We start from the raw sequence: 54,890 nt of genomic DNA, 5'->3' as shown, positions 1-54,890 counted from the left end.
GCCCTATCGAAGTGATCGAAGGCCCGCTGATGGAGGGCATGAACACGGTCGGCGACCTGTTCGGTTCGGGCAAGATGTTCCTGCCGCAAGTGGTCAAGTCGGCGCGCGTGATGAAAAAGGCGGTGGCGCACCTGATCCCGTTCATCGAGGCGGAAAAGCAGCCCGGCGCCAAGGCCAAGGGCCGGATCATCATGGCGACGGTCAAGGGCGACGTGCACGATATCGGCAAGAACATCGTCGGCGTCGTGCTGCAGTGCAACGGCTATGAAGTACTCGACCTTGGCGTGATGGTGCCGTGGTCGACGATCATCGACACGGCGATCAAGGAAGACGTCGACATCATCGGCCTGTCGGGCCTGATCACCCCGTCGCTCGACGAGATGGTGACCGTGGCCGAGGAAATGAACCGCGCAGGGCTTTCGATCCCGCTGCTGATCGGCGGCGCGACCACCAGCAAGGTCCACACCGCGCTGCGCATCGATCCGGCCTATGATGGCCCGGTGATCCACGTGCTCGACGCCAGCCGCGCGGTGGGCGTCGCCAGCCAGCTGCTGTCGGACACCCAGCGCGATCCCTTCGTCAAGGCGACTGCGGACGAATACCACCACGTCCGTGTGGCGCGGGCGGGCAAGGGCGGCTCGAAGCTGCTGAGCCTCGCCGATGCGCGCGACAACGCCTATGCGCCCGACTTTTCGGAAAAGGCCCCGCCGCCCGAACAGCCCGGCCTCCACGTGTTCGAGGACTGGGATCTGGCCGATCTGGTCGATTGCTTCGACTGGACGCCGTTCTTCCGCGCGTGGGAACTGGCGGGGACGTACCCGGCCATTCTCGATGACGCAGTGGTGGGCGAAAGCGCGCGCAGTCTTTACGCCGATGCCCGCGCGATGCTGGAGAAGATCGTCGCTGAAAAGTGGCTGACGGCCAAGGGCGTCGCGGGTTTCTGGCCGTGCGCGCGCCATGGTGACGATGTGGTGCTCCATCCGCAAGACGATGAACGCATGGTGCGCCTGCCGTTCCTGCGCCAGCAGTTCGCCAAGAGCCGGGGCCGCGCCAACTTCTGCCTGGCCGATTTCATCGACCCGGCAGGCGACTGGCTGGGCGGCTTTGCCGTGGGTATCCATGGCATCGAGCCGCATCTGGCGCGCTTCAAGGCGGAAAACGACGACTATCAGGACATCCTGCTGAAAGCGCTGGCCGACCGCTTCGCCGAAGCCTTCGCCGAACGCTTGCACCAGCACGTGCGTACCACGCTGTGGGCCTATGCGCCGGGCGAGCAATTGACCAACGAGGCGCTGATCCGCGAACAGTATCGCGGCATCCGTCCAGCGCCGGGTTACCCCGCGTGCCCCGACCACAGCCTCAAGCCGATCCTGTTCGATCTGCTGGGGGCGCAGGACAATGCCGGGATCACGCTGACCGAAAGTCAGGCGATGCTGCCGACCTCGGCGGTGTCGGGCTTCTACTTCGCGCACCCGGAAAGCCAGTATTTCGGCGTCGCCACCATCGGGCGCGACCAGCTGGAAGACTACGCAACGCGGCGCGGGGTGGATCTGGCCACGGCGGAACGCTGGCTGCGGCCTAACCTCGACTGAAGCAGGCGGCGATCGTGGGCAGCAGCGCCTGTCGGTCGATCGCCACCAGCGCATCGAGCAGGGCGGTCAGCCGCTCCGGATGAGTCGAGGAGAACACCAGCCGGGCCGTCGGCGCGCGCGCGGCCGCGAGCGCGAGGCCTGCGGCAATCCGCGCGGTCTGCGGATCGGGTGCCGGGATCAGCTGGGCGGCTTCCTCCAGCGCGGCGGCGAAGGCGCGGTCATGCCTGGCCAACCAGCGCACTGTCGGCGTGATCGAGTGGAACACTACCTCCGCCGGGACTTCCATCGCACCCGTCAGGATATCGGGATGGATCGCGCACTCGATCGCCCAGCCGGTGGGATAGCGCCTCTGGATGGCGGCATCCCACGCGGGGGTGATGGCGATTCCGGGCCTTGCGCCGGTGCGCGTGGCAAGGTCGGTCAGCACGGCTGCCTGTTCTAGCCCGCATTCGGCGGGGCCGCATTCGTGGAGCAGCAGCCGGTCGATCCGGCCCAGGCGCGATAGCGCGATGGCGTGGCTCTTGCGCAGGGCGTCGGGGGTGAAATCGCCCCAGCCGAACGCGTCGACCGGCTCCATCGGCGCGAAATCATCGCGCGGGGCCGGGGCAGGCCAGCGCAAGGACCGCTTCAGCGCACGCGGGACGCTCCGCCAACGCCCCAGCGGATCGCGGCGGGAGCCGAGCTTGGCGAAGACGTCGACATGGGCGAAGGCGGGATCGCGCAGCACCTGGCCCACGACCGTTTCGGCAAGGCCCAGGCCATAGCTTGGCCCCACGTCCACCGCGCCCACGCCCGCGTCGAGCGCCTGCCGCAGCACGCGCGCCGAACGGGCTGCCAGCGCGCCGCCATCGAGCCGCGCGGCCCCGTAGACCAGGCGCGGCATCAGCGGCGCTGCCGGTGCGATGCGGTCTGCCACGCGCAGGCCGAGCGCGATGGCCGAGAGCGTGACGTTGGCGAACCCGCCGCTGGGGAACGTGGCCGCGCCCGCGACCGAAAGATTGGCGCAACCGAACACGCGGCCCGCGGGGTCCGTCACGCCATCGTCTGCGCTGGCGGCCATGCGCGCGCCGCCGCACTGGTGGGCGTTGTCCCACATCGCTTCGAACAGCGTCGGATCGCGGGCTTCGAGCAGGGGTTCGAGCGCCACGTCGCCCAGCCTGCGGTCGCGCAGCAACGCCTTGAGCGCATCGGCGGCACGGGCAAGGCCCGCGATCTCGGCCCGGCCGCCTATGGTCCAATGAACACCCGCGCGGCCTTGCGCGTCGAGCACCATGCGGCTGTCGGGATGAGGCCGCTGCTCGATCTCGGCCATCAGCAGCAGCGGGCCCTTGCCCAGCCCCACGAGCCCGCGCCGCGCGACATAGCGCCAGGCGATCGGCAGCAGCACGCGCAGCAGGCCGAAACTTTCGCGCAAGGCGGCCAGCACGCCGGCCCGCCGCCCGCTGACGCGCCGCCACAGGCCCGCCGCTTCCTGCTTCACTTCCCACAGCGAGAGCGCGGCTTCGAACGACAGCGCGACGCTCGCCTCGCCGGGGGCGAGCGCGGCATCGTCGAGCCGGACCTTGGCGGTGTGGCGACGGCCCTCGAGCGTGAAGCCTTCGAACAACGCGGCAACGCCTGCGCGGTCGTGGTTCTCCAGCCGCCCGGCGACGCCATGCAGGTGGTCGATGAACCAGCGCCCGACGTGGGCGTTGGCGGCGAAGGGGCAATGCGGCGCTGTTTGCGCGCGCATCAGAAGCCGTGCGATGTCGAGCGTGCCGCAGGCGAGGACGACCTCGCGCGCGCGGAACAGTTGCGTCCTGTCGCCCAGCCGCGCCTCGACGCCTTCGATCCGGCCATCGGCAGCGAAGGCGAGACCGGCCACTTCGGCGCCGGTGACGATCTGGACCAGCGGGCTGGCGATGGCCCGCGCGAACAGGCGGGTGAAGTCGGGCTGGGGCAGCAGCGCCCCGGTTTCGCCGCGCAGGCCATGGCCCAGCAGCGGCTCGCCCCGGCCCGAGCGGCGCCAGACGCCGTCGCTGTCGGCCTCGCGCGGGGAAACGCCGAGCAGCTCGAGCGCCTGCGCCACGGCAGTGCGGTAATCTTCGTACGCCAGCGGCCAGTCGGCCAGATCGCGGCGGGACAGGGGCAGGAGCTGGCCGTGCCACAGCCGCGAGGTGCCGCCGAAGGCCTTCATGCGCGCCACCGACAGGGCGCCATGCGGAAGGCCCGTGCAAGGCCCGGCGTTGCGGTCCTGCCAATCGGCAGGCGGGGTAGGCGGCCCGCCCTCGAGCACGGTTACCGGCACGCCCAGCTGCGCGAGGTGCGCGGCCATTGCCAGCCCGACCGCGCCGCTGCCGACGATCAGGAGGCCGCTGGCCAGGAGGCTTTCGGGAAAGGCATTCCACTCGTGAACCGGCATGACCGGGCGTTGATAGAAGTACCGGGGCGCAGCGGCAACCTTGGCGGTTCAGACCATGTCCTGCGGCCGGACGAGCCGGTCGAAGGTCGCAGCATCGACCAGCCCCAGCTTCAACCCGGCTTCGCGCAAGGTGAGGCCCTCGGCATGGGCGGTCTTGGCGATCTGCGCGGCGGCGTCGTAGCCGATTGCGGGGGCGAGCGCGGTGACCAGCATCAGCGAGCGTTCGACCAGATCGGCGATGCGCGCGGCGTCCGGCTCCAGCCCTTCCACGCAGCGGGTGGCGAAGCTGTCCATGCCGACCGACAGCAGATGCATCGAGCGCAGCACGGCCGCGCCGATCATAGGCTTGAACACGTTGAGTTCGAGATGGCCCTGCATTCCGCCCACAGTCACGGCCTGATGGTTGCCGATTACCTGCGCGGCAACCATCGTCAGCATCTCACACTGGGTGGGGTTGACCTTGCCCGGCATGATCGAGCTGCCCGGCTCGTTGGCGGGCAGGGCCAGTTCGCCAAGGCCCGAACGCGGGCCGGAGCCCAGCAGGCGGATGTCGTTGGCGATCTTGGTCAGCGCCACGCCCAGCGTCGCCAGCGTGGCCGAGGCCTGCACCAGTGCATCGTTGCTGGCGAGCGCCTCGAACGGGTTGGGCGCGGGCACGAAGGCATGGCCGGTCAGGCGGGCGAGTTCGCTCGTGATGTTCTGTGCAAAGCCTTCGGGCGCGTTGAGTCCTGTGCCGACCGCGGTGCCCCCCTGCGCCAGCCGCAGCAGGTGCCGTTCGGCATCTCGCAACCGTTCGCGCGCATCGGCGAGTTGCTGAGTGTAGCCCGAAAACTCCTGCCCCAAGGTCAGCGGGGTTGCATCCTGCAGGTGGGTGCGCCCGATCTTGACGATCCCCGCCCAGTCGCGCGCCTTGGCCGCAAGCGCATCGTGGAGCCTGTCGAGCGCGGGTAGCAGGTTGCGGTTGAGCGCCGCCACGGCGGCGATGTGCAGCGCGGTGGGGAAGCTGTCGTTGCTCGACTGGCCGCGGTTGACGTGGTCGTTGGGGTGGACCGGGCTCTTGCCGCCGCGCGCACCCGCGAGGCGTTCGTTGGCGATCCCGGCGATCACCTCGTTGACGTTCATGTTCGTCTGCGTGCCGCTGCCGGTCTGCCAGATGACCAGCGGAAACTGCTCGTCGAAGCGGCCCGCCGCGACATCGGCGGCGGCGGTATCGATCGCATCGGCGAGCACGGGGGCGAGGCCGTGCTCGCGGTTCACGCGCGCTGCCGCCTGCTTCACCCGCGCGAGTGCATGGATGATGCCCAGCGGCATACGCTCCATCGCGCCGAAGGGGAAGTTCTCGATGCTGCGCTGGGTCTGTGCGCCCCAGTAGGCGTCGTCGGAAACCTCGATCGAGCCGATCGAATCGCTTTCGCTGCGGGCCATGCGCCGTGCTCCTGTTGCTGGCCTGCAATGGACAGGCAGCACGGCGGTTCCGCAAGCGGTTTGGTCAGTGACCCGACGGCGCGCGCAGATGGTAGTATTCGGCGGTAGTGGCCGCGCCGTCGCTGGCGGCGAGCAGGTTGAGTGCGGCGGCAAGACCCTCGCGCGCGAACGTGTCGATGACGTCGTCGCACGATCGGTCGTGAGCCTTGGCGACGGCCTTGAGCGCGCGGGCCATTTCCTCGAACTCGATCTCGGTCAGCCGCGCGGCCTTCCATTCTTCGCGCGCGTTGAAGTTCTCGTGCAGGTGCTGGCCCATCGTCCGTCTCCCGTTCTGGTGTTTGACAAGGGCTATCATCGCCTTCGGTGCGAGGCCTTAAGGGTGACTACGGGATCGCTGCGGGCGCGCAACGCAAGGCGGCGTCAACCATGCGCCATCGCCTCCAGGGGCATTCGTATTCCGCTTGCGCAAACGTTGATTGCGCCCTTGATGCGAGCGACAGAACGGTACGCTTGCGCAGGACAGGCGACCGCGTCAGGGAGCGGCCATGGGCACGACCGAGATTTTCCTGATCGCGCTGACGATCATCCTTGCCGCACCCTATGCTGCGTGGCGCCTGCTGGGCACCGACCGCTGGGCACCGCTGGTGGTGGTGCAGATCCTGGGCGGCATCCTGCTTGGGCCCGGCGTGCTGGGGGCGGCGTATCCGGCCTACTACGCGTTCGTGTTCAACCCGCAGGTGATCGGCGCGCTGAACGGTATCGCCTGGTGGGCGGTGATGATGTTCGTGTTCGTGGCGGGGCTGGAACTCGATCTGGCAGACGCCTGGGCGCATCGCGGCGAAACACTGGTGACGGCGACCTGCGCGCTGGTGGCGCCGCTGCTGCTGGGCGCGGCGGCGGCGGCGGTCTTGCTGGCCGAACCGGGCTGGGTCGGCGCGAAGGGCAGCTATCCCCAGGCGGTGCTGGGCGTGGGCATGGCCTGCGCGGTTACGGCGCTGCCCATCCTCGTTCTGCTGATGGAGAAGCTCGGGCTGTTCCGCCAGCCGCTGGGCCAGCGGCTGCTGCGCTATGCCAGCCTCGACGACGTGGCGATCTGGGGGGTGCTGGCGCTGATCCTGCTCGACTGGACGCGGCTGGGGCGGCAGGGCTTGTTCCTCGCCGCGTTCGCCGTCGCGGCGTGGATCGTGCGCAAAGCGATCCAGCGGCTGGCGTTGGCGGATCGCTGGTACGTGGCGCTGGTCTGGCTCGTGGTAGTGAGCTTCGGTGCGGACTGGTCGGGGCTGCACTTCATGGTTGGCGCGTTCCTCGCGGGCGCGGTACTCGAAGCGCGCTGGTTCGATCTCGGCAAGCTCGATGCCATGCGCGAATTCCTGCTGCTGGCGCTGATGCCGGTGTTCTTCCTTTCGACGGGCCTGCGCACCAGCTTTGGCGTGAACGGCGCGGTGGTGTTCGCGGCGGCAGGGGTGCTGCTGGTGGCTTCCGTGGTCGGCAAGCTCATGGGCGTGCACCTTGCCGGGCGCATCCTCGGCTGGAAGCAGGGCGAGGCGGGCGTGATCGGCTGGATGCTCCAGACCAAGGCGCTGATCATGATCATCTTCGTCAACGTGCTGCTCGACAAGCAGGTGATCACAGCCCAGACCTTCACCGCGCTGCTGCTGATGGCAGTGGGATCGACCGCGCTAACCACGCCGATCGTGCGGCCCCGGCTGGCGAAACTGCTGGCGCCGACGGTTCATTAAGCACTTGGCGGCTAGGGCGTGGCCATGTCTGCGCTCGATCTCCTCACGCTTGCCATAGTCGGCTTGATGCTGGGCACCTGCTGGTGCGTGTGGCGGGCTTGTGTGCTGTTCGGCGGTTGGAGCCCGGCGGTCGCGCAAGTGACGCGCGGCGGCTACAGCGCCGACGAACGGCTCGAGGATTTCCTCAGCATGGGCCGCTCGATCGGCACGACGCGCGGCTGGAACTGGCGCGATGGCGAGGGCAAGCGCTGGATCGAGGACGAGGTTGCCTTCGAGACCGAGACGGGCCGCACCTACCATGCGGTCGTAGGACGACAGGTGACGCGGGCGTGGAAGCCGTCCAGCGTGTTCCGCATCTGGTACGACCGCGCCGATCCTGCGCGCGTGACCGCCTACGGCCCCTGGTACTGGAGCCTGATGGCGGCGATGTCGCTGGGCTTTGTCGCGGCCATATCGGTGTGGGGCATGGACTGGGCGCGGACCGGCCGCCCGCCCGCCTGGCTCGAAGCCATCGCCGACAAGGACGAGGCGCATCCGAAGCTGGTGTGGGAGCGCGTGGGCGACCTCGTCTCGCACAAGTGACAGGGCGCGTGGGGGAAGCGCTGGTTTAGGCTGGCGCGCAAAGAAACCATGGAGAGGCATACCCCGTGACCCAGATCGATCCCGTCGCCCGCCTGATTGCCATCGAGGAGATCAAGCAGCTGAAGGCGCGCTATTTCCGCCTGATGGATTCCAAGCAGTGGGAGCCGCTGCGCAGCGTCTTCGCCGACGATGCGGTGTTCGATGCGCGCGCTTCGCTGTCGATCGACGGCAACGGTGAATCCGGCCGCGCCGCGGAAAGCAACGACTGGGTCTACGAAGGCGGCGATGTGATCATCGACTTCATCCGGGGTGCGGTCGGCACGCAACGCACCGTTCACCATGGCCACTGCCACGAGATCGAGGTCCTTTCGGATACCGAGGCGCAGGGCGTGATCGCGATGGAGGACCAGATCTGGGATGAAACCGGCGCGTCGCTGACGCTGCACGGCATGGGCCACTATCACGAGACCTACCGCAAGGTGGACGGCGCCTGGCGCATCGTTACCTCGCGCATCACCCGTCTCCACGTCATTCTGGGTGATTGAGGTTTTCCCTCTGCCGATCGATCTGCCATAGGCCGCAAGGCATGGCAGACGGTTGGCCCGACGAACCCGATTACCCCTTCGAGGACGACTTCGCCGGTTACGAACCGGTGGGGCTGGAAGAGCTATACCCGGCGGATGCAACCGCGCCTGCCTTCGAACCGCGCCCCGATGTGCCCGCCGATCCGGTCGAGGCTTTGCACGCCGTCTTCGGCTTCGGCGCGTTTCGCGGTGTGCAGGACCAGGTGGTGGGGCGCGTGCTGGCGGGACAGTCCACGCTGGCGGTCATGCCGACCGGCGCGGGCAAGTCGCTGACCTACCAGCTGCCGGCGGTGATGCAGGAGGGCACGTGCGTCGTCGTCTCGCCGCTGATCGCGCTGATGCACGACCAGTTGCGCTCGGCCACGGCCAACGGCATTCGCGCGGCCACGCTGACCAGCGTCGATACAGACCGCGAAACGACGATGGCGCGCTTCCGCGCGGGCGCGCTCGATCTGCTCTACGTCGCGCCGGAACGCGCCAGCCAGCCGCATTTCCGCGAGCTGCTGAGCCGGTCGAAGGTTTCGCTCTTCGCCATCGACGAGGCGCATTGCGTTTCCGAATGGGGCCATGATTTCCGCCCCGACTATCGCCTGCTGCGTCCGCTGATGGATGCCTTCGCGGATGTGCCGCGCCTTGCGCTGACGGCGACGGCGGACCGGCACACGCGCGCGGACATCCTCGAACAGCTGGGCGTTCCCACCGACGGGTTGATCGTTGCGGGCTTCGACCGGCCCAACATCCGCTATGCCATCACGCCGCGCGATAACCCGCTGCGCCAGTTGAAGCAGGTGATGGCCGAGAACCCCGGCCCCGGCATCGTCTATGCGCCGACGCGCGCCCAAGTGGAGCGGCTGGCCGAGCAGCTGGGCGCGCAAGGGCGGCGGGTGCTGCCCTATCACGCGGGCCTGCCGCCACAGACGCGTGCCGCCAACCAGGCCGCTTTCGTGGCGAGCGAAGACATGGTGATGGTGGCGACCGTCGCCTTCGGCATGGGGATCGACAAGCCCGACGTGCGCTTCGTGGCCCACGCCGCGCTGCCCAAGTCGATCGAGGGCTATTACCAGGAAACCGGGCGTGCGGGGCGCGATGGCGATCCTTCGGTGGCGGTGTTGCTGTGGGGCGCGGACGACTTCGTGCGCGCGCGTCAGCGCCTGTCCGAACTCGACGAAAGCCGCCTGCCCGGCGAACGTGCCAGGCTTGATGCGCTGGCGGGTCTGGTGGAGACAGCGGGCTGCCGCCGCGCGGTGCTGCTGCGCCACTTCGGCGAAGATCCGCCGCCCACCTGCGGCAATTGCGACAACTGCCTTTCGCCCCCGTCTTCGACCGATGCCACCGAACTCGCGCGAAAGCTGCTCTCGGCAGTCTATCGCACTGGGCAGAGCTTCGGCTTCGGCTATCTGGAAAAGGTGCTGACCGGCGTTGCCGACGAGCGCGTGGCGGCGCGCGGGCACGACCAGCTTTCGGTGTTCGGCATCGTTTCGCCGCTGGATGCGCCGCTGCTGCGCGCGCTTTCACGGGCCTTGCAGGCGCGCGGCAGCCTGATCGCCACCGAGCACGGCGGGCTTGCGCTGGGCGGCGATGCGCGTGCCATCCTGAAGGGCGAGGCGACGGTCGACGTGATCCTGCCGCCCAAGGCAGAGCGGGGCAAGGGGCGGCGCGGCAAGAGCGATGGCGCGGCGCTCAATCCCGTGGGCGATCCGCTGTTCGATGCGCTGCGCGCGCTGCGCCGCGAACTGGCGCAACAGGCGGGCGTGCCGCCTTACGTGGTGTTCCACGATTCGGTGCTGCGCGACATGGCCGCCGCGCGCCCGACCGACCGCACCGCACTGGGTGCGATCGGCGGCGTCGGCCAGCGCAAGCTCGACGCCTATGGCGACGCGTTCCTGACGGTGATCCGCCAGCATTGAGCGGGCGTTGTCGGGACGCTTCCATCCGCTTGCCCAACGCTTGGGCGGGCTTCATCAGGCCGGCTGGTGGCGTCTCGCCGCGTGCTGTGCCAGCTGCGCCAGCCGATCCTTGATCATCAGCTTGAGCTTCTTGATCCGTGCGACCTCGAACGGATCGACCCAGCGCCGTCCCTGCGCGGCGCGTAGCGCGGCGTCGAGCTTCTGGTGGCGCTCAAGAAGGCGGAAGGCTCGCTGGCGGAGAGTGATGTTCGGCATTGCTTGCTCCTCGATCAGAACGGTTGCGTTCGATCGGGTCTGCCGAGCCATGGCGCCGGGTGCGGGGGGGAAACAGTCCGGACCTTCGGCATCGGCATACCCGATGCGGTCCGACATCACGAGGCGGCAGGTCCGGCGCCAGGGACAGGGCGCCCATCAGGACTTGCGCGCCGCGCCAGAGGGGCCCGGTACCGCAAGAATCAAGGTAGGGCACGTGCTCGCCGATGCAAGTGACGTTGTGTTGCCGCGATGGTGCGATACCAAGGCGGCATTGCTCCGAGGGGGAAGGCCGATGTCCGATTCGACGACGATGACCAGCAGCCGGGAACGTCCGGCCTGGAGCACCAGCGGCTTTCTCATGCTTGGCCTGTTTCTCGCGCTGCTCGCGCTGTTCCTGTGGCGGCTGGTCTCGTTCGCGGGCGGCACGCCCAGCGATGCCGAGGCGCTGCGCTTCGTCCTGTCGATCTTCCTCTTGCCGCTGGCGCTGATCGTCATCGCCAAGGGCTTCTACATGATCCAGCCGAACCAGGCCGCAGCCATCACGCTGTTTGCCGCCTATCGCGGCACGGATCGCAATGCAGGCCTGCGCTGGGTCTGGCCGTGGATGGGCAAGACCCGCATTTCGGTGCGCGCGAACAACGTCGTTTCGGAAAAGCTGAAGGTCAACGACTTGCGCGGCAATCCGATCGAGATCGCCACCAACGTCGTCTGGCGCGTCGCCGATACCGCGCAGGCGCTGTTCGATGTCGACGATTACCGGGCCTTCGTGCTCGTCCAGATCGAGGCGGCGGTGCGTTCGATCGGCGCGCGTTATCCTTATGACGACATCGAGCACCACGAGGTCACGCTGCGTGGCGATCATGACGTGATCAACGCCGAACTGCGGACCGAACTCAACGCCCGCCTCGCGCTGGCGGGGCTGACCGTCGACGAATGCGGCCTCACGCACCTGGCCTATGCGCCCGAGATCGCAGGCGCGATGCTGCGCCGCCAGCAGGCCGAAGCGGTGATCGCCGCGCGCCGCAAGCTGGTGGAGGGCGCGGTGAGCATGGTCGAGATGGCGCTGCAGCAGCTGTCGGAAAAGAACGTCGTCCACCTCGACGATGATCGTCGCGCGGCGATGGTCTCGAACCTGATGGTCGTGCTGTGCGGCGAGCGGGAGACCCAGCCGATCGTCAACACCGGCACGCTGAGCGGCTGAGCGGGTAGGCAGGGGCGCCTACTGCAGCGTGATCCGTCCGTCGTCCTCGCCATCGCGGCGGCGGAAGAACTGCATCAACTGGACCAGCAGTTCGCATCGCGCGGGCAGGTCCGCGGCTTCCAGCAGCGCCTGCTTGGCCGCGGTATCGAACGGCGCAATCTGCGACACGCCGTTGATCAGCGATTCGTCGTCGAGCCGCGCCACCTGCTCCCAGTCCACGGCATAGCCTTGCGCATTGGCGAAGGCGCGCGCCTCGCGCTCGAAGCTTGCCCGTTCCACCGCGCTGAGGATCTGGTCGGGCGCATCGTCGATCAGTTCGCCCTCGACCTGCCGGAATGGCGTGGTGACGTCCAGTTCGCGCAGCAGGCGAAAGCGGGACAGGCCTTCGAGCACGAGATTGAAGCGCCCGTCCTCCAACGCCTCGATCTCGTCGATCTTGCCCACGCAGCCCATGCGGAACAACGGCGCGCCTTCGACCGGCGATTGCGGCTGGATCATCGCGATGCGCCGGTCGCGTGCCAGCGCGTCGCTCACCATGGCCCGGTAACGCGGCTCGAAGATGTGCAGCGGCAACTGCAGGCCGGGAAACAGGATCACGCCCGATAACGGGAAGATCGACAGCCGTGTGGCGTCGCCCATGCCGGTCAACCGAACAGGATCGTGGACAGCCTGCGCCGCGTCGCGGCTACCCACGGATCTTCGAGCCCGATGGCCTCGAAGATCTGCAGCAGGCGGGCGCGGGCTGCGCCGTCGTTCCATGCGCGGTCGGCGGCGATCATTGCCAGAAGCTTGTCCGCCGCGCCGTCGCGATCACCGCTGGCATAGAGCGCATTGGCGAACGCCAGCTGCGCCTCCATGTCGGCCGGGCGCTCGGCCGCCGCAGCGCGCAAAGCGGCCAGTTCGCTTGCCTCGGGCGCGTCTTCGGCCAGCGCCAACGCGGACTTCGCCTGCGCCAGCGCTGGGTCTTCAGCGATCTTCGGATCGAGCGCGGCCAGCGCTTCGGCGGCTTCCTCGCGGTGGCCCGCCAGCAGCAACGCACGAATCAAGCCGGAATGCGCAGGTGCGCTGTCGGGTGCGATTTCGACGATCTGAGCGAAGATCCCTGCCGCGCGTTCGCCATCGCCATCTGCCAGAACCTCCTCGCCCATCGCCAGCAGCGGTGCGATGTCCTGCGCCGGCTCGTCGCCTGCCTGCACCGGCAACTGCGCCAGGATCTGGTCGAGGTACTGCTTCAACTGCGATTCGCCGCGAGCGTTGGTCAGATCGGCCACCGGCTGGCCCTGGAACATGGCGTAGACCGTCGGGATCGAGCGCACCTGGAACTGCGCCGCGATGAACTGGTCCTCGTCGACATTGACCTTGGCCAGCATCACGCCCTTGTCGGCGTACTCGGCGGCGACCTTTTCCAGCACCGGCGTGAGCGCCTTGCACGGGCCGCACCATTCCGCCCAGAAATCGAGGATGACGAGCTTGGTCATCGACGGCTCGACGACGGCCTTGCGGAAGCGATCGACCGCTTTCTGTTCGTCGAGACTGAGGCCAAGGCTTGCCAATGAACTTCTCCGTGCAGTGCGCGTGCGTTGTAGTCGCCTTCATGTGGGATCGCGGCGCGGTTCGGCAAGGGCCAACGCTGCCCAATACGGGCATTGCGCCTCAATCCGCGCGGCAATCCACAGGGCAAAGCAAAGGAAAGTGCATTTGGGGGGTTGCGCGATTTCCGAGACCCCGTTAGAGGCCCGCTCACCCCAGCCGGACGGGGTTTCCCAACCGGCCAGAAACGCACGAGCGGGCGTAGCTCAGGGGTAGAGCACAACCTTGCCAAGGTTGGGGTCGAGGGTTCGAATCCCTTCGCCCGCTCCAGTTTCCTACCTCCAGATCACGAAGTAGCGGCGTAAGCGCCGGGCGCGGGCGTGCGCGTGCGCCTTGCCGGAGGTGCCGCGTCTTTTGCTGCAGGTGCAACGCCTTGCGCGCTTCGTCCTGCAGCACGCGGGAGAGGTGATGGAGCCGTCGGTTTCCCGACTGCCCCATCTGGGCAACTCTCGATGGCGGCAGGTTCAGATCACGATGAAGTCGGCGGCTGTCAGCGTCGGATGGCTGGCCTCGCCGAAGGTGGCGATCAGCACCGGCAGGTAGCGGTTGGCGCTGCCGTCGGCATCGTACCAGAGCTTGCCCGTGGCGCTGTCGTAGAGGATGCGGTCGCTGGCGTCGTGAGCATAGAAGGCGCCGTTGGCGGCCCAGAGCTGCTCGGCGGTCAAGGCTCCGGTCGCGCCAAGGCCCTTGAACTGCGCCAGCGTGAGCTGGATCTTGTCGCCCTGGGCAGCCGAAAAGTCGACGACCACGTCCGAACCGCTGCTGATGCGTGCGGTGTCGAAGCGGAAAGTGTCGGCGTCCGCGCCGCCGATAAGGCGGTCGTTGCCGATTCCGCCGATGAGCAGGTCTTCGCCTGCGCCACCGTCGAGCGTATCGGCGCCGGTGCCGCCGATCAGCGTGTCAGCTCCGCGCATGCCGAACAGCACGTCGTCGCCCTTGCCGCCGTCGAGGCGGTTGACCGCGTCGTTGCCGGTGATCGTGTTGGCCCCGGTGCTGCCGGTGCCATCGATGGCATCGGTGCCGGTGAGCGTCAGGACTTCGACATTGGAGCCGAGTTTGAACGTCGCGCTGGCAAGCACGGTGTCGGTGCCGCTGCGGGTCGATTCGCGGACCACGTCGGCACTGTTGTCGACGATGTAGGTGTCATCGCCCGCGCCGCCCGCCATGCGGTCGATGCCCGCGCCGCCGTCGATCAGGTCGGTGAACTTGCTGCCGGTCAGCTGGTTGGCGCCGGCATTGCCGATCATCGTCAGGCCGATGGCTGAGCGGCTGGCGCTGACGTTGATGGCCGCGAGGCCCGAGCTGTCGGCAACCGCGCCCGTGCCGGTGCCGATCACGATCCGCTCGATCCCGGTCTCGCGCGTGCCCAGCGAGACGGTGCCGCTGGTGGTTGCGGTGACGCGCAGTTCGTCGATGCCGTCGGTGCCCGAATCGTGGATTTCGTTGCCGATGTGGTCGCGGGTCGCCGCAACGATGTAGATGTCCGAGCCGCCCGCTCCGTCGAGATCGTCGCTGCTGGCCCCGCCATCGATGACGTTGGCGGCGGCATTGCCGCGAATGACGTTCGACAGGGCGTTGCCGTTCGCGTTGATCGCGTCGGTGCCCGTCAGCGTCAGGTTCTCGACGTCGCTCGAGAGCGTGTACGAAACGCTGGCGAGAACGAGGTCGCGGCCTTCGTTGAGCGCTTCCACCGTGGTGTCGCCCGCGTTGTCGACGACATAGGTGTCATCGCCCTTGTGGCCTGTCAGCACGTCCGCACCCGCGCCGCCATCCAGAACGTTGTTGGCGTCGTTGCCTTCGATGGCGTTGTCGGATGTATTGCCCGCGCCATCGATCGCGAAGGTGCCGGTCAGGACGAGCGTTTCGACGTTGGTCGCCAGCGTCCAGCTGATGCTGCTGCGAACGGTGTCGTTGCCTTCACCCGCCAGCTCGATCGTCTGGTCGCCGATGTTGTCGACGAAATAGGTGTCGTTGCCCGCGCCGCCGGTCAGCATATTGGCGGCGGCATTGCCGGTCAGCACGTTATCCAGCGCGTTGCCCGTGCCGTTGATGGCGTCCGCGCCGCTTAACGTCAGGTTTTCGATGTTGTCGCCGAGCGTGATCGAAAAGCCGGCCACGATCGTGTCCGTGCCTTCGCCAGCGGCTTCGATCACCGTATCGCCGCTACCGGCGAGCACGTAGGTGTCGTCGCCCAGCCCACCTTCCAGCTTATCGCCGCCGCCCTTGCCATCGAACGTGTCGTTGCCGCCAAGGCCCACCAGCACGTTGGCGGCGGCGTTCCCGGTGAGCGCGTTGTCGAGGGCATTGCCGGTACCGTCGAGCGTGTCGATGCCGGTCAGCGTCAGGTTCTCGACGTTGTCGACCAGGGTCCACGAAATCGATGCCCGCACCGTGTCGGTGCCTTCGTTCAGGTTCTCGATGACCTTGTCACCGGCGCTCTCGACGATCAGCGTGTCATTGCCGAGACCGCCGATCAACGTATCTGCGCCAATCCCGCCGTCGAGCGTGTCGTTGCCGTCGAAGCCGTTGAGCGTGTTCTCGGCATCGTTGCCGATCAGTACGTTACCCTGGTTGTTGCCGACGCCGTCGATCGCGTCGCTGCCGGTCAGGACAAGGTTCTCGAGATTGTCCGACAGTACCCACGACAGGCTCGATCGCACGGTGTCTCGGCCTTCGGTGGCACTCTCAACGATCGCGTCGCCGGCGCTGTCGACGACGAACGTGTCGTTGCCCGTTCCCCCGATCAGCGTGTCGTTGCCCAGGCCGCCGTCCAGCCAGTCGTTGCCAGCGCCGCCCGAAAGGATGTTGTTGGCCCCGTTGCCCGTCAGGGTGTTGTCGAGCGCATTGCCGGTGCCATTGATCGCCCCCGCGCCGGTCAGCACCAGGTTCTCGATGTTCGCGCCGAGCGTCCACGACAGGCCCGCCCGGACGGTGTCGGCGCCTTCGTCGGCGAGTTCGGTGATGCTGTCGCCGCTGGCATCGACGACATAAGTGTCATCGCCCTTGCCGCCGATCAGCGTATCGTTGCCCGTGCCACCATCGAGCAGGTCGTCGCCTTCGAACCCGCGCAAGGTATCGGCGCCGCCGAGGCCGTAGACCGCGTCGGCATCGATGGTGCCGTCGAGCGTGTTGGGCGTGTCGTCCCCGGTGATGGTGTTGATCGGCATGGCGGAGGTCCCCTGGCAAGCCGGCGCCACGCACCGGGCGAGAATCGCCTTGCCGCAGGCGCATGACCCTTTTGCGAACGAACGATGTAATTTTCGTGCAAGTGGTGAAAGTGTGGCCGGATTTTTCCCGTTCGGAACAACCCCGCCTTGAACGGATCGTCACCGTCCGCCATCGCGCCGCCCGGCGGCGGGGCGGTGGCGCTGGCGCGGAGGGCTCGGCTATGCCGACACAGCCGCCGCCGATCGCTCCTCACCTCAATCCACGCGGGATCATCCCGCAGAGTTGTCTTTGAACTCAGGGAACCATCCGGCCCGACGCAAGCCGGTGGCGCGAGGTTCTCGCGCTTCTATCCGGTGGGAGCGACTGCCGGACCCGCGAATCGGGCGCCGGGCGGCACGTGTTCGCTCGTTCCCAGCGCTCCCGGCATCGGGGAGAGGCGTCGCCCATAGAGCACACGCCAGCTATGCTCGATGGTGCCTGCCGGCCCGCCAATTCCGTGCTGCTGGTGACCCGGCATGTCGGGAGTGTTTATCAGACGCTGCAAGCGCCTGAAAAGGCTGGCGCACCCGACAGGATTCGAACCTGTGGCCTTTGCCTTCGGAGGGCAACGCTCTATCCAGCTGAGCTACGGGTGCGCAGAATTTGCGCCTCTAGCAGCGCGCGGCGCTTCCGGCCAGCCCTATTCGCCGCTTGTCCACGGTCGAATCCTTATACGCGCTCTCGCTTAGCGATTTGGAAGGGACCTCTCTGCTAACGATTGCTGCATGGCGAGCGCATTCATCCAGACAGGACATTCCGCCGCGTCCGGCCCGGTCCCCGGTCCGGCGCCCGTCTTGGCCATGCCCGCTGCGGGACGACCTGACTTCGGAGTCGGCGTTGGCTCGGTCCTGTCGATGAAATGGTCGGCGTTGCACGATGCCGCGGCAGTGGTCTGCGAACTGGCGGGTCAGCAGGTCGAGCCTCGCCGCGCCGACGTCCGCAATTTTCCCGCGATCATGCGCGATCTTGGCGGTTGGCGATACGAAGAGGCGCGGCAGGGCGTGGATGATCTGGCCGCGATGATGGAGCCGGGGCTCGCGGCCTTGCTGGCGGTTCACGCGCGCGGCGGCTCGACCGTGCCTGCGGCGCAAGCACTCTGGCAGGAATTTCTCGTGGCGCGCGCGGCGCTGCTTGACCTTGCGCCGGTGCAGGGGCTGAAGCGTCTGGCCTGAACGCTTTACGCGTTCCTGATATGTTCGTACGATCGGGTGATGGCCGAATCGTACCCTTTTCCTGATGCCGATCCCGCAGTGCTCGGGGCCGATCCTGCGCGGATCGAGGCCCGCGCGGTGGCGCGCGGGATATCTCGCCTGTTTGCGCGCAACGATATCTGGTGCCTGCCGGAAATGCCGCTGCGCTCCGGGCGGCGCGCCGACCTCATGGGCATCGATCCGAAAGGTCGGATTGTGCTGGTCGAGATCAAGGTAAGCCGGGCCGATCTGCTGGGCGATGCCAAGTGGACCGACTACCTTGACCATTGCGACCGCTTCTACTGGGGCCTTGCGCCGCATCTCGATCGTGCCTGCCTTGAAACGGAGGCCTTCCGCCCCAACGCCTGCGGGGTGATCGTGGCCGATGGCTATGACGCGGAAATCCTGCGCCCTGCGCCCTCGCTGCCGCTGGCGGGGGCGCGCCGCAAGGTGGAGGTCGAGCGGCTGGCGCGCGCCTCTTTGCGCCGCCAACTCGTCGGGCTCGATCCCCATTGCGCCGCCTGGGGCGAAGGGTTCTAGGGTCAGACCATCCCGGCCGTGCGCGCCAGCAACCACAGGCCAAGGCCCACGAACAGCAGCGCGGCGACCGTGCGCACAACTTTCAGCGGAACGCGGCGCAGCAGCGCTTCGCCCAGGAACACGGCGGGCACATTGGCAATCATCATGCCGAGCGTCGTGCCCATCGTGACCGCGACCGCATCATGGTACTGCGCGCCGAGCGCGATCGTGGCGACCTGGGTCTTGTCGCCGATCTCGACGATGAAGAACGCCACCAGCGTGGTCAGGAACGGGCCGAAGCGCGACGGCTTGGGCGCATCGTCCTCGTCCATCTTGTCGGGCACGAGCGTCCATAGCCCCATCGCGATGAAACCGAGGGCGACGGCGTAGCGGAAGGCGGGGCCGTCCATGAACCCGGCAACGGTCGCGCCCAGCAGCGCGGCGAGGAAGTGGTTGGCAAGCGTTGCGCCGAGGATGCCTGCGACGATCGGCAGGGGCTTGCGGAACCGCGCGGCGAGGATCACCGCGAGCAATTGCGTCTTGTCGCCGATTTCGGCGAGCGCGACGACCGCGGTGGACGTAGTCAGGGCTTCGAGCATCATGATGCGTATCCGGGGCCGGGCGAACCAGTCGAGACGAACGGCAACGACACCTTCCCGCCCGGCCGGACGAAAAGTGCGCTGCCATTGGTCTCGCCCGAAGATGACCGGCATTCCGGTCCTTCCTCGCCTGCGCCACGGCCTCTCGGCCGAGTATGTTGACGCGTTCGGGATCCGCGCAGGCGCGGATGGCTACTCCCCAAGTGACGTGGGGTCCCCTTAGGCGCGGATGCATATTTCGACAAGTCCCGCTTTCTAAGAAGGCACTGGCCTGTCATATGCGCGCCCGCGCCCATCGTGGGACCCCCACGCGGGGGACCGGGCACGCCAAAAAATCGCAGGAGAGCGACTGTGACCAACAGAGTGATCCTGTCCGCGCTGGCCGCGGCAGGCCTGACCGCAAGCCCCGCCGTCGCGAAGCAGGGGCCGTTGGCGCAGGCCCTGGGTGCGTCCGATGACTGGCAGGTCAGCGCCTCGCTGCGCGTCCGCCTCGATGGCATCGACAACCAGTTCCGCCCGACCGGCCCCGATGCCGATTCGATGATCTCGCTGCGCACCGACGTGCTGGCCGAATACGACGCCGGTCCCGTGCGCATCGGTGGCGAGGTGCAGGACAGCCGCGCCTATATGCAGGCGCCGAACTCCACCGCCGCGACGGGCGAAGTCAACGCGCTCGAACCCGTGCAGGCCTTCGTCCGCTTCGAGCTGGGCGATCGGGGTACGGGCGCCTTCGGCAAGGGCGCGAAGCGCGGGCACGGTCTTGTCACCCTTGGTCGCTTCACCATGGATCTCGGCGGCCGCCGCCTCGTCGCGCGCAACCGGTTCCGCAACACCACCAATGCCTTCACCGGCGTGCAGGCCGACTGGACCACCGCCGATGGCGCGCGACTGGTCGGCTTCTGGACGATGCCGCAGGTGCGCCTGCCCGATGCGGCGGCGGACATCGCCGACAACAAGGTCAAGTTCGACCGCGAATCGGGCGACCTCCAGTTCGCGGGGCTGGATGCGACGCTGCCCAAGGTGCTGGGCGGCAGCGTGGAGGGTTATGCCTTCCACCTTTTCGAACGTGACCGCCCCGATCTCGCCACGCGCAACCGCCGGTTGTGGACCGTGGGTGTGCGCCTGTTCGCCAGACCCACGGCGGGCAAGCTGGACCACGACGTCGAAGCTGCCTGGCAATTCGGCAAGGCACGCCGTTCCACAGGCGGAGCGGACCTGACCGATCTCGACGTCTCGGCCTGGCTGGTCCACGCCGAAGCGGGCTACACCCTGACCGGCGGCTGGACGCCGCGCCTGTCGGCGGTGTTCGATGCGGCGAGCGGCGATTCGGGCCGCGCGGGTCAATACCGCCGCTTCGACACGCTGTTCGGCGCGCGCCGCTCGGAATTCGGGCCGACCAGCCTGTACGGCGCGCTGGGTCGTGCCAACATCGTCTCGCCCGGCCTCAGGATCGAGGCTGCGCCGAGCAAGCGCGTGGACCTGATGGCCATGGCCCGCGCCGCCTGGGCCGAGAACGTGCACGACGCCTTTGCCAGCACCGCGGTCAAGGACGCCAGCGGCGCTTCGGGGCGCTTTGCGGGGTATCAGCTCGAAGGCCGCGTCCGCTATTGGCTGGTGCCGGGGCTGCTCCAGGCCGACACCGGGGCGGCGCTGCTGGTCAAGCGCGGGCTGCTGCGCGATGCGCCCAACGCCCGTGCCAACGGCAACACCGCCTACGGCTACGTCGATCTCAACCTGACGCTCTGACGGGCGCGGTCATTCGGCGACCGCGGCGCCCTCGCTGCGCGGGTCGCCCGCGCCGATCCAGCGCTCGCCCACGCGCACGATGGCGTTGGTCTTGAGCGGCATTTCGCGCGGGATCACCGTCGCATGACCCAGCGCCTTCAGCGTGGGGGCCATACCTTCCAGCGACGATCCCTGTTCGATGAACACCGCATCGCCCGGCGCGAAAAGCACGGGCAGGGCAATGGCACGGCCCACGGGCAGGCCCCAGTCGAGCACACCGATGATCGTCTTGATCACCTGCACCGGGATCGTCGCGCCGCCCGCCGCGCCCACCGCCATGACCAGCTTGCCATCGGGGCCGAACACCAGCGTCGGCGCCATCGAACTGCGCGGCCGCTTGCCCGCTTCGACGCGATTGGCGGTCGGCAGGCCATCCTTGTCGGGGGTGATGTTGAAGTCGGTCAGCTCGTTGTTGAGGAAGTAACCGTTGACGACGAGGCCCGATCCGAACGCGCTTTCGATGGTCGAGGTATAGCTTGCCGCATTGCCCTTGCGGTCGACGATCACGAAGTGCGAGGTGCCGTGTTCCTCCTGCGCCGGAGCGGGCGCGAAGCGCGCGACCGCTTGCGGCGGCGTGCCCGCGCGCACCGAGGGCATCGTCGCGGTCGGCGAAATCAGCGCGGATCGCGCGGCGAGGTAATCGGGATCGGTCAGCCCCTTGACCGGCACCGAGACGAAGCCCGGATCGGCCAGGTACTGGTCGCGGTCGGCATAGGCGAGCCGTTCGGATTCGGCGAGCAGGTGCCACGATACCGGGTTTTCAGGCCCGAGCGCCTTCATGTCGAAGCGTTCGAGCTGCTTGAGTACGGCGAACACGGTCGTCGCGCCGGACGAGGGCGGCCCCATCCCGCACACGCGCCAGACGCGGTACTGCCCGCACACCGGGTCGCGCGCGACTGCGCGGTAGCCTGCAATGTCGGCGGTCGTCATGGGCGCGGGATTCTTCGGTGCGGTGCCGACCTTGGCGGCGATCGTCGTGGCGTTGTCGCCTGCGTAGAAAGTGGCGGCGCCGCGCGCGGCGACCGTTTCGAGGAAATCGGCGAGCGCGGGATTGCGGATCACCGTGCCCACTGGCTTGGGCTGGCCGTCCTCGCCATAATAGAGCGCGCGGCCCGCCGGATCGAACGCGCCGGTGCCGGGAAAGCGCGACAGCATCTGGAACAGGCGCGGCGTTACCGCAAAGCCGTCGCGGGCGAGGCGGATCGCCGGCTGGAACAGCGTACGCCACGCGATGACGCCATGCTTTCCATGCGCCAGCGCCGCCAGCCGCAACGAGCCGGGCACGCCCACGCTGCGCCCGCCGGGGATCGCTTCCATGATCGGCAGCGGCTTGCCATCGACGAAGAACCACTGCGGGCCGGCCGCCGCAGGCGCGCTCTCGCGCCCGTCGATGGTATCGACCGTTCCGGCGGCGTCCGACATGACGAGGAAACCGCCGCCGCCGATGCCCGAGCTTTGCGGCTCGACCACGGTCAGCGCGAGCATCGTCGCGATCGCCGCATCGCTGGCAGATCCGCCCAGTCGCAGCATCTGCGCGCCCGCATCGGCGGCGCGCGGGTCGGCGGCGGAGACGAGCCCCCGCTCTCCCACGCCCGCGCTGTCGGCCTGGCCGATGTGCGGCGGGGCGGCGGCGACGGGCGGCGGCGGGGTGACGCCTTGGGGAGGCACCACGCAGGCGGTCAGGGCGAAAGGCGCGGCAAGCGCCAGCAGAGCGGTCGGGCGGAAGGTCATGCCGCCAAGGCTATTCGCTGCCGACGGCCTCGGCAATGCTGGTAAGCCCTTCGGCGCGCACCCTTTCTGCCAACCCCTTGACGATGCGCCGCGCAAGGCCGGGTCCTTCGTAGACCATGGCGCTGTATATCTGCACGAGGCTCGCGCCCGCACGGATGCGGTCCCACGCATCGTCGGCGCTGGCGATGCCGCCCACGCCGATCAGCGGGATCTGCCCGCCGCTCGCCTTGCGGAATTCGCGCAGCCGTTCCAGCGCCATCGCCTTGAGCGGTTCGCCCGACAGGCCACCTGTTTCCCCGGCGTGGCGCGATCGCAGGTTCGGGCGCGTGATGGTGGTGTTCGACACGATCAGCGCGTCGAGCCGCTTGTCGAGCGCGATCCGGCAGATCGCATCGACATCGCTGTGGGCGAGATCGGGCGCCAGCTTGAGGAACACCGGCGTCGGCTGTCCCCCGCGCGCCTCGATCACCGCGTCGAGCAGTTCGCCCAACGCGCCTTCGTCCTGCAAGGCGCGCAGGCCCGGCGTGTTGGGCGAGGAGATGTTGACCGTCAGGTAGCTGGCGAGCGGGGCCATGATGCGCGTCATCTGCGCATAGTCGGCCACGCGATCGGCCGAATCCTTGTTCGCCCCGATGTTCGCGCCCAGGATGCCGGGCTTGCCCGCCCGCTTGCGCAGCCGCGCCGCCACCTTGTCCGCGCCGTCGTTGTTGAACCCCATGCGGTTGATCACCGCGCGGTCCTCCACCAGCCGGAACAGCCGCGGCTTGGGATTGCCTTCCTGCGGGCGCGGGGTGACGGTGCCGATCTCGACGAAACCGAAGCCCAGGTCGAACAGTTCGTCGGCCACCTCGGCGTTCTTGTCGAAGCCGGGCGCCATGCCCACGGGGTTGGGAAAGACCAGCCCCGCGACGCGCTGCGCCAGCTTGGGCTCGGGCTGCGCCCGCCCGCCCAGCGGCATGGTCTTGAGCGCGGCCAGCGTCAGCTTGTGCGCCGGTTCGGCGGGGATACGGAATAGCAGGGGCCGGATGGCTTGGTAGAGCATGGGGTGGCGCGGTCCATCGCGAAGGGGAGGCAGGCCCCTATCGCGGCTGCCCCGCGTCAGGCCAAGGCACAATTGTAACCGAAATATCACTTTGATCGCGCGGGCCCGAGAAAACTTTCCTGCTGTTGCACGCATGCCACCGATTTTGTCGAATCCGTACAATTCCCGAATCATTTCATCGCATAGACGGGCCTTGCGACCCGAAGGGCTCGGTGCAGCGATGTATCGGGTTCTCGACTTTAGGGCGGCCGTGCCCCTGGCGCGGCCGCCTTTTTTTGTTGCCCTCACGGGCATTTGCTTGACAGCGACCGCCGTTTGGCGATTGGCTGGCAAGGCAATGGGGCGTGCAAACAATCAGGCTGCGGCCGCGCTGGCGGATCAGGCGCAGGAATTCGAACGGCGCCGTGCGGCGCTGGCGAAGATGCCGCTGACCAATCCGGCGCTCATCCATCTCGAATACCTCCCCGCGCCCGAAGCGCTGGCCCCCTTCATCACCACCTTCTTCCATTTCCGCTGCGACGAATCGCTGATTTCCGACGTGCGTCCCGCCAGCGCAGGCCTGCTGGCCTTCTTCCTGCGGGGCGAGGCGCAGCTGTTCGTGCGCGATGGCAACGTCGATTCCAGCCACCAGGCGAGTCTGGTGACCCCGCTCTCGGCGGCGGCCCCGATCCTGGTCGATGGCCCCTGGCACGTGTTCGGTGCCGCCATCAGCCCGATGGGCTGGGGCGCGCTGACCGGCGGACTCTCGGCGGCGACGCACGCCAACCGGTTGCTCGATGCGGCGGACCTGATCGATCCGTCGCTGGCCATGTTTGCGGCGCGCCTCAAGGCGGCCTACAATGCGCCCGGCTGCGCGGCGGGCGATCCGCCGGGGCTGACGGCGGACGCGATGGTCGAAATGGCCTCGGCGGCGCTCCGCCCCTTGCTGCGCGACGTGCCGCCCGCCCATGCCAAGCTGATCGCCACGGTCGCCGAATGGCTCGGCGGTGCGCTCTCGCCGATGGTCGAGGATCTCATGGCGAAGTCACCGTATTCGCCGCGCCAGTTGCAGCGCCTCGTCGATCACTATTTCGGCCTTCCGCCCAAGCAGCTCGCGCGCAAGTACCGCGCGTTGCGCGCGGCGGCGCTGCTGGGGCACCCCGATACCCCGGCAGACCAGATCGCGGTGGTCGAGGACCAGTTCTACGACCAGTCGCACATGATCCGCGAACTGCGCCTGTTTGCCGGCCGCACCCCGGCGCGGCTGGGCGATAGCGACGCGCCGGTGCTGTCGGCCTTGCTCGATCTGCGCAACTTCCGCGAAGTCAGCCCCAGCTTCGCCGCTATGCCGAGCGATTTCGCCTGAACCAAAGGGCCTGACAAAAGCGAGGGGTGGCAGCGCCTTGCCTTTGCGGTTCCCCGCGCCTAGATAACCGGAGCAATCCGGTCTGATTTGTTGAGTCGGACCTTTCACCCGGGGCAATCCGATGCGGCTTTCCAGCATGGCAGACTATGCCGTCGTGGCGATGAGCGCGGCCGCGCGCCATTGCGGCCAGCCGCGCGTCAATGCCCAGCAACTGGCCGATGAAACCGGCCTGCCGTTGCCCACGGTGCAGAAGCTGGTCAGCAAGCTGTCCGCCGCCGGGCTGATCAAGTCGGTGCGCGGCGCTGGCGGCGGGTTCAAGCTTGCCCGGCCCGCCGCTGCGATCACGCTGGCGGATATCATTGAGGCGGTCGAAGGCCCGATTGCACTCGCTACCTGTTCCATCCATGGGCGCAACGACTGTACGCTGGAAGCGGCCTGCACCGTGCGCCCGCACTGGCCTGTCGTCGATGCCGCCTTGCGCGGCGCGCTGGCTGGCGTCTCGCTGGTCCAATTGGCCCGCCCCATGATTTCGAGCCCAGAGTTGACTGCATGAGCGACAATATCCTCAACCAACCCGTGCAGGACGAGCCTGTGAAGGACCAGGCCGCGCGCGAGGCTGCGGCCCGCGTCGCCGAATACGAACACGGCTGGGTCTCCGACATCGAGCAGGAGTACGGGCCGAAGGGCCTGTCCGAAGACACCGTGCGCTTCATCTCGGCCAAGAAGGACGAGCCGGAGTGGATGCTCGAATGGCGGTTGAAGGCCTATCGCCACTGGCTGACGATGCCCACGCCCAACTGGGCCAAGCTGTCGATCCCGCCGATCGACTACCAGGAGGCCTATTACTGGGCCGCGCCCAAGCAGAAGAAGGCGTTGGGCAGCCTCGACGAGGTCGATCCCGAGATCCTGCGCGTCTACGAAAAGCTCGGCATTCCGCTGGAAGAGCAGAAGGTGCTCGCTGGCGTCGAAGGCGCGCGCAAGATCGCGGTCGATGCCGTGTTCGACAGCGTTTCGGTCGCCACCACCTTCCGCAAGGAGTTGGAAGCGGCAGGTGTGATCTTCCGCTCGATCAGCGAGGCGATCCGCGAATACCCCGATCTGGTCCGGCGCTGGCTGGGCAAGGTCGTGCCGATGCACGACAATTACTTCGCCGCGCTGAACTGCGCGGTCTTTTCGGACGGCACCTTCGTCTACATCCCCGAAGGCACGCGCTGCCCGATGGAGCTGTCGACCTATTTCCGCATCAACGCGGAAAACACCGGCCAGTTCGAACGCACGTTGATCGTGGCCGACAAGGGTTCCTACGTCTCCTACCTCGAAGGCTGCACCGCGCCGCAGCGCGACGAAAACCAGCTCCACGCCGCCGTGGTCGAACTGGTCGCGCTCGACGATGCCGAGATCAAGTATTCCACCGTGCAGAACTGGTATCCCGGCAACGCCGAGGGCCTTGGCGGCATCTACAACTTCGTGACCAAACGCGCGCTGTGCCAGGGCGCGCGCTCGAAGGTGTCGTGGACGCAGGTCGAAACCGGCTCGGCGATCACGTGGAAGTATCCCTCGTGCGTGCTGAACGGCGAGGATTCGGTGGGCGAATTCTACTCGGTCGCGGTCACCAACAACCACCAGCAGGCCGATACCGGCACCAAGATGATCCACAACGGCAAGGGGTCGCGCTCGACCATCGTGTCGAAGGGCATCAGCGCAGGCAAGTCGAACAACACCTATCGCGGTCTCGTCCGCGTCGCGCCGCAGGCCGAAGGCGTGCGCAACTTCACGCAGTGCGATTCGCTGCTGCTCGGTGCGGAATGCGGCGCGCACACCGTGCCCTACATCGAAGTGCGCAATCCCAGCGCCACGATCGAGCACGAGGCGACCACCAGCAAGATCTCGGACGACCAGCTGTTCTACGCCATGCAGCGCGGACTTGCGCAGGAAGACGCGGTGGCGCTGATCGTCAACGGTTTCGCGCGCGAGGTGCTGCAGCAGCTGCCGATGGAATTCGCCGTGGAAGCGCAGAAGCTTCTCGGCATCAGCCTTGAAGGATCGGTCGGTTGAAGAAAACCCTTACCCTGCGCCCTGCCGGCCCCGCGAATGTCGCCCCCGGCGCGAACCCCAAGCGCGCCATTTCGGCCTCGCGGCTCGATCGCATCCACGATGTTGCACGTGAACAGCGCCGCTTTCCGACCGAGGCCGAACAGGCGCTGTCGGCTGCACTGGTCGAAGCGTTCCCCGCGCTGCTGTTCAAGCGCAAGGCGGTAGCAGGTTCGGTGATCGCCGATTTCCAGTGCCGCCAGCGTCCCATCGCGATCATGCTGGGTGGCGATCCCGCGCTCGCCGAGCGCGCCGACCGCCAGCTTGCCGAACAGAAACTCACCGTGCTGCGTTTCGACCCTGAAGCCGTGCTGGCCGACGTGGCGGGTGTGGTCGCACAGGTGCGCGCCGCCGTCACGGCGCTGACCCGGCCCGCGCGTCCGGTCCGCTCGTTCGGCGGTCCTGCGCGTGGCGGTCCCGGCGCCAGCTATGGGCAAGGCCGCCCGTCATCGGGTCGCCCTGCCGCGCGTCCGCGAGGCCCTGCGCGGTGATCATGCTTGCCGCCCTCATGCTTGGCGCCGACGTGCCCGATGCCGCGCCTGCGCTGGCGGCGGTGAAGACCTGCAACCGCAGCGACATGCGCGCTATCATCCGCGACGAACCGCACCGCCGCACCCAGTTTGCAGCGGGCGCCTATGCCGAACAGCGCGCCATCGCGCAGGAACGTGCGACCCTGCTGGCGACACCGCCCAGCGGCGCGAGCGGTCAGGCGACCACCACCGCCGCGCTCGCCCAGCTCGATGCCCGCCAGAAGCAGCTCGACGACGCGCGGGCCATCGAACGCAGCTGGCGCGACCTCTTCGACGAGGTCCGCGCCGATTATCTTGCCAATTGCACCACCGGAAAACGCAATGCTGAAGATTGACAACCTCGCCAACGAAGTCGCGGGCAAGCCCATTCTGAAGGGTCTCTCGCTCACCATCAATGCGGGCGAGATTCACGCGATCATGGGGCCGAACGGCGCAGGGAAATCGACGCTCGCCTACACGCTCGGCGGCCGTCCCGGCTACGCAGTGACGGGCGGCTCGGTCGATTTCGATGGCGCCGACCTGCTGGCGATGGAGCCGCACGAGCGCGCCGCTGCGGGCCTGTTCCTCGGCTTCCAGTATCCGGTCGAGATTCCCGGCGTGTCCTTCGTCCAGTTCCTGCGCGAAGCGGCCAATGCCCAGCGCAAGAGCCGTGGCGAAGCGCCGCTGTCGGGCGGAGAGTTCCTCAAGCTGGCCAAGGAAAAGGCAGGGCTGCTGCGCATGGACATGGACATGCTCAAGCGTCCGGTGAACGTCGGCTTTTCGGGCGGCGAGAAGAAGCGCGCCGAGATGGTGCAGATGGGCATCCTCGATCCCAAGCTGGCGATCCTCGACGAGACCGATTCCGGCCTCGACATCGACGCGCTGCGCATCTGCGGCGAAGGCATCAACGCCATCATGCGCAAGCCCGGCAAGGCGGTGCTGCTGATCACCCACTACCAGCGCCTGCTCGATTACGTGAAGCCCGACTTCGTCCACGTCCTGGCCAATGGTCGCATCGTCCGGTCAGGTGGAGCGGAACTGGCGCTGGAACTGGAAGAGAACGGCTACGAGGCCGTCGTCGCATGACCGTGGCCACGCTTCCGACCCGCCGGGACGAGGCGTATCGTTACGCCGACATCGCCGCGCTCGAAACGCTCTGGCCGGTGGCAAGCGAACGCATCGTGCTGGGCGCGGGCGAGACGGCGGCGCTCTCGATCGTGGTCGATGCCGCCGGGCCGCAGGCGCGCGATATCGAGATCGTGCTGGGCGAAGGCGCGGACTACGACCTGCGCGTGCTCAACGCCGGGCGCGCCTATGGCCGCGTGGCGGTGCGCGTGACGCTGGGCAAGGGCGCCAACTTCCACTTCGGCGCGGCGCAACTGGCGGGCGGCAACCAGACGCTCGAGATCGTCACCGAAGTCATCCACGCCGAGCCTGACGCCACGTCGAACCAGGTCGTGCGCTCGGTCCTCGCAGGCCACGCCACCGGCACCTATCTCGGCCGTGTTGTGGTCGAGCGCGGAGCTATCGGCACCGACGGCGAACAGTCGATCCGCGCCATGCTGCTCGATCGCACCGCGACGGCCAATGCCCGGCCCGAACTCGAAATCTATGCCGATGACGTCAAGTGCGCCCACGGCTGCGCGGTCGGCGAACTCGACGCACAGGGCTTGTTCTACCTGCAATCGCGCGGGCTTCCGCCTGCCGAGGCCAAGAAGCTGATGCTCCAGGCCTTCATCGCCGAAGCCTTCGTCGGCGCTGCCGACGAGGAAACGCTGACGCACGCGGCCATCGCCGCGCTGGAGGGCCTGCTGTGACCACCGATACGCTCACCCGGCTCGACCAGTGGCCCGGCCTCGTCAACGCCGATGGCCAGCGCTGGCACTATCTCGACAGCGCAGCCACTGCGCAGAAGCCGCAAGTCGTGATCGACGCGGTCACCCGTGCGCTGGGTGCGGACTACGCCACCGTCCATCGCGGGGTCTATACGCGCTCGGCGGAGATGACGCTCGGCTACGAAGCCGCGCGCCGCCGCGTCGCCGCGCTGCTCGGTGGCGAGGACAGCGAACTGGTGTTCACGCGCGGCGCGACCGAGGCGATCAACCTCGTCGCGCAGAGCTGGGGCCTGGCCAACCTCAAGCCGGGCGACCGCGTGCTGCTCTCGCAGCTGGAGCACCATTCCAACATCGTTCCCTGGCAGCTGATCCAGCAGCGCACCGGCCTTGAAATCGACGTCTGCCCGCTGACCGCGGACGGCAGGATCGATCTCGACGCGGCAGAGGCCATGCTGACCCCCGCGCACAAGCTCGTTGCGCTGGCGCACGTCTCGAACGTGCTCGGCTCGGTGCTCGATGCCAAGCGTGCGGTGGAACTGGCCCATGCCGTCGGGGCGAAGATCCTGCTCGATGGCTGCCAGGCCGTTGCCCGCCTGCCTGTCGACGTGAAAGCGCTGGGCTGCGACTTCTACGCCTTCTCGGCGCACAAGCTCTATGGCCCCACCGGCATCGGCGCGCTGTGGGCGAAGGCGGAGATCCTCGACGCCATGCCGCCCTGGCAGGGTGGCGGCTCGATGATCGACCGGGTCACCTTCGAACGCACCACCTGGGCGCCCGCGCCGCAGCGCTTCGAGGCGGGCACGCCCGCCATCGTCGAGGCGATCGGCTTCGGCGTCGCGGCGGACTTCGTGGCAGGCCTCGGCCTTGATGCCATCCATGCCCACGAAGCGGAACTGGTGCGCAAGGCGCGCGCCGAGCTGTCGCGCTTCAACACCTTGCGCCTGTTCGGGCCGGAGGAAAGTGCCGGCATCGTCAGCTTCGCGCTCGATGGCGTGCACCCGCACGATCTCGGCACGATTCTCGACGAGGAAAACGTGGCGATCCGCGCGGGTCACCACTGCGCGCAGCCCCTGATGGATCATCTGGGCGTGCCTGCCACCGCGCGCGCCAGTTTCGGCATCTACAGCGATGAAAGCGATATCGCCGCGCTCGTGCGCGGCATCGAGAGGACGATGAGGATCTTCGGATGAGCGACGAAACCCGCAAGTTTGCGATCGAGGAAGTGGAAGGCGTCGAAGCGCCCCGCCGCGTGTTCGTCGAGGACGCCGTTGAAGAGACGCCCAAGGAAACCGCCGCCGAAAAGCTCGAACGCAAGCGCGACTACCTGGACGGCTTCCTCGCCGAAAAGCCGCAAGGGCAGGCCGAAGGCGAACCGGGCGGCGCGATCTACGAAGGCGTGATCGCCGCACTGCGCGACATCTTCGACCCCGAAATCCCGGTCAATATCTACGACCTTGGCCTGATCTACGGCGTCGATGTCACCGATGATGGCCACGTCGCGGTGACGATGACGCTGACCACGCCGCACTGCCCGGTGGCCGAATCGATGCCGGGCGAAGTCGAACTGCGCGTCGGCGCGGTGCCCGGGGTGCGCGATGCCGACGTGAATCTCGTGTGGGATCCGCCTTGGGACCCCCAGAAGATGAGCGATGAAGCCAAGCTCGAACTGGGAATGCTGTAAGCGCATCCTATATTGGAACACGCCATGACCGAGACCAAGACCATCCGCCGCCCGCGCCCCGCCGCCGTTCTCCTGACGCCGAGCGCCGAGGCGCGCGTTGCCACGCTGATGGCGAGCGCACCCGAAGGCGCAATCGGCGTCAAGCTGTCCACGCCGCGCCGCGGGTGTTCGGGCCTCGCCTACTCGGTTGATTACATCACCGAAGCCAACGCGATGGATGAGCGCATCGAGACGCCCGGTGGCCTGTTCTTCATCGATGCGGCTTCGGTACTCTACCTGATCGGCAGCACGATGGACTGGCAGGAAGACGATTTCACCGCCGGTTTCGTGTTCCAGAACCCCAACGCCAAGGGCTCCTGCGGCTGCGGGGAAAGCTTCACCGTCTAACCCTCTGATCGTGGGGCAGGGGGAACAGCAGGCAGCCAGCAAGCGCGGGGGCTATCGCAAGGGCGAGGAATCGCGCCAGCGCATCCTGGAAGTCGCCATCGCCGAGTTCGGGCGCGTCGGCTATTCCGCCGCCACCACTCGCGCCATCGCGCAAGGGGCAGGCGCGACTTTGCCCGCGCTGCAATACTACTTCGGCGGCAAGGAAGGCCTCTACCGCGCCTGCGCCGAGGAAATCGCCGCCCGCTTCGTCGCGCTGACCCTGGACCCCGCGCAGGCCGCGGCCGAGGCGCTGCTTGCGGGCGAGACGAATCTGCGCGCCGCGCTCAAGCGCACCATGGCTGCCGTGGCGCGCGCGATGACCGGAGCGGATTCAGCAGGACTTTGGGGCGCTTTCGTCAGCCGCGAACTGCTCGCGCCCGGCCCGGCCTTCGATGTCATGCTCGAACGCCTGTTCGCCCCCGGCATCGACCTGATCGCCGCGATGATCGCGCGCATCCAGGGCCGTGAGGGCGCCGACGAGCCAGCGCGCATCCGTGCCATGCTGATGATCGCCAGCCTCACCGCCTTCCAGTCCGGCCGCGCGGTCGCGCTGCGCGTGTTCGGCTGGAACGACGTGGGACCGGGCCAGCTTGCCGCGATCACCGCCGCGCTCGATGCGGAGATCGACGCGCTTTAGGGAAGAGGCTTGAAATTCTATCGAGGGATAGGTATTTGATCCGGACGGCGCGACCAGACGGAGCCAGCCCCATGCCTATCCCCATCGCCGAGTTGCGGCAGAAGATCGAAGCCCAGAAGATCGACAACCCGGCGATGTACGGCACGGTCGATTTTGCGTTCCACCCCGAACGCCTGCTGGACGGTGATGTCGCCAACAGCGAGTTGCGCGCCTACCCGGACGTTGCCGCAAAGCTACTGCAGAACCGCGAGCTGATGGACCGCATGGCCGCCTACACCATGATGGGCGATGCCGTGGCCGATCCCTATGCCGCGCTGATCCCCGAACTCGGCTTTCAGCGTCTCGTCGCCATGCTGGTCGAGGCTTGCGACAAGGGTGTCGACAAGGTGGAAGGTGCCCCCGCCGAACTCGTCACGTTCATCCGCTCGATGGAAGCGACGCCCTCGTGGGTCGACATGAAGCTGGTCGAGGAAGGCGCACGATTGCAGCGCGTCGCCTTTGCCAACTTCGCGCCCTGGGCCATCCGGGGCGCGTTCATCGCCACATTCATGAACAAGTATGCGGCGCTGCCGATGGCGCTGACGGGCACGCTCTCGAACAAGACCGCGGCCCGGCGGATCAAGGAAACCGCCACCTTCTTCGGCACGTCGGTCCTGCCCGGCGCGCTCACCCGTTTCGGTCCCGGTTTCAAGGCCGCCGCCATGGTGCGCCTGATGCATTCGATGGTGCGCTTCAACGTGCTGTCGCGCGGGCGCTGGGACCAGAAGGTCTATGGCATTCCCATCCCGCAAGTGGACCAGATGCCCGCCGGCCTCATCTCGGATTTCCTCATCTCGTCCAAGGTGTTGAAGGAAGGCCGCGAGGACTTCACCCCCGAAGAACGCGCCCAGATCGAGCTGTCGCGCTACCGCTGCTTTCTGCTCGGCTTGCCCGAAGACCTGCTTGCCCAGACACCGCGTGGTATCGTCGATGCGTGGAACGCCCGCGCGCTCACCTTGCGCACGGGCTTTGACGAGGAAACTTGCGGCGGGCTGCTGCGCGCGACGATGGAGGCAGACCTCGTCGATGCCACCACCCCGGCGGGCAAGGTGCGCGACCGCCTCGAACGCTCGTTCGCCAAAGTCTATTTCATGCAGAACTTCTGCGATGGCAGCGAACAGACCGCCGCCAGCTTCGGCGTGAAGATACGCCCGATCGACAGGATGCGCGCCGCCGCCGTGGGGCTTACCCTGATGGGGCAGGTCCAGGCCTATGGCGTCGCCGCGAAGACGCCGGTCGTCCGCCACCTCGCCGACCGGCGACTGGTGGGCAAGGTGCGTCGCTACCTCGGCGGCCTCGGCCACGCCGAATTCACCACCGACGCCGCCAAATACAAGCCCGCCGCCTGATCCTTCAGGCTTCGGGCCGCATCACGAAGCGCAGCAGCGCCTGCTCCAGCGGGTCGAGCTTGTCGTCGGCGTCGATCTGCGCATCGAGCCACAGGCGCTCGGTGTCGGTCACGACATAGTCGGCGCGCGCTTCGGCCACCGAATGCCCGCCCAGACCCTTGCGCCCGAAACCGCCCTCGCGCACCGCCGCGCGCAAGCCGTTGGGCGCGGTGCGCGCCATGCGCACCATGAACCGTCCGGCGTGGCCGGAGCGATCGTCCATGAACGATTCGAGCTGGCCCGCGCGCTCGCGCGTCAACTGCTCGGGCCGCTTCCACCCTTGCAGGAAGTTGCCCACCCCCTGCACGAACAGCCGCTCCCATTCGGGCGCGTTGTCGCCGTCGAGCGTCGCGTCCTTGATGCGGAACAGCATTTCCGCCTCGGCCTGCGTCACGTGCGCCGGGCCGCTGCCGCCGCTGGAGAATATCACCCGCCGTAGCAGCCTGCACTCGGCGGCGCCCATCGACCCAGCGGACAACAACCCGCCGTCGCGCGTCGGCCCGCTGCCCAGCACCACGGCCTTTTCGATCTGCGCCAGCGCATATGCCTTCAGCTTTTCCGGGCAGTTGAGCGCTTTTTCCAGCACCCGCACCACCAGTTCCAACTCGGTCATGGTGTCGAGCCTGCCGTCGTGGTCGATCTTCTGGATCAGCCAGTCCGCCGTATCGGCGTCGACATAGCCGCGTGGGGCACAACCATTGACGACGAACTCGCCGACCGCCTCCACCACGAAGTCGCTCCACTCGGCCGTATGCTCGCGGACATGGGTGTTGATGACCAGAATCGCCTCGGCCTCGTCCGGGCTGACGATTCCGTCCGGCCAGACCACGCGCCGCAGCGCCAGCACTTCTTCGGCACCAATCACCCCATCGGTCACCGCCCGCTCTGCAATATCACGAAAATGATGCGACATCGGATGCCCCGGAGATTCGAAAGATGCTCCGTAGAATGCCTTGGGGGCGGTTAACGATGCGTTTGGGATGAAGAAAGCAGGGATTTACCATCCCTTCACCCTGTTCACGTCTTCCGACGATCGGGGGCGCAAACCGAAGCCATGGCGCACCAAATCTCCATCATTCCCGCGTAGGCGGAAACCCAGAGCGCCATGTCGAGACACCCCGCAACGCCTCCTTCCACGCAGCATCTGCGCCGGAAGACGTCTCGGGAGCCCGAGGGTTATAACCCTCGGACCTGCCCTTCTACGTTCTTACCGAAGATCCGGCGCCGCAGCTTCCGCCGTCAGAAGCGCAATCGCCTCGTCGAGCGAAACGAACTTCTGCTGCTGTTCGCCCAGCGTGCGAATCGCAACGGTGCCTTCCTCGGCCTCGCGCTTGCCCACCACCAGCAGGTACGGGACCTTCTGCAGCGAGTGCTCGCGCACCTTGTAGTTGATCTTCTCGTTGCGCAGGTCGCTCTCGACGCGGATGCCCTCCGCCTTGAGCTTGGCCACGGCCTCGAGCGCGTAGTCGTCGGCGTCCGACACGATCGTCGCCACCACCGCCTGGACCGGCGCGAGCCAGGTCGGCAGCTTGCCGGCGAAGTGTTCGATCAGGATGCCGATGAAGCGCTCGTACGATCCGAAGATCGCGCGGTGCAGCATCACCGGGCGGTGCTTTTCGCCGTCCTCGCCGATGTAGCTGGCATCGAGCCGTTCGGGCAGCACGCGGTCCGACTGGATCGTGCCGACCTGCCAGGTGCGACCGATCGCGTCGGTCAGGTGCCATTCCAGCTTGGGCGCATAGAACGCGCCTTCGCCCGGCAGTTCTTCCCAGCCATAGGCTTCGGTGGCGAGGCCCGCGCGCACCACGGCTTCGCGCAGTTCGGTTTCAGCCTTGTCCCACATCTCTTCGCTGCCGAACCGCTTTTCGGGGCGCAGCGCGAGCTTGATCGAATAGGTGAAGCCGAAGTCCTTGTAGATACGGTCGGCCAGTTCGCAGAACGCCTGCACTTCCGAAACGATCTGGTCTTCGCGGCAGAAGATGTGCGCGTCGTCCTGCGTGAACTGGCGCACGCGCATCAGCCCGTGCAGCGCGCCGTGCGGTTCATTGCGGTGGCAGCAGCCGTTTTCATAGAGGCGCAAGGGCAGGTCGCGGTACGACTTGATCCCCTGGCGGAAGATCAGCACGTGCGCCGGGCAGTTCATGGGCTTGAGCGCCATCCAGTCCGCGTCGTTCGAAACGAGCGGGCCTTCCTCCTCGGTGTTGGGCACTTCGTCGGGGATGACGAACATGTTCTCGCGATACTTGCCCCAGTGGCCCGATTGCTCCCACTGGCGCGCGTCCATCACCTGCGGGGTCTTGACCTCGCGGTAGCCCGCATCGTCGATCGCGCGGCGCATGTAGGCTTCCAGCTCGCGCCACACCTTGTAGCCCTTGGGGTGCCAGAACACCGACCCGTGCGCTTCGGACTGGAGGTGGAACAGGTCCATCTCGTTGCCCAGCCTGCGGTGGTCGCGCTTGGCCGCTTCCTCAAGCCGCGTCAGGTGCGCGTCGAGCTGCTTCTTGTTGAGCCAGCCGGTGCCATAGATGCGGCTCAGCATCGCGTTCTTCTGGTCGCCGCGCCAGTACGCGCCCGAAACGCGCGTCAGCTTGAACGCGGCGGGATCGAGCCTGCCGGTGCTGGCAAGGTGTGGCCCGCGGCACATGTCGAGCCAGTCGTCGCCCGACCAGTAGACGGTCAGCGGTTCATCGCCGGGCAGTTCGGCGGCCCATTCGGCCTTGAACGTCTCGCCCTGCTGCTTCCAGCGGCTGATCAGCTGTTCGCGGCTCCATTCCTCGCGGCGCAGCGGCTTGTTGGCCGCGATCAGCGCGCGCATCTTCGCCTCGATCGCGGGCAAGTCCTCGTCGGTGAACGGACGGTCCTTCGGCGCGAAGTCGTAGTAGAAACCGTCGTCGGTGCTCGGACCGAAGGTGATCTGCGTGCCCGGAAACAGCGCCTGCACGGCTTCGGCCAACAGGTGCGCGAAATCGTGGCGGGCGAGATCGAGCGCATCGGCCTCGTCCTTCGCCGTCACCAGCGCCAGCTGCGCATCGGCGGTCAGCGGGCGCGTGATATCGCGCAATTCGCCATCGACGCGCGCGGCGATCGCCGCCTTGGCCAGGCCCGGCCCGATCGCGGCGGCAATGTCCGCCGGGGTGGTGCCGGGGGCGACTTCGCGCACGGAACCGTCGGGCAGGGTGATCTTCAGAAGCTCGGACATTTCTACTCTCTGATCGTTTGCCGCGCTTTGGCACATCGCCGCGCGCGCCGGAAGGGCTGGCGTCGGGGGTAAGATCCGGTCCGGGAGGGAGCGCCACCTGCCCGGCCCGGGGCGGCGGCGTCGAACGGCAGCTAGCGCGAACGACCCCGCCCCCGGCGCGCCGGGATGGTGGTAGTGGTCGCTGTCGTGGCGCAAGGCTTGTTCACACCATCTTTCTAGCGCCGAATCGTGGCGGAGTCATTACGACCGAAACGGCGGATTTCCCGGCGTTTGTGACGATTCGATGACCCGCTTGCCGACCAAACCTTAAGGTCCGCGTGCCTATCCAGCGCACATGGATACCCGCAGCCCATCCTCGCCGAGCGCCCGCTGGCGGCGCCTGTGCACCCCTTGGCGCGGCGTGCTCACCAGCTTCCATCGCCGGATGACCGTGGCGCTGGTTGCGATCCTCATCGGCATGATCTGCCTGCAGATCGTCTCGCAGCAGCGCGCGCTCGAACTGCGCCGCGAAAGCGCGCACTATCGCGAAGCCTCGCAGCTTGCCGAACGCGCCCGCCGCCTCAGCAGCGAGGTCGATTCGTTCCGCCTCGCCAGCATGGCGCTGGTCGCCCCGCGCTCGCGCGGGGAGGCCGAAGAAGCGCGCAACGGGTTGACCGACGCGGCGATCGCTATCGCCAGTGCCTCGAACGCGCTGGCCAGTGAATCGGCGGGCAGCAGCGGCGGGATGCGCGTCGATCGCCTGCTGGTCGAAGGGCTCGATGACGTGTCCGCGCCGCTGCTCGCGGTCGAGCCGGGCCAGCCCCTGCCCGCGCAGACGCGCGTCGTGTCAGAACGCTACAACGCGCGCATGGCCGCCGCGGCCGCGCAGCTGGAGCGTTCGATCTCGCATCGCCGCGATGGCACGTTCGCCAATCTCAACCGCCTGATCGATGGCTGGCATATCATGGTGGGCCTGTCGGGGGCGCTCGTCGTGTTCCTCGTCGTCGCGATTTCCGTCGATCTCGTTGGCAACATCCTGCCCGCGTTGCGCCGCGTCCATGATGCCCTGCGCCGCCTGGCCGAAGGCGATCTCGACGTGCGCATCGCGCCCTCGCGCCTGCGTGAGATCAACGATCTTGCCACCGCGCTCGAAACCTTTCGCGTCAATGCCCGCGCGGTCAGCGGCCTTGCCTTCACCGATCCCGGCAGCAACCTGCCCAACCGCCGCGCCTTCATGGACCGGCTCGACGCCATGCTCTCGGATAGTGCCGAGGCGGTGCCGTGCCGGGGGCGGTTCGTCGTGCTGATCGCCGATGTCGACCGCTTCAAGTACATCAACGACGACTACGGCCACGCCATCGGCGACCGCCTGATCGCGCTCGTCGGCGCGCGGCTAGGCGCAGCGATGGGGCCGGATGCTTTCGTCGCACGGCTGGGCGGCGATGAATTTGCCGTGCTCGTGCCGCTGGAGTCAGAGGGTAGCCCCGCCATGGTGGCACAGCGACTGCTGGGCGTTGCCGCCACGCCGTTCGACTGCGGCGATTGCCAGATCGGCATCACCATGTCGGCGGGCTACATCGACGTGGGGTGTGACGACGCCGGGCGCTGCTGTCCTGCCAGCGCGGATGATCTGCTGCTGCGCGCCGACCTTGCGCTCTATGCTTCCAAGCACAATGGCCGCAACGGCGCGACCCCGTTCCGCGAGGCGCTGCTGGCGGATCACGAGATCGAACGCGCGCTCGAACGCGACCTGTCGAGCGCGCTTGGCGGCGATGGCTTGCGCATGGTGTTCCAGCCGATCCACCCGGTGTCCGGCCCGCCGCAGGAAGTCGAGGCGCTGGTCCGCTGGGAGCACCCGATCCACGGCACGGTGCCGCCTGCGCGCTTCATTCCCGCCGCCGAGCGCAGTGGTACCATGACCGCGCTCGGCGCGTGGATCGTCGAACGCAGCCTGTCGCATCTGGCGGGCTGGCCGGGCCTGCGGCTCAGCCTCAACCTCTCGCCGCTGCAGTTGCAGCAGGACGGCTTCGTCGGCCTGTTCCTCGATGCCTGCCGCCGCCATCGCGTCGATCCGCACAGGATCTGCCTCGAAGTCACCGAATCGGTCTCGATCGAGCGCAACCGCCGCGCGCTGCTCACGCTCGAACTGCTGCGCGAGGCCGGGTGCCGCATTGCGCTCGACGATTTCGGCACCGGCTATTCCTCGCTTTCGCTGTTGCGCGGCTTCCGCTTCGATCGGCTCAAGCTCGATCGCGAGCTGATCGTCGATCTGGCGCAGGACGAAACCTCGCGCGCGGTGTTCGAAACCGCGGTGGCCATGGCGCTGCGCATCGGCGCGCAAGTCGTCGCCGAAGGGATCAGCGACGCCGACCTGCTCGACGCTGCCGCCCGCGCGGGCTGCACCCATCTTCAGGGCTATCACTTCAGCCGTCCGCTCGAGGCCGCGGACGTTGCTGCCTACTTCGCCACGGAGATGGCGCAGGTGGCGTGACCCACCGGCGGCCTCAACCCGCCGTCACGCCCCCATCGACCACCATCTCGCTGCCGGTCATGAATGCGGCCTTGTCCCCTGCCAGGAACACGATCGCGTTGGCCACGTCCTGCGCTTCGCCCATGTGGCCCAGGGGGTGCATCTGGGTGGCGACGGTGCGCGCCTCGTTGTCGCCCATCCCGGTCAGCCCGGCGAGGCCATGGACCACCGCATCGCCCATCTTGGTGTCGATCACGCCGGGGTGGACCGAGTTCACGCGGATCTTCTGCGGTGCCAGTTCCAGCGCCGCGCCCTTGGTGAACAGCCGCACCGCGCCCTTGCTGGCGTTGTAGCAGGCCGCGCCAGCCGAGCCGACCAGCCCCGCCATCGACGACAGGTTGATCACCGAAGTGCCACCTTTCCACATGGCCGCGCGCTCGGCCAGCAGCGGGATGGCCGCGCGGGTGCCGAGGAACACGCCTTCGACGTTGACGCGGTGCAGCTTCTGCCATTCGGCCAGTGTGGTTTCCACCAGCGGCTTCATCAGGAACAGCCCAGCATTGTTGACGAGGATGTCGAGCCCGCCCGCCTCGGCGCGCAGCCAGTCGATCGTCGCGGCCCAGTCGTCCTCGCTGGTCACGTCCTGCGCGCGCGCCAATCCGCCGATCTCGGCGGCAAGGTCTTCCGGCGCGGCAAGGTCGGTCACCGCCACTTTCGCGCCCGCCGCCGCCAGCGCCCGCGCCGTCGCCGCGCCGATCCCGCGCGATGCCCCCGTCACCAGCGCAATGCGTCCCGAAAGCTCTGCCATTCCAAGTCCCTCTCTCTGGTCTGTTTTGACCAGACTGCGCGAGCCGCGCTCGCTTGTCACGCGGCATTCTCCCACGCGGCTTTCGCCGGTGCGCCAAAGCCATTAAGGCCAGCCCCATGACGCTTTCGCCCGACCGCCTCGATCGTTTCGCCCGCCACATCGTCCTGCCCGAAGTGGGCGGCGCGGGGCAGGCGCGGCTGGCGCAGGCCCATGTCGTGCTGGTCGGCATGGGCGGCATCGGCAGCCCGGCGCTGCAATATCTTGCAGGCGCGGGCGTGGGCCGGCTGACCCTGATCGACGATGACGCGGTGGAGGCGAGCAATCTCCAGCGGCAGACGATCTACACTACGGCGGATATCGGCAAGGCCAAGGCCGAGGCCGCCGCCGACTGGGTGCGCCGCTTCGATCCGGCGCTGGCCGTCACCCCGCATCAGCTCCGCGTGACGCGCGACAATACCGCCGCCCTCATCGCCGGGGCCGACGTGGTGCTCGATGGCTGCGACAACTTCGCCACGCGCCTTGCCGTGTCCGATGCCTGCGTCGCGGCGGGCGTGCCGCTGACCAGCGCCGCGCTCGGGCGCTTCCAGGGGCAGGTCGCCAACTTCGCCGGGCACCGCGAAGGGCATTCCTGCTACCGCTGTTTCGTCGGCGATGCCTTCGATGCCGAAGATTGCGACACTTGCGCCGATCTGGGAGTGCTGGGCGCGATGGTCGGCATGGTCGGCGCGTTCGGCGCCATGGCCGCGATCCGAGTGCTGCTGGAAGGCGTGTCCACGCTTGGCGACCCGCAATGGGGCCAGATCCACGTTCTCGACGGCCTCAAGCCGGGTCTGCGCTCAATGCGCATCGTCAAGGATGGCGAATGCCGGGGCTGCAATTCAGCCGCTTAGCATTTCCTCCACCCACGCGGGCACCACTTCGCTCGCCGCCCCCAGCCGCGTCTCCTCGAACCACGCCGAACCTTGCGAGCGTTCGAGGTTCAGTTCCAGCGTCCGCGCGCCCAGATCGCGCGCCGCGCGCACGAATCCCGCCGCCGGATAGACCGCGCCCGAAGTGCCGATCGACACGAACAGGTCCGCCTCGCGCAGCGCCTCCCCGATCGCATCCATGTGGTAGGGCACCTCGCCGAACCACACCACGTCGGGCCGCAACGCCTGCGCGCCGCAGCCGGGGCAGGGCGGGCCATCGCGCAAGGGGCCGGTCCAGCGGTGCCGCACATCGCAGGCCGTGCACCAGGCGTTGAGGTGTTCGCCGTGCATATGCACGACGTTCAGCGCCCCGCCGCGCTCGTGCAGGTCGTCGACGTTCTGCGTCACGATCAGAACGTCGCCGCCCGGCACCGTCTTCGCCCACTCGCGATCGAGCCGCGCCAGCGCGTGATGCGCCGCGTTCGGCTGCTTGGTCTGGATCGCCTCGCGCCGCATGTCGTAGAAGCGCTGGACCAGATCCGGGTCGCGCGCGAAGGCTTCGGGCGTTGCGACGTCTTCCACCCGGTGCTGCTCCCACAGGCCGCCCCCGCCGCGAAAGGTGTCGATGCCGCTCTCGGCGGAAATGCCCGCGCCGGTCAGGATCACGATGTTGCGAATGTGGCTCATCACGGCCATGAAGCACGCCAGACACGGGGTGAGCAATGGCGAGAATCGGGATTATCGGAAACGCGGGCCGCATGGGGCAGGCGCTCGAAGCGGCCATCGTGGCGGCCGGGCATGACCTTGCCGGCGGCATCGACAAGGGCGGCGATGTCGCGGCGCTGGCGGCGGCAAGCGATGTGCTGGTCGATTTCTCCGCACCGGGCGCGCTCGAATTCAACCTCGACGCGGCGATCCATGCCGGGGTGCCCATGGTCGTCGGCACCACCGGCCTTGAAGAACGCCATCACTGGCTGGTCGATGCCGCCGCCGTCTCGATCCCCGTGCTCCAGACCGGCAACACCTCGCTCGGCGTCACCTTGCTTGCCCACCTCGTCCGCGAAGCGGCACAGCGGCTGGGCGAGGACTGGGACATCGAGATCGTCGAAACCCACCATCGCATGAAGGTCGATGCGCCCTCGGGCACCGCGCTGCTGCTGGGCGAAGCCGCTGCGCGTGGGCGCGGGGTCGATCTTCAGGACGAAGCGGTGCGTGGCCGCGACGGCATCACGGGCGCCCGCGTTGCCGGGACCATCGGCTTTGCATCGTTGCGCGGCGGCACCGTGGCGGGCGACCATTCGGTCCACTTCCTGGCCGACAACGAACGGCTCACCCTGTCGCACCTCGCCGAAAACCGCGGCATCTTTGCGCGTGGCGCGATCCGCGCGGCAGACTGGATCGTGGGCAAGGCGCCCGGTCGCTATTCGATGCGCGAAGTGCTCGACCTTTGAAAAAGGACGATATCTTCGAGTTCTTCCGCCGCCTGGCAGAGGCAAACCCCGATCCGCAGACCGAGCTGGAATTCGGCAACGTCTACCAGCTGCTGGTCGCGGTCACGCTCTCGGCGCAATCGACCGACGTCGGCGTCAACAAGGCGACGCGGCGGCTCTTTGCCGAGGTCAAGACGCCCGCGCAGATGCTGGAGCTGGGCGAGGAGGGGCTGAAAGAGCACATCAAGACCATCGGCCTGTTCAATTCCAAGGCGAAGAACGTCATCGCCATGGCCGAAATCCTCGTGCGCGAGCATGGCGGCGAAGTGCCCGCCGATCGCGACGCGCTCACCGCGCTGCCCGGCGTCGGGCGCAAGACCGCCAACGTGGTGCTCAACTGCGCGTTCGGGGCGGAGACCTTCGCGGTCGATACGCACATCTTCCGCGTCGGCAACCGCACTGGCCTTGCCAAGGGCAAGACCCCGCTCGCGGTCGAAAAGCAGCTCGAAAAAAAGGTGCCGCAACCCTTCCGCGTCGGCTCGCACCATTGGATGATCCTGCACGGTCGCTATATCTGCAAGGCGCGCACCCCCGAATGCTGGCGCTGCCCGGTCGTCGACTTGTGCGGCTTCAAGGGCAAGGTGCTGGAAAAGGGCGCGCAACCCCAGACCGGCAAAAAGCCGCGGGTAGCAAAGGAGAGAATGGCATGAAGGCGCGATTCATCGGCCTGGCCTTGGCCGCACTCGGCGTCGCGTCCTGCGCTCCCATGGCGCAGGGCGGCAGCAACGGTCACGGCAAGGACGTTCCCGCCGCCCGACCCATGGGCACGGCGCAAAGCTGCATCCCCATCGCGCAGATCTCGGAAAGCCGTGTGCGCGACGACTGGACCATCGATTTCCGCATGGCGGGCAGGAAGTGGTATCGCAACACGCTGCCCTACCGCTGCAACAGCCTCGGCTTCGAGCGCGCGTTTTCCTACAGCACGTCGCTCTCGCAGCTTTGTTCAACCGACATCATCACGGTGATCCAGTCGAATTCGCCCCAGATGATGCGCGGTTCGTGCGGGCTGGGGCAGTTCCAGCCGGTCGAACTGGTCAAGTAGTCCGACCGGCCGGTTGAAGCGTCAGTAGGTTGACGGCGGATCGCTCGCCGGGAAGCTTTCGTCCGCGGCCTCGTCCACCTTGTCCCACTTCGGCGGGTCCGAACGCATACCTGCGGTCCCGGCGCTGCGTACTTTCGAGAAGTTGTCGCCCGTATGCTCGCCATGGGCGAAAGCCGCGTGTTGCGGCTCCGCGCCATCGCCCTTGAACCTGTTCCAGATGAAGTAGCCCACCGCACCGGCCGCGGCCAATCGCAACAATCCCATCGTCGCCTCCTGTCGTCTTTCGGGCATCTCGCCCTTCACGACAGACAACGACCGGCAGCGCGTTTGGTTCGCGGCCGGACGGCTCAGGGTGTCGTGATGACCTTCCCGATCGGCGGCAGCGGACGCGGCTGGCCCGCGCCGCTGCCATTGCCGGCCCCACGCGGTGCGGGCGCCGACATCGGCTTCTGGCGCGGCGCGTCCGCCCCCTGCCGCCCTGTCGCACGGTCGAGGAAATCGTCGTTCGCCGCTGCTGGCGGAGGGGCATCGCCGCCCTGGTCCACCGGCACCCCCTGATCCGCGCCATCCGGGCTCGCCTTGCCGCTCTGGTCGACGATATTGCCATTGGGGTCGACGTAGAAATAGTCGTCGGGATTGGCCTGCATCGCCTCGTCGTCGGGCTCCAGCTGCCATTGCGGCAGCTTCAGCTCGGTCTCGAACTTCTCGACCGGGCGCTTGGCGGTCGCCACCTTCATGTAGGCGGCAAAGGCGCGCGCGGGCGCGGTGCCGCCCTGCAACCCGGGAACAGCGCGCGCATCGTCGCGCCCCATCCACACGCCGGTCGTGATCCCGCTGGAAAAGCCCAGGAACCAGCCATCCTTGTTCGAACTGGTGGTGCCGGTCTTGCCAGCCACGGGTCGGCCAATCTGCGCGGCGCGGCCGGTGCCGGTGCTGACGGCGGTCTGCAACAGGTCGGTGATCGCGGCGGCGACATAGGCTGGCACGAGCTGCTGCTGCGTGTCCGGGCGATGGCTGTAGAGCACTTCGCCGTCGGTCGTCGTCACCTTGCGGATGCCATAGGGGACCACGGTCACGCCCTTGGCCGAAACTTCGGCAAAGGCGCGCACCATGTCGATCACGCGCACGTCGCTGGTGCCCAGCACCATCGAGGGCTGCGTGTTGATCGGGGTGGTGATGCCAAAGCGGCGCGCCATGTTGGCAACGGCACCAAAGCCCACCTCGTTGCCCAGCTGCGCGGCGACGGTGTTCTTGGAATAGGCAAAGGCGGTGCGCACGTCGATCGGCCCGGCATACGTACCGCCCGAATTGCGCGGGCTCCAGCCCTGGATCGTCACGGGTTCGTCCACCACGCGGTCATCGGGGGTGTAGCCCGCTTCCAGCGCGGCGAGATAGACGAACAGCTTCCACGCCGAACCCGGCTGGCGCACGGCATTCACCGCGCGGTTGTAGTTGCTGGTGACATAGTCGGTGCCGCCCACCATCGCCAGCACCGCGCCGTCGCGGTCCACGCTGACCAGCGCGCCCTGCACGCCGTTGGGCACGTTCTGCTGCAATGAAGCCGTCGCCGCACGCTGCGCCACGGGATCGAGCGTGGTCCACACCTCGATCGGCTGGTCGATCTCGGGCGCGACGATGTCGAGCTGCGGCAGCACCCAGTCGGTGAAATAGCGCGCTGAATTCTGGCCCTGCTCTGCCGCCAGCTTGACGCGCTTGAAATCGACCGCGTTGGCTTGCGCCGGGGTCAGCGTGCCCGCGTCGGCCATGGTCTGCACCACCACCTGCGCGCGGTCCACCGCAGCCTTGGCGTCGGCTGTGGGGGAATAGTGCGAAGGCGCCTTGACCAGGCCCGCAATGATCGCGGCTTCTTCCAGCGTCAGCTGGTCGCCCGGGTGGCCGAAGAACTTGCGCGCGGCCGAATCCACGCCATAGGCACCGCCGCCAAAATAGACCTTGTTGAGATACAGCTCGAGGATCTGGTTCTTGCTGAACCGGGTTTCGAGCGCCATCGCCAGCACCGCCTCGCGGATCTTGCGATCGAAGGTGCGGCTGTTGTTGAGGAACACGTTGCGCGCGAGCTGCTGGGTGATGGTCGAACCACCCTGCCGCCAGTGCCCGCTTTGCACGCGCACCATCACCGAGCGCACGATGCCGATCGGATCGACGCCGAAGTGTTCGCGATAGCGCCGGTCCTCGACCGAGATCATCGCGTCCTTCATCACCTCGGGGATGCGCGAATAAGGCACCCACTTGCCATAGCTCGGCCCCAGCGTGACGATTTCCGACCCGTCGTTGGCGCGCACGACGATCATCTGGCCGGCTTGGCTGGACTTCAGCTTTTCATAGCTCGGCAGCGAACGCGCGGTGATCAGCACGGCGACGACCACGCCGATCACGGCCAGCAGCGCAAAACCGCCACTCCAGACGAACAGGCGGCGAATCATGCGACCCAGAAAAGACCCTTCGCGCGCGCTGCGCGCAGGACGGCGACCCGGCTGACGCTCGGGATCGGGGCGGCGGGGCGTATCCCTTCTCGCCATCGGTGCTTGGTTCTTTCCCTCATGATTCGGACAGGTCTGTTTCGGGCAGGCGCTACGTTGCGGCGCGCCATAGCGGAGCGCCCTGCGGCCTCTGCATAGGCAATTTGTAACGCAGGGTTAATCGGAACTTTCCGCATACGTTCGTGGCGCGGTCTGCGTGCTCAATCCTTGGGGGTGAAATCCAGCGCCGCGCTGTTCATGCAGTAGCGTAGCCCCGTCGGCGCGGGGCCATCGGGAAAAACGTGGCCCAGGTGCCCGTCGCAGCGCGCGCAGCGCACTTCGGTGCGGACCATCCCGTGCGAAGTGTCGACGTGCTCGTCCACCACGTCCGGCACGACCGGGGCGGTGAAGCTGGGCCAGCCGCAGCCGCTGTCGAACTTGGCGTCCGATTCGAACAGGGGGGCGCCGCACCCGGCGCAGAAGTATTCGCCCGCAGCCTTGTTCTTGTCGTACTTGCCGGTGAACGCGCGCTCGGTCCCGGCCTGGCGCAGTATATGGTACTGCTCCGGGGTCAGGCGCTCGCGCCATTCGGCTTCGGTCAGGTTCAGCTTGTCGGCCATCGCAAATCTCCTGGGATCGGGCGCAATATGGGGTCGCCGGGCGCTTGCTCAATGGTGCCGGGCGCAGCGGCGGTCAGTAGTGGGACTTGGGGTCGGGCTTCGCCAGATCGTAGCAATGCGCGATGTCGTATTTCTCGACCCCTCCGTCGCCATCGAACGCTTCCTTGAGCATGGCGTCATGTGCGAGCGCGAGCGCGGCGTCGGCCTCGTCCCCCGACTTGCCCGCTGCCACCAGCGCCTCATGCTCGCGCGCGGACAGCACCGACGCCAGCGTCTTGAGATCCTGCGCCGCCGGGCTGAGCCCTTCGCGCGCATGGACCTCGTCATAGGCAAGGCTCAGGATCGCGCTGCACTGGAGCAGGTCGGGGGTCTTGAGCGGCGGTATTTCGGCATCGAGCCGGACGAGGCAGGGCTTGAGCGCGGCGGCCAGCGCCGCGTCGGGATCGGCCGCCTGCTGCAAGGCCGCTACGTCGGCGCTCAGCAGGTCGCGCACCTGCGCGGGCGTCAGCCCCGCTTCGCCCGAAACGCGCGTGCCCACATCGGCGAAGTAGCGCTTGCCGCGCGCTGCCAGCGGCGGAAACGCTGCGGCGGCATCATCGCCCTGTGCTTGCGCGGAGGCCGCCAGCGCCAGCGTCGCTGCGCATTGCAGGTCGCGCCGGTGCGTCTCGGTCAGGCGCGAAAGATCGGGCTGGAGTGCGGGAGGAGAGGCTGCGGCCAGCGAAAACGCGGCCGCGATCAGGGCAAGGGAGCGCATGGGCCCACGCTATAAGGCCCGCGCCTCGACCGGTCATGAACAAAAAAGGAGGCCGCGAGGGGCCAGGAACCCTTCGCGACCTTCGAGGAAACCAGCGCATGGCAGGTAGGGTGGACAGGCCCGCGCTGGAGAGAGATGGTCAGACCCGTGCGGACAGGCTTACTTGCCGGTGTTGCACTTGGTCAGGTCTTCTGCGGCCAGTTCACCCTCGGGCGTGGCAAAGCGGGCGATCGGGCCGACCTTCTTGACGAGGCGGGCGCAGACCACGGCGGCGCGCGAGGTGTCGCGCGGGGCGGTGCATTCGCTGCCCGCGCAGGCCCACGGCGTTTCGCCGTTCACGAAGCGCTTGGGTGCATCCAGCGGGCTGGCGAGCGTCACCGCATAGTAAGAAGCGGCGGCGTGCGAAGGCGTCGCGGTCACGCCGAAGCTGAGCGCGGTGCCAGCCAGCGCGAGCGCGGCCGGAAGGAGCTGGCGCAGGGCGCCATTGTTGAGAGCAGTCATGGTCATTCCCCTTTTAAGCGGCGGATATCGCGCGCCGTGGCCTTGCGACGGGAACGGCAGGTGGAGAGGATGCGATTTCCGTTGCGAATCACTACTTATCAGGATAGGTTGCAGGTTGCAACTAGAAACTTAACTTGGTCGCTTAGATGGAGTAGGCAACACCGATGGAGAAGCTCAGGGAACCACTCGCCGATCTCGCGCTCTGCGGCCTTCCGGTGGCGCTGGAAGCCATGGGAGAACGCTGGTCGTTCATGATCCTGCGCGCCGCCTTCAACGGGGTGCGGCATTTCGAGGATTTCCTCGATGTGCTGGGCATCGCGCGCAACATCCTTTCCAATCGGTTGTCAAGGCTGGTCGAAGCCGGCGTGCTCAAGCGTGAACATTGCGCCGATGATCGCCGCCGCATCGAATATCGTCTGACCGACAAGGGCATCGACCTGCTGCCCGCCATGCTGGCGCTACGCCAGTGGGGCGAAAAGTGGGGAGGGGCGCCGTCGGACCCGGTGCTGTGCGACCAGCGCGATGGCCGCCCGATCAAGCCGATCTCGATCCGCGCGCACGATGATCGCGAGGTCTGCGGCCACGATCTCGCCTGGCGTAACCAGGCCGACGTCGATGCCGATGTCGAACGCGCCCGCCTGCGCGCCGTGCCTTCCTGAAGAACGCAAGCGGGGCAGGGCGCCGGGTTTGGCGTCCTGCCCCGGTCGTCCGGTGCCGGATGTCCCCGCGCGCCGTGGGACTGGCTGGAACGGCGCGCGGATCATCTCACCGGAACGATATCAGCGGGCCATCGCGGGCTGCTGGCGCACCATGGCATAGCTGGCGCGCGCGGCCTTCAGCGCATCGTTGAAGCAGCGGCGTTCGTAGCTGCGCTCGCTCAGCGGGTGCGGTCCGGTGTTCACGTCGCACACCGCACCGGCGGCGCGGCGCAGTCGTCCATCGAGCTGCGCCTGGCCCTCGGCGGTCGACAGGTCGAGGCCGGAGAGGCTGACGACCTTGCTGCGCGTTTCGAGTTCGACAGGGGCGGCGAAGGCGGTGGGGATGGAAAGCGTCGCGGCGGCAAACACGGCAGCGGCGGCGATCGAGCGGGTGGTGTTGCGGATCATGGCAGTGCTCCTGGGACGGGTTCGGGGTCGGGTCAGGTTTCGTTCTGGGTCGGTTAGGTGTCGTTCAGGGTTGCGGCGGCGGAGCGGGGTTCGGGGGGTGCGTTACCGCCGCCGCATGACCATTTTCCTAGGCGAATCATGGGGCTGGCGCGCGCCATGGTCGATCGGCCCGCAAGCGCGCCCGACCAACCGTCGTCCGGGCCGACGAACCGCATCCCACGCTCTGCGAACGACAGGCGGCGGGAACCGGCGCCCCTTTCGCGCGGTTCTGGCGCACGATGTCCGACATTTCAGAAACCCGCCCGCTGTGGCTGCTCGTCAACGCCGCTAGCGGCAGCAATACCGCCGAATCGGTGGAGCAGCTTGAACAGGCGCTGCGCCCCGCGCGTACCTTGCGCTTTCCCGACGACGAGCTGGCCGATCGCGCCGCGCTCGAATCGGCGGGTGTGGCCACGCTGGCGATCTTCACCGGCGATGGCACCGCCAACTCGCAGGTTCGCCGTCTCGAAGGGTGGCAGGGCGACGTTCTGGTCCTGCCGGGCGGCACGCAGAACCTGCTGGCCAAGGCGCTGCATGGCGAAGACTGCACCCTTGGGGGCATCCTTGAATCCCTTGCTTCCGACAGGCTCTCCCGCCGCCAGCCACGCGCTGTCGCGACCTCGCAGGGGCCGGCGCTGGTCGAAGTGCTGGCCGGCCCCGGCGCGACCTGGGCCGATGTACGTGAAGGCGTGCGCGATCTTGACCTGTCCACCATCGCCAGCGCGCTGGGCGAAGCGGTGCGGACCACCGCCAATGGCGCACCGGTCCGCGTGGCCGAGCCGCGCCTGGGCAAGCCCGAAGGCTACCGCGCGCTGAGGCTCGATGCGACGCAGGGCACGCTGACGCTCGATGGCTACGATGCGCAGGGGATCGGGGATGTAGCCGCGCAAGGCGTCGCCATGCTGGTCAAGCGCGATTTTCGCGCCGGGCCGCACGACAAGCTGGGCACGTGCGAACGCGTCACCGTCGAAAGCGACGACCCCATCGCGCTGATGATCGACGGCGAGCGCCACGACGGCTCACCCCGCGAAACCTTCGCCTGTATCACGCTCGACGTGCACTTTCTGGGCCGAGCCGGCCCCGCAGATGGTTGACCGGGGCTGCGCGCCGGGAGAGGAGGCGCGCATGACCCGCGTGTTCCACATCAGCGACATCCACTTCGGCCTCGAAGACCGCCGCGCGCTCGACTGGGTGGTCGACTGCGTGCGCGAGGAGCGCCCCGATGCCGTCGCCATCACCGGCGACTTGACGATGCGTGCCCGTCACCGCGAATTCCGCGCCGCCTGCGCCTGGATCAGCGCGCTCGACGTGCCGGTGACGGTCGAGGTCGGCAACCACGACCTGCCCTATTTCAACCTGGTCGAGCGCTTCCTCGATCCCTACCGCCGCTTCCGCTCGATCGAGAGCGTGCTCGAACGCGAAGTGCCGCTGCCGGGCGCGGCGATCGTCCCGCTTAAGACCACGGCGCGCGCGCAATGGCGGCTCAACTGGTCAAAGGGCACCGTGGGCCGCAAGGCGCTGGCAGAAACGCTGGGCCAGATCGACGCGCTTCCGCATGGCACGCGCGCGATCGTAGCGTGCCATCACCCGCTGGTCGAAGCGGGCACGCGCGGCAAGGCGCTGACACGCGGCGGCGATCACGCGCTGGCCGAACTCGCGAGGCGCGGCGTGCTGGCGGTGCTGTCGGGCCACGTCCATGATCCGTTCGACCTGATCCATCCCACCCCCAACGGGCCGGTGCGGATGATCGGCGCGGGCACGCTATCCCAGCGGGTGCGGTCGACCCCGCCCAGCTTCAACGAACTGACCTTTACAGATGGCGACATCCGCGTGCGGGTGCGCAATCTGGAAATGATCCCGACCCGCGCCATGCAGATCGAGGACGTTCCTGAAAACGCCTTGCCACCGCGCGCCGAAGGCGAACCCGTCGCCCCGATCGGCGCGGTCCCGCCCTTCGACCCGCCGGTGCATTGAAACGCCGTTCCCATCGCTTCTTGCGCGGGGGATGGCGTCCCGTCCGGCCTATGCCGCCGCCAGCGCGAAGCCGATGCGGGGAACGTGGACCTGGATCGCCCCGAGGTCCGCATCCTCGCGCCGCACCACCAACCGCAGCGCGGAGGCGGCAACGAGCGTTCCCGCAATCGGATCGCGGCCATAGTCGGTGGCCGAGACGACCACCTTGTGGCCGATCAGCGCGGCATCGCCCGGCGCGGCGGCCGGTTCACCGGCGGGTACCGGCGTGGCCGACGGTTGGGCTGCGCGCGCAGCGGCCAGCGCCTCGGCGCGGGTCGCCTCGCGGCGCTGGCCGTGGCCCAGCGCGACGACGCGGCCGTACCAGTCGGCAAGGCCCGGCAGGTCTTCGAACAGCGGCGCGGCGGGCGGGAAGAACGAGCGCACGAACCACAGGTTGTAGAAGGCATTGGCGTCGGCAAGGCCGGGCCTCTCGCCTTCGAGGAAGGCGCGGCCATCGGCCAGCTGCTGTGAAACGAGCGCGGCATGGGCGCGCAATTGCGTCGCCATGTGCGGATAGGCGGCCTTCATCGCGGCCACGTTGAACGGCGCGCCCGACAGCGCCTCGCGGTCCTTGATGAATTCCTGCCCGATGGTCTCGCCGACATGGGCGAAGATCACCGCGACGGCGGCCTGAAAGAACGAACGATCGGTCCATTCCGCCAGCGCCGAGGCAAGGCCGCCCGCACCGCTGGGGAACAGGCCGGGCGCGGGATGGCGCGCTTCCAACTCGCGCACGATCAGCACGCTGTCGCAATAGATGTCCGCGCCCACCTGCAGCACGGGGATCTTGCGATAGCCCCCGGTCAGCGGCAGCAGCTCGGGCTTGGGCATGACCACCGGCTGGTCGACCGCACCCCAGGCCAGGCCCTTGATGCCCAGGCACACCCGCACCTTTTCCGAAAAGGGCGACGAATCATACTGGTGCAGCAACAGGTCAGTCATGGCGCGCTCTCCCCGCAAGTCTTGTCGCGTGCGATCCTATCGTGCCCCGCATCGCCTTGGCAACCTCGTTTAAGCGTGTAATTAAAACCGCTTCATTTCCGACCGGAGATCGTCTTGTCCGCGCCTGCCCCTGAAACTGCTGCCGAAAACGCCATTCACCATCCGCTGCCGCTGTTCGAGCAGGACGGCGATCTGTTCGTGCCCACGCGCGCCGGGCGCGGCTACTGGCAGGAAGGGACGCTCAACGGATCGGCGGTTGCGGCGCTGACGGGCTATGTGATCGAGCGCGATTTCGGCGCGTCGGGCCTCGTGCCGGTTCGTTTCTGCGTCGACATGTTGCGCATGGCCCCGGCCGAGCCGCTCTCCGTGACGACCGAGGCGATCCACGATGGCGGGCGGCTCAAGCTGATCGAGGCGCGGATCGTCTGCGGCGGCAAGCTGGTGACGCGCGCCACCTGCCAGTTCGTGCGCGAGGGCGAGGCGCCCGCCAATCCCACCTGGCAGACTCCGACGTGGGCCGTGCCGCATCCCGATACGCTGCCCTCGCTCCATCGCTTCACCCGTTGGGACGCCCGGCCCATTCCGCCCGAATACGCGCGGGTGGAGCGCGTTGCGCCGCCGGGGGGCGATGCGGCGCATGGCAACGTGCCCGTGCTGGGCGACATCGCCCCGCCCGAACGGCGGCAGGTCTGGCTCAAGCCGCTGGGCGAGGTGGTGGCGGGCCATGCGCTGACGCCGTTCCTGCGCGTGGTGGTGACGGGCGATTTCGCCAGCCCGTTGACTCATTCGAGCCGGTTCGGGATCGATTACGTCAACACCGACTTCACCGCCTATCTCCACCGCCTGCCGCTAGGCGAATGGCTGGGCTACGAACTGACCGGGCATCTCAGCCGCGCGGGCGTCGCGGTGGGGGAATGCCGCCTGCACGATCTGGCCGGGCCACTGGGCACGATCAACGTTTCCGCCGCCGCGCAAGTGCGCCGGAAGAAGCCGTGAATCGCGCAAACGCGGCGCAAAATGCGGGCGCACCCTTGCATTTTGTGCCGCTTTCGCCCATATCCGGCCCTGCATACGTCGCCTGCGACGGAAAATCATGGCGTTGGCCGGGCGCAAAGCCCTGTCGCCTCCGCAACCTTTTTCCATCCGAGCCTTGCCGCCGTGCCGGTTTTTCCGGTTGCGCGCACGTCCGTATTCGGGCGACGACCTGTCACTTCGCAAGGGGAGCCGCTCGATGGCCAAGGAAGAACTGCTGACGCTCGATGGCGAGATCGATGAGATCCTGCCCGATGGCCGATTCGGAGTCCGGCTGGAAAACGACCACCGGATCATCGCCTATACCGCGGGCAAGATGCGCAAGTTTCGCATCCGCTCGATCGTGGGCGACCGCGTGCGCGTCGAGATGACCCCCTATGATCTTACCAAGGGTCGTATCGTCTACCGTGAAAAGATCGGTGGCGGCGGGCCTGGTGCAGCGCGCAGGCGCTGAGTCCCATACCTGCAACAGGCGCGTGCTACGCGTCAGGAATGATGATGCATCTGAACGATACCAAGACGACCAACGGCTTCTCGAACTTCCCTGCCGTCCTGCTCCGCCGCTTCCGGCCCGAGTTGGTGCAGGCCACTGCCCCGGCGCTCTCGCGCGAGGAACTGCGGCGAATCGTCCGCGACATGGTGGACTGACCTGGCAGGTTGAAACAGACAGCCTGAAAACAGACGAAGGGCGGCCCCACGGTCGCCCTTTTGCTTTGGGGGGCTCCGCTTGCGCGTGCTGGGGGCCGATCCGCACTTTGCCGCCGGCCTTGCCGTCTCCAACGAAAAAGGGCGCCCCGCAGGAGCGCCCTTCTTGCGATTCGCTTGGGCCCCTTGGCGGGGCGATGCGCTTACTTCTTGGTCTTGAGGTAAGCGATCACGTCGGCGCGCTGCTTGGCATCGGGCAGACCCGCGAAGGTCATCTTGGTGCCGGCGGCGAACTTGGCCGGGCCGGTCAGCCAGGTGTCGAGCGTCGCGTCGTCCCAGACGCCGCCCTTGGCCTTGAGCGCATCGGAGAACTGGAAGCCGCCGCGGTCGCCCGCGACCTTTTCACCGGCGATCCCGGCAAGGTTCGGGCCGATGCCGTTGGGCTGGCCGGCTTCGATGGTGTGGCAGGCCTTGCACTTGGCGAAGATCTTCTCGCCCGCAGCGGCATCGCCGACAACCGGCGCGGCAGCCGCGCCAGCGGCCGGAGCCGCCCCGGCAGCGGGAACCGCTTCGGGCGCCGGCAGCGGCAGGTTCGAACCCTTCGAGTTCAAGTACAGGATCACGTCGGCGCGTTCCTGCGGATTGGCGATGCCCGCGAACGACATCTTGGTGCCGTCGGCGAACTTCTTGGGGTTGGTCAGCCACTCGTCGAGCGTGGCGAAGTCCCACTTGGCCGCCTTGGCCTTGAGCGCGTCGGAGAAGGCGAAGCCGCCCTTGCCGACAGCCGCTGCTTCACCCACGGTCGCCCACAGGTTGGGGCCGATGCCGTTGGCAGCGCCCTGATCGATGGTGTGGCATGCCTTGCACTTGGCGAAGATTGCCTCGCCCTTGGCCACGTCGCCGGTGGCGAGGCGGTTGGCGATCGGCAGAACCGCCGCCGCGCCTGCGCCGCCTTCGGCCTCGACGCCTTCAATGGCATAACCCATCGTTTCGGGCCGTTCGGGCTTGTTGGCGCCATAGTAGTGCGCCGAAAGGCTCGAAAGCCCCAGAGCCACGATGCCGCCGAACAGCGTCCAACCGGCGATGGTGTTGAAACGGTCGTCCATTCCGAGCCCCATGCTGCGCCCTGCCGGCACCCTGCCGACCCCCGCGCGTATTTCGCGTCCGTCTAGTCAGCACCCCGCGCCTGCGCAAGAGCCATTGCACCCTCTTGTCACAGTCTCTGGCCACAAGGACAGGTGAAAGCCGCTTGCCGCGCCTCGTTGCGGGGCTTAATCGCCCGCCTCGCCATGCAGAGCTATCCCGCACCCGCGCTCGCCCTCGTCGAATCGATGAGCCTCGCCGCCGCCGCCGATCCCGCGCGCGCGGTCGCCTTTCAGGGTGCGCCGGGCGCCAATTCGCACCGCGCCGCGATGGAAGCGCTGCCCGACGGGCTGCCGCTGCCGTGCTTTTCGTTCGAGGACGCGCTCGATGCGGTGAAGGAAGGCCGCGCGGGCCGCGCGATCATCCCGATCGAGAATTCGCAGCACGGCCGCGTGGCCGACATGCACTTCCTGCTGCCC

Annotated in this window: 55 protein-coding genes and 2 tRNA genes (2 of these 57 only partly in view); 34 read left to right on the top strand and 23 right to left on the bottom strand. The window is 67.7% G+C overall.

Annotation, left to right across the window (positions count from 1 at the left end):
* Nucleotides 1-1,592, top strand: the 3' portion of a protein-coding gene (gene metH / locus K3A84_RS13210) for a methionine synthase (RefSeq protein ID WP_225009808.1). 1,027 nt of this gene lie to the left of the window's left edge; the window shows 1,592 of its 2,619 coding nt (coding positions 1,028-2,619); its start codon lies beyond the left edge, outside the window; the stop codon is at nt 1,590-1,592.
* On the opposite strand, the gene K3A84_RS13205 is transcribed toward metH, so the two are convergent.
* The 3 genes from K3A84_RS13205 to K3A84_RS13195 all read right to left on the bottom strand — a co-directional run bounded on the left by K3A84_RS13205 (nt 1,579) and on the right by K3A84_RS13195 (nt 5,734).
* Complete coding sequence (locus tag K3A84_RS13205) at nt 1,579-3,993, bottom strand: FAD-dependent oxidoreductase (RefSeq protein ID WP_225009807.1); 2,415 nt, start codon at nt 3,991-3,993, stop codon at nt 1,579-1,581. The two genes, metH and K3A84_RS13205, sit on opposite strands and share 14 nt — an antisense overlap.
* A 48-nt stretch (nt 3,994-4,041) precedes the next feature.
* On the bottom strand, nt 4,042-5,418 hold the full coding sequence (gene fumC / locus K3A84_RS13200; RefSeq protein ID WP_225009806.1) for a class II fumarate hydratase: 1,377 nt from the start codon (nt 5,416-5,418) through the stop codon (nt 4,042-4,044).
* Between the two features lie 64 nt (nt 5,419-5,482).
* Nucleotides 5,483-5,734, bottom strand: coding sequence for a hypothetical protein (locus tag K3A84_RS13195; protein WP_225009805.1), 252 nt, complete (start codon nt 5,732-5,734; stop codon nt 5,483-5,485).
* A gap of 229 nt (nt 5,735-5,963) precedes the next feature.
* Between K3A84_RS13195 and K3A84_RS13190 the strand changes: the two genes are divergently transcribed.
* The 4 genes from K3A84_RS13190 (at nt 5,964) to recQ (ending at nt 10,230) form a co-directional block, all read left to right on the top strand.
* The gene (locus K3A84_RS13190; protein ID WP_225009804.1) at nt 5,964-7,157 is read left to right on the top strand and encodes a cation:proton antiporter; all 1,194 of its coding nucleotides are present in this window, start codon (nt 5,964-5,966) and stop codon (nt 7,155-7,157) included.
* Nucleotides 7,158-7,175: 18 nt separating this feature from the next.
* On the top strand, nt 7,176-7,739 hold the full coding sequence (locus K3A84_RS13185; RefSeq protein WP_225009803.1) for a hypothetical protein: 564 nt from the start codon (nt 7,176-7,178) through the stop codon (nt 7,737-7,739).
* A 65-nt stretch (nt 7,740-7,804) separates the two neighbouring features.
* Nucleotides 7,805-8,284, top strand: a complete 480-nt coding sequence (locus K3A84_RS13180) for a nuclear transport factor 2 family protein (RefSeq protein WP_225009802.1) — start codon at nt 7,805-7,807, stop codon at nt 8,282-8,284.
* Nucleotides 8,285-8,325: 41 nt separating this feature from the next.
* Entirely contained in the window at nt 8,326-10,230 is a 1,905-nt protein-coding gene (recQ, locus tag K3A84_RS13175; RefSeq protein ID WP_225009801.1) for a DNA helicase RecQ, read from the top strand.
* Nucleotides 10,231-10,284: 54 nt separating this feature from the next.
* Here recQ and K3A84_RS13170 read toward each other — a convergent pair whose 3' ends face one another.
* Complete coding sequence (locus K3A84_RS13170; RefSeq protein ID WP_225009800.1) at nt 10,285-10,485, bottom strand: YdcH family protein; 201 nt, start codon at nt 10,483-10,485, stop codon at nt 10,285-10,287.
* Nucleotides 10,486-10,777: 292 nt separating this feature from the next.
* Between K3A84_RS13170 and K3A84_RS13165 the strand changes: the two genes are divergently transcribed.
* Nucleotides 10,778-11,686, top strand: a complete 909-nt coding sequence (locus K3A84_RS13165; protein WP_225009799.1) for an SPFH domain-containing protein — start codon at nt 10,778-10,780, stop codon at nt 11,684-11,686.
* Nucleotides 11,687-11,704: 18 nt separating this feature from the next.
* Here K3A84_RS13165 and K3A84_RS13160 read toward each other — a convergent pair whose 3' ends face one another.
* Both K3A84_RS13160 and K3A84_RS13155 read right to left on the bottom strand, forming a co-directional pair.
* A complete protein-coding gene (locus tag K3A84_RS13160; RefSeq protein WP_225009875.1) occupies nt 11,705-12,325 on the bottom strand; it encodes an LON peptidase substrate-binding domain-containing protein in 621 nt (206 codons plus the stop codon).
* A 5-nt stretch (nt 12,326-12,330) separates the two neighbouring features.
* A complete protein-coding gene (locus K3A84_RS13155; protein WP_225009798.1) occupies nt 12,331-13,239 on the bottom strand; it encodes a tetratricopeptide repeat protein in 909 nt (302 codons plus the stop codon).
* Between the two features lie 232 nt (nt 13,240-13,471).
* On the opposite strand from K3A84_RS13155, the gene K3A84_RS13150 reads away from it, so the two are divergent.
* Nucleotides 13,472-13,546 (top strand) — tRNA-Gly (locus K3A84_RS13150).
* Nucleotides 13,547-13,740: 194 nt separating this feature from the next.
* Here K3A84_RS13150 and K3A84_RS13145 read toward each other — a convergent pair.
* Together K3A84_RS13145 and K3A84_RS13140 are read right to left on the bottom strand one after the other, a co-directional pair.
* Nucleotides 13,741-16,443 carry a beta strand repeat-containing protein gene (locus tag K3A84_RS13145; protein WP_225009797.1) on the bottom strand — a complete coding sequence of 901 codons (2,703 nt, stop codon included), beginning with the start codon at nt 16,441-16,443 and terminating at the stop codon, nt 13,741-13,743.
* A 559-nt stretch (nt 16,444-17,002) separates the two neighbouring features.
* Nucleotides 17,003-17,079: transfer RNA gene (locus K3A84_RS13140), tRNA-Arg, on the bottom strand.
* 258 nt (nt 17,080-17,337) lie between these two features.
* Between K3A84_RS13140 and K3A84_RS13135 the strand changes: the two genes are divergently transcribed.
* Nucleotides 17,338-17,655 carry a hypothetical protein gene (locus tag K3A84_RS13135; RefSeq protein ID WP_225009796.1) on the top strand — a complete coding sequence of 106 codons (318 nt, stop codon included), beginning with the start codon at nt 17,338-17,340 and terminating at the stop codon, nt 17,653-17,655.
* Between the two features lie 39 nt (nt 17,656-17,694).
* Nucleotides 17,695-18,213: an MmcB family DNA repair protein gene (locus K3A84_RS13130; protein ID WP_225009795.1), complete on the top strand. Its 519-nt coding sequence runs from the start codon at nt 17,695-17,697 to the stop codon at nt 18,211-18,213.
* A 2-nt stretch (nt 18,214-18,215) separates the two neighbouring features.
* On the opposite strand, the gene K3A84_RS13125 is transcribed toward K3A84_RS13130, so the two are convergent.
* Entirely contained in the window at nt 18,216-18,791 is a 576-nt protein-coding gene (locus K3A84_RS13125; protein WP_225009874.1) for a TMEM165/GDT1 family protein, read from the bottom strand.
* Nucleotides 18,792-19,142: 351 nt separating this feature from the next.
* On the opposite strand from K3A84_RS13125, the gene K3A84_RS13120 reads away from it, so the two are divergent.
* Nucleotides 19,143-20,537 (top strand): alginate export family protein, encoded by a 1,395-nt coding sequence (locus K3A84_RS13120; protein ID WP_225009794.1) that lies wholly within the window; start codon nt 19,143-19,145, stop codon nt 20,535-20,537.
* 9 nt (nt 20,538-20,546) lie between these two features.
* On the opposite strand, the gene ggt is transcribed toward K3A84_RS13120, so the two are convergent.
* Nucleotides 20,547-22,307 carry a gamma-glutamyltransferase gene (gene ggt, locus K3A84_RS13115; RefSeq protein ID WP_225009793.1) on the bottom strand — a complete coding sequence of 587 codons (1,761 nt, stop codon included), beginning with the start codon at nt 22,305-22,307 and terminating at the stop codon, nt 20,547-20,549.
* A gap of 10 nt (nt 22,308-22,317) precedes the next feature.
* Nucleotides 22,318-23,349 carry a quinone-dependent dihydroorotate dehydrogenase gene (locus K3A84_RS13110; protein ID WP_225009792.1) on the bottom strand — a complete coding sequence of 344 codons (1,032 nt, stop codon included), beginning with the start codon at nt 23,347-23,349 and terminating at the stop codon, nt 22,318-22,320.
* A 337-nt stretch (nt 23,350-23,686) separates the two neighbouring features.
* On the opposite strand from K3A84_RS13110, the gene K3A84_RS13105 reads away from it, so the two are divergent.
* From K3A84_RS13105 to K3A84_RS13050, 12 genes are all read left to right on the top strand, one after another.
* Nucleotides 23,687-24,694 (top strand): AraC family transcriptional regulator, encoded by a 1,008-nt coding sequence (locus K3A84_RS13105; protein WP_225009791.1) that lies wholly within the window; start codon nt 23,687-23,689, stop codon nt 24,692-24,694.
* A gap of 121 nt (nt 24,695-24,815) precedes the next feature.
* The gene (locus K3A84_RS13100) at nt 24,816-25,247 is read left to right on the top strand and encodes an SUF system Fe-S cluster assembly regulator (protein ID WP_225009790.1); all 432 of its coding nucleotides are present in this window, start codon (nt 24,816-24,818) and stop codon (nt 25,245-25,247) included.
* Nucleotides 25,244-26,749, top strand: a complete 1,506-nt coding sequence (sufB, locus tag K3A84_RS13095; RefSeq protein ID WP_225009789.1) for a Fe-S cluster assembly protein SufB — start codon at nt 25,244-25,246, stop codon at nt 26,747-26,749. The genes K3A84_RS13100 and sufB overlap by 4 nt, the downstream gene beginning before the upstream one ends.
* On the top strand, nt 26,746-27,276 hold the full coding sequence (locus K3A84_RS13090; protein WP_225009788.1) for a DUF559 domain-containing protein: 531 nt from the start codon (nt 26,746-26,748) through the stop codon (nt 27,274-27,276). Before sufB ends, K3A84_RS13090 begins: the two co-directional genes overlap by 4 nt.
* Nucleotides 27,277-27,278: 2 nt before the next feature.
* Nucleotides 27,279-27,650, top strand: coding sequence for a hypothetical protein (locus tag K3A84_RS13085; protein WP_225009787.1), 372 nt, complete (start codon nt 27,279-27,281; stop codon nt 27,648-27,650).
* Nucleotides 27,637-28,380 (top strand): Fe-S cluster assembly ATPase SufC, encoded by a 744-nt coding sequence (gene sufC, locus K3A84_RS13080; RefSeq protein WP_225009786.1) that lies wholly within the window; start codon nt 27,637-27,639, stop codon nt 28,378-28,380. The genes K3A84_RS13085 and sufC overlap by 14 nt, the downstream gene beginning before the upstream one ends.
* Nucleotides 28,377-29,111 (top strand): SufD family Fe-S cluster assembly protein, encoded by a 735-nt coding sequence (locus K3A84_RS13075; protein ID WP_225009785.1) that lies wholly within the window; start codon nt 28,377-28,379, stop codon nt 29,109-29,111. Before sufC ends, K3A84_RS13075 begins: the two co-directional genes overlap by 4 nt.
* Nucleotides 29,108-30,319, top strand: a complete 1,212-nt coding sequence (locus K3A84_RS13070; protein ID WP_225009784.1) for a cysteine desulfurase — start codon at nt 29,108-29,110, stop codon at nt 30,317-30,319. Before K3A84_RS13075 ends, K3A84_RS13070 begins: the two co-directional genes overlap by 4 nt.
* Complete coding sequence (locus K3A84_RS13065; RefSeq protein ID WP_225009783.1) at nt 30,316-30,810, top strand: SUF system Fe-S cluster assembly protein; 495 nt, start codon at nt 30,316-30,318, stop codon at nt 30,808-30,810. Before K3A84_RS13070 ends, K3A84_RS13065 begins: the two co-directional genes overlap by 4 nt.
* A 24-nt stretch (nt 30,811-30,834) precedes the next feature.
* Nucleotides 30,835-31,197 (top strand): HesB/IscA family protein, encoded by a 363-nt coding sequence (locus K3A84_RS13060; RefSeq protein ID WP_225009782.1) that lies wholly within the window; start codon nt 30,835-30,837, stop codon nt 31,195-31,197.
* A 10-nt stretch (nt 31,198-31,207) separates the two neighbouring features.
* Nucleotides 31,208-31,873 (top strand): CerR family C-terminal domain-containing protein, encoded by a 666-nt coding sequence (locus K3A84_RS13055; protein ID WP_225009781.1) that lies wholly within the window; start codon nt 31,208-31,210, stop codon nt 31,871-31,873.
* A 71-nt stretch (nt 31,874-31,944) separates the two neighbouring features.
* Nucleotides 31,945-33,261, top strand: coding sequence for an oxygenase MpaB family protein (locus K3A84_RS13050; protein ID WP_225009780.1), 1,317 nt, complete (start codon nt 31,945-31,947; stop codon nt 33,259-33,261).
* A gap of 4 nt (nt 33,262-33,265) precedes the next feature.
* Here the strand turns inward: K3A84_RS13050 and K3A84_RS13045 are convergent, their stop codons facing one another.
* The gene (locus K3A84_RS13045) at nt 33,266-34,213 is read right to left on the bottom strand and encodes a hypothetical protein (RefSeq protein WP_225009779.1); all 948 of its coding nucleotides are present in this window, start codon (nt 34,211-34,213) and stop codon (nt 33,266-33,268) included.
* 294 nt (nt 34,214-34,507) lie between these two features.
* Entirely contained in the window at nt 34,508-36,499 is a 1,992-nt protein-coding gene (gene thrS, locus K3A84_RS13040) for a threonine--tRNA ligase (protein ID WP_225009778.1), read from the bottom strand.
* 334 nt (nt 36,500-36,833) lie between these two features.
* On the opposite strand from thrS, the gene K3A84_RS13035 reads away from it, so the two are divergent.
* A complete protein-coding gene (locus tag K3A84_RS13035; RefSeq protein WP_225009777.1) occupies nt 36,834-38,969 on the top strand; it encodes a putative bifunctional diguanylate cyclase/phosphodiesterase in 2,136 nt (711 codons plus the stop codon).
* Nucleotides 38,970-38,982: 13 nt separating this feature from the next.
* Here K3A84_RS13035 and K3A84_RS13030 read toward each other — a convergent pair whose 3' ends face one another.
* Nucleotides 38,983-39,756, bottom strand: a complete 774-nt coding sequence (locus K3A84_RS13030) for a glucose 1-dehydrogenase (protein ID WP_225009776.1) — start codon at nt 39,754-39,756, stop codon at nt 38,983-38,985.
* A 116-nt stretch (nt 39,757-39,872) separates the two neighbouring features.
* Here K3A84_RS13030 and K3A84_RS13025 point away from each other — a divergent pair, with 116 nt between their 5' ends.
* Nucleotides 39,873-40,646, top strand: coding sequence for a HesA/MoeB/ThiF family protein (locus K3A84_RS13025; protein WP_225009775.1), 774 nt, complete (start codon nt 39,873-39,875; stop codon nt 40,644-40,646).
* Here K3A84_RS13025 and K3A84_RS13020 read toward each other — a convergent pair.
* The gene (locus K3A84_RS13020) at nt 40,635-41,351 is read right to left on the bottom strand and encodes an NAD-dependent deacylase (RefSeq protein WP_225009774.1); all 717 of its coding nucleotides are present in this window, start codon (nt 41,349-41,351) and stop codon (nt 40,635-40,637) included. The two genes, K3A84_RS13025 and K3A84_RS13020, sit on opposite strands and share 12 nt — an antisense overlap.
* Before the next feature lie 35 nt (nt 41,352-41,386).
* Here K3A84_RS13020 and dapB point away from each other — a divergent pair, with 35 nt between their 5' ends.
* Genes dapB through K3A84_RS13005 form a run of 3 tightly spaced genes read left to right on the top strand, consistent with a single transcriptional unit; the run spans nt 41,387 to nt 43,196 of the window.
* Nucleotides 41,387-42,115 carry a 4-hydroxy-tetrahydrodipicolinate reductase gene (gene dapB / locus K3A84_RS13015; protein WP_225009773.1) on the top strand — a complete coding sequence of 243 codons (729 nt, stop codon included), beginning with the start codon at nt 41,387-41,389 and terminating at the stop codon, nt 42,113-42,115.
* Entirely contained in the window at nt 42,112-42,804 is a 693-nt protein-coding gene (gene nth / locus K3A84_RS13010) for an endonuclease III (protein ID WP_225009772.1), read from the top strand. Before dapB ends, nth begins: the two co-directional genes overlap by 4 nt.
* On the top strand, nt 42,801-43,196 hold the full coding sequence (locus K3A84_RS13005; protein ID WP_225009771.1) for a hypothetical protein: 396 nt from the start codon (nt 42,801-42,803) through the stop codon (nt 43,194-43,196). Before nth ends, K3A84_RS13005 begins: the two co-directional genes overlap by 4 nt.
* Before the next feature lie 21 nt (nt 43,197-43,217).
* Here K3A84_RS13005 and K3A84_RS13000 read toward each other — a convergent pair whose 3' ends face one another.
* The 5 genes from K3A84_RS13000 to K3A84_RS12980 form a co-directional block, all read right to left on the bottom strand.
* Nucleotides 43,218-43,499 carry a hypothetical protein gene (locus K3A84_RS13000; RefSeq protein WP_318248306.1) on the bottom strand — a complete coding sequence of 94 codons (282 nt, stop codon included), beginning with the start codon at nt 43,497-43,499 and terminating at the stop codon, nt 43,218-43,220.
* A 44-nt stretch (nt 43,500-43,543) separates the two neighbouring features.
* Entirely contained in the window at nt 43,544-45,736 is a 2,193-nt protein-coding gene (locus tag K3A84_RS12995) for a transglycosylase domain-containing protein (RefSeq protein WP_404823152.1), read from the bottom strand.
* A 161-nt stretch (nt 45,737-45,897) separates the two neighbouring features.
* Nucleotides 45,898-46,296 carry a peptide-methionine (R)-S-oxide reductase MsrB gene (gene msrB, locus K3A84_RS12990; RefSeq protein ID WP_225009769.1) on the bottom strand — a complete coding sequence of 133 codons (399 nt, stop codon included), beginning with the start codon at nt 46,294-46,296 and terminating at the stop codon, nt 45,898-45,900.
* Nucleotides 46,297-46,369: 73 nt separating this feature from the next.
* Nucleotides 46,370-47,050 (bottom strand): hypothetical protein, encoded by a 681-nt coding sequence (locus K3A84_RS12985; protein ID WP_225009768.1) that lies wholly within the window; start codon nt 47,048-47,050, stop codon nt 46,370-46,372.
* A gap of 159 nt (nt 47,051-47,209) precedes the next feature.
* Nucleotides 47,210-47,557 carry a CC_3452 family protein gene (locus tag K3A84_RS12980; protein WP_225009767.1) on the bottom strand — a complete coding sequence of 116 codons (348 nt, stop codon included), beginning with the start codon at nt 47,555-47,557 and terminating at the stop codon, nt 47,210-47,212.
* A gap of 158 nt (nt 47,558-47,715) precedes the next feature.
* Between K3A84_RS12980 and K3A84_RS12975 the strand changes: the two genes are divergently transcribed.
* Nucleotides 47,716-48,210, top strand: a complete 495-nt coding sequence (locus K3A84_RS12975) for a winged helix-turn-helix transcriptional regulator (protein WP_225009766.1) — start codon at nt 47,716-47,718, stop codon at nt 48,208-48,210.
* Between the two features lie 120 nt (nt 48,211-48,330).
* Here K3A84_RS12975 and K3A84_RS12970 read toward each other — a convergent pair whose 3' ends face one another.
* The gene (locus K3A84_RS12970) at nt 48,331-48,657 is read right to left on the bottom strand and encodes a UrcA family protein (protein ID WP_225009765.1); all 327 of its coding nucleotides are present in this window, start codon (nt 48,655-48,657) and stop codon (nt 48,331-48,333) included.
* A gap of 278 nt (nt 48,658-48,935) precedes the next feature.
* On the opposite strand from K3A84_RS12970, the gene K3A84_RS12965 reads away from it, so the two are divergent.
* Both K3A84_RS12965 and K3A84_RS12960 read left to right on the top strand, forming a co-directional pair.
* The gene (locus K3A84_RS12965; RefSeq protein WP_225009764.1) at nt 48,936-49,790 is read left to right on the top strand and encodes a diacylglycerol kinase family protein; all 855 of its coding nucleotides are present in this window, start codon (nt 48,936-48,938) and stop codon (nt 49,788-49,790) included.
* A 31-nt stretch (nt 49,791-49,821) separates the two neighbouring features.
* Nucleotides 49,822-50,670 (top strand): metallophosphoesterase family protein, encoded by an 849-nt coding sequence (locus K3A84_RS12960; RefSeq protein WP_225009763.1) that lies wholly within the window; start codon nt 49,822-49,824, stop codon nt 50,668-50,670.
* 48 nt (nt 50,671-50,718) lie between these two features.
* Here the strand turns inward: K3A84_RS12960 and K3A84_RS12955 are convergent, their stop codons facing one another.
* The gene (locus tag K3A84_RS12955; protein WP_225009762.1) at nt 50,719-51,651 is read right to left on the bottom strand and encodes a glutathione S-transferase family protein; all 933 of its coding nucleotides are present in this window, start codon (nt 51,649-51,651) and stop codon (nt 50,719-50,721) included.
* Nucleotides 51,652-51,765: 114 nt separating this feature from the next.
* On the opposite strand from K3A84_RS12955, the gene K3A84_RS12950 reads away from it, so the two are divergent.
* From K3A84_RS12950 to K3A84_RS12940, 3 genes are all read left to right on the top strand, one after another.
* Nucleotides 51,766-52,647, top strand: coding sequence for a thioesterase family protein (locus K3A84_RS12950; RefSeq protein WP_225009761.1), 882 nt, complete (start codon nt 51,766-51,768; stop codon nt 52,645-52,647).
* A 235-nt stretch (nt 52,648-52,882) separates the two neighbouring features.
* Nucleotides 52,883-53,137 carry a translation initiation factor IF-1 gene (gene infA / locus K3A84_RS12945; protein WP_169495020.1) on the top strand — a complete coding sequence of 85 codons (255 nt, stop codon included), beginning with the start codon at nt 52,883-52,885 and terminating at the stop codon, nt 53,135-53,137.
* A 38-nt stretch (nt 53,138-53,175) separates the two neighbouring features.
* Entirely contained in the window at nt 53,176-53,331 is a 156-nt protein-coding gene (locus K3A84_RS12940) for a hypothetical protein (protein WP_225009760.1), read from the top strand.
* 200 nt (nt 53,332-53,531) lie between these two features.
* Here the strand turns inward: K3A84_RS12940 and K3A84_RS20640 are convergent, their stop codons facing one another.
* Nucleotides 53,532-54,434, bottom strand: coding sequence for a c-type cytochrome (locus tag K3A84_RS20640; RefSeq protein WP_225009759.1), 903 nt, complete (start codon nt 54,432-54,434; stop codon nt 53,532-53,534).
* 183 nt (nt 54,435-54,617) lie between these two features.
* Here K3A84_RS20640 and K3A84_RS12930 point away from each other — a divergent pair, with 183 nt between their 5' ends.
* On the top strand, nt 54,618-54,890 hold the beginning of the coding sequence (locus tag K3A84_RS12930; RefSeq protein WP_225009872.1) for a prephenate dehydratase. 618 nt of this gene lie beyond the right edge of the window; the window shows 273 of its 891 coding nt (coding positions 1-273); the start codon lies at nt 54,618-54,620; the stop codon falls past the right edge of the window.

It is taken from the genome of Novosphingobium percolationis (genome assembly GCF_020179425.1).
GTDB classification, from domain to species: Bacteria; Pseudomonadota; Alphaproteobacteria; order Sphingomonadales; family Sphingomonadaceae; genus Novosphingobium; species Novosphingobium percolationis.
Note: the sequence above shows the minus strand (reverse complement) of the source record. Positions and strands in the feature narration are given on the sequence as shown.

Excerpts from the sequence above, each read along its gene's own strand:
- K3A84_RS13110 (WP_225009792.1), bottom strand. The coding sequence starts at position 23,349 with ATGCTCTACCAAGCCATCCGGCCCCTGCTATTCCGTATCCCCGCCGAA.
- fumC (WP_225009806.1), bottom strand. The coding sequence starts at position 5,418 with ATGGCCCGCAGCGAAAGCGATTCGATCGGCTCGATCGAGGTTTCCGAC.
- K3A84_RS13195 (WP_225009805.1), bottom strand. The coding sequence starts at position 5,734 with ATGGGCCAGCACCTGCACGAGAACTTCAACGCGCGCGAAGAATGGAAG.
- K3A84_RS13020 (WP_225009774.1), bottom strand. The coding sequence starts at position 41,351 with ATGAGCCACATTCGCAACATCGTGATCCTGACCGGCGCGGGCATTTCC.
- msrB (WP_225009769.1), bottom strand. The coding sequence starts at position 46,296 with ATGGCCGACAAGCTGAACCTGACCGAAGCCGAATGGCGCGAGCGCCTG.
- K3A84_RS12960 (WP_225009763.1), top strand. The coding sequence starts at position 49,822 with ATGACCCGCGTGTTCCACATCAGCGACATCCACTTCGGCCTCGAAGAC.
- K3A84_RS20640 (WP_225009759.1), bottom strand. The coding sequence starts at position 54,434 with ATGGACGACCGTTTCAACACCATCGCCGGTTGGACGCTGTTCGGCGGC.
- infA (WP_169495020.1), top strand. The coding sequence starts at position 52,883 with ATGGCCAAGGAAGAACTGCTGACGCTCGATGGCGAGATCGATGAGATC.
- K3A84_RS13075 (WP_225009785.1), top strand. The coding sequence starts at position 28,377 with ATGACCGTGGCCACGCTTCCGACCCGCCGGGACGAGGCGTATCGTTAC.
- K3A84_RS13060 (WP_225009782.1), top strand. The coding sequence starts at position 30,835 with ATGACCGAGACCAAGACCATCCGCCGCCCGCGCCCCGCCGCCGTTCTC.
- K3A84_RS13100 (WP_225009790.1), top strand. The coding sequence starts at position 24,816 with ATGCGGCTTTCCAGCATGGCAGACTATGCCGTCGTGGCGATGAGCGCG.
- K3A84_RS13030 (WP_225009776.1), bottom strand. The coding sequence starts at position 39,756 with ATGGCAGAGCTTTCGGGACGCATTGCGCTGGTGACGGGGGCATCGCGC.
- K3A84_RS13065 (WP_225009783.1), top strand. The coding sequence starts at position 30,316 with ATGAGCGACGAAACCCGCAAGTTTGCGATCGAGGAAGTGGAAGGCGTC.
- K3A84_RS12980 (WP_225009767.1), bottom strand. The coding sequence starts at position 47,557 with ATGACCATGACTGCTCTCAACAATGGCGCCCTGCGCCAGCTCCTTCCG.
- K3A84_RS13170 (WP_225009800.1), bottom strand. The coding sequence starts at position 10,485 with ATGCCGAACATCACTCTCCGCCAGCGAGCCTTCCGCCTTCTTGAGCGC.
- recQ (WP_225009801.1), top strand. The coding sequence starts at position 8,326 with ATGGCAGACGGTTGGCCCGACGAACCCGATTACCCCTTCGAGGACGAC.
- K3A84_RS13165 (WP_225009799.1), top strand. The coding sequence starts at position 10,778 with ATGTCCGATTCGACGACGATGACCAGCAGCCGGGAACGTCCGGCCTGG.
- K3A84_RS13205 (WP_225009807.1), bottom strand. The coding sequence starts at position 3,993 with ATGCCGGTTCACGAGTGGAATGCCTTTCCCGAAAGCCTCCTGGCCAGC.
- ggt (WP_225009793.1), bottom strand. The coding sequence starts at position 22,307 with ATGACCTTCCGCCCGACCGCTCTGCTGGCGCTTGCCGCGCCTTTCGCC.
- K3A84_RS12985 (WP_225009768.1), bottom strand. The coding sequence starts at position 47,050 with ATGCGCTCCCTTGCCCTGATCGCGGCCGCGTTTTCGCTGGCCGCAGCC.
- K3A84_RS13125 (WP_225009874.1), bottom strand. The coding sequence starts at position 18,791 with ATGCTCGAAGCCCTGACTACGTCCACCGCGGTCGTCGCGCTCGCCGAA.
- K3A84_RS12970 (WP_225009765.1), bottom strand. The coding sequence starts at position 48,657 with ATGATCCGCAACACCACCCGCTCGATCGCCGCCGCTGCCGTGTTTGCC.
- K3A84_RS13025 (WP_225009775.1), top strand. The coding sequence starts at position 39,873 with ATGACGCTTTCGCCCGACCGCCTCGATCGTTTCGCCCGCCACATCGTC.
- K3A84_RS12940 (WP_225009760.1), top strand. The coding sequence starts at position 53,176 with ATGATGATGCATCTGAACGATACCAAGACGACCAACGGCTTCTCGAAC.
- K3A84_RS13190 (WP_225009804.1), top strand. The coding sequence starts at position 5,964 with ATGGGCACGACCGAGATTTTCCTGATCGCGCTGACGATCATCCTTGCC.
- sufB (WP_225009789.1), top strand. The coding sequence starts at position 25,244 with ATGAGCGACAATATCCTCAACCAACCCGTGCAGGACGAGCCTGTGAAG.
- K3A84_RS13145 (WP_225009797.1), bottom strand. The coding sequence starts at position 16,443 with ATGCCGATCAACACCATCACCGGGGACGACACGCCCAACACGCTCGAC.
- sufC (WP_225009786.1), top strand. The coding sequence starts at position 27,637 with ATGCTGAAGATTGACAACCTCGCCAACGAAGTCGCGGGCAAGCCCATT.
- K3A84_RS12955 (WP_225009762.1), bottom strand. The coding sequence starts at position 51,651 with ATGACTGACCTGTTGCTGCACCAGTATGATTCGTCGCCCTTTTCGGAA.
- K3A84_RS13050 (WP_225009780.1), top strand. The coding sequence starts at position 31,945 with ATGCCTATCCCCATCGCCGAGTTGCGGCAGAAGATCGAAGCCCAGAAG.
- K3A84_RS13035 (WP_225009777.1), top strand. The coding sequence starts at position 36,834 with ATGGATACCCGCAGCCCATCCTCGCCGAGCGCCCGCTGGCGGCGCCTG.
- K3A84_RS13105 (WP_225009791.1), top strand. The coding sequence starts at position 23,687 with ATGGGGCGTGCAAACAATCAGGCTGCGGCCGCGCTGGCGGATCAGGCG.
- K3A84_RS12965 (WP_225009764.1), top strand. The coding sequence starts at position 48,936 with ATGTCCGACATTTCAGAAACCCGCCCGCTGTGGCTGCTCGTCAACGCC.
- K3A84_RS13135 (WP_225009796.1), top strand. The coding sequence starts at position 17,338 with ATGAAATGGTCGGCGTTGCACGATGCCGCGGCAGTGGTCTGCGAACTG.
- thrS (WP_225009778.1), bottom strand. The coding sequence starts at position 36,499 with ATGTCCGAGCTTCTGAAGATCACCCTGCCCGACGGTTCCGTGCGCGAA.
- K3A84_RS13045 (WP_225009779.1), bottom strand. The coding sequence starts at position 34,213 with ATGTCGCATCATTTTCGTGATATTGCAGAGCGGGCGGTGACCGATGGG.
- K3A84_RS13130 (WP_225009795.1), top strand. The coding sequence starts at position 17,695 with ATGGCCGAATCGTACCCTTTTCCTGATGCCGATCCCGCAGTGCTCGGG.
- K3A84_RS13005 (WP_225009771.1), top strand. The coding sequence starts at position 42,801 with ATGAAGGCGCGATTCATCGGCCTGGCCTTGGCCGCACTCGGCGTCGCG.
- K3A84_RS12995 (WP_404823152.1), bottom strand. The coding sequence starts at position 45,736 with ATGGCGAGAAGGGATACGCCCCGCCGCCCCGATCCCGAGCGTCAGCCG.
- K3A84_RS12975 (WP_225009766.1), top strand. The coding sequence starts at position 47,716 with ATGGAGAAGCTCAGGGAACCACTCGCCGATCTCGCGCTCTGCGGCCTT.
- K3A84_RS13160 (WP_225009875.1), bottom strand. The coding sequence starts at position 12,325 with ATGGGCGACGCCACACGGCTGTCGATCTTCCCGTTATCGGGCGTGATC.
- K3A84_RS13085 (WP_225009787.1), top strand. The coding sequence starts at position 27,279 with ATGCTTGCCGCCCTCATGCTTGGCGCCGACGTGCCCGATGCCGCGCCT.
- dapB (WP_225009773.1), top strand. The coding sequence starts at position 41,387 with ATGGCGAGAATCGGGATTATCGGAAACGCGGGCCGCATGGGGCAGGCG.